Annotated in this window: 64 protein-coding genes and 2 pseudogenes; 47 read left to right on the top strand and 19 right to left on the bottom strand. The window is 60.7% G+C overall.

Annotated features, from left to right (window positions below):
* Nucleotides 1-46: 46 nt before the first annotated feature.
* The 3 genes from RAH32_RS16180 to RAH32_RS16170 form a co-directional block, all read right to left on the bottom strand.
* Entirely contained in the window at nucleotides 47-466 is a 420-nt protein-coding gene (locus RAH32_RS16180; protein WP_103174176.1) for a c-type cytochrome, read from the bottom strand.
* 74 nt (nucleotides 467-540) lie between these two features.
* Entirely contained in the window at nucleotides 541-2049 is a 1509-nt protein-coding gene (gene copM, locus RAH32_RS16175) for a CopM family metallochaperone (protein WP_205049078.1), read from the bottom strand.
* 134 nt (nucleotides 2050-2183) lie between these two features.
* Nucleotides 2184-2609, bottom strand: coding sequence for a hypothetical protein (locus RAH32_RS16170; RefSeq protein ID WP_103174178.1), 426 nt, complete (start codon nucleotides 2607-2609; stop codon nucleotides 2184-2186).
* A gap of 320 nt (nucleotides 2610-2929) precedes the next feature.
* Between RAH32_RS16170 and RAH32_RS16165 the strand changes: the two genes are divergently transcribed.
* The 11 genes from RAH32_RS16165 (at nucleotide 2930) to RAH32_RS16115 (ending at nucleotide 12608) form a co-directional block, all read left to right on the top strand.
* Nucleotides 2930-3346 carry a hypothetical protein gene (locus RAH32_RS16165; protein WP_146038686.1) on the top strand — a complete coding sequence of 139 codons (417 nt, stop codon included), beginning with the start codon at nucleotides 2930-2932 and terminating at the stop codon, nucleotides 3344-3346.
* A 283-nt stretch (nucleotides 3347-3629) separates the two neighbouring features.
* On the top strand, nucleotides 3630-5048 hold the full coding sequence (locus RAH32_RS16160; RefSeq protein WP_306609199.1) for a TolC family protein: 1419 nt from the start codon (nucleotides 3630-3632) through the stop codon (nucleotides 5046-5048).
* Nucleotides 5045-6412 carry a multicopper oxidase family protein gene (locus tag RAH32_RS16155; RefSeq protein ID WP_103174181.1) on the top strand — a complete coding sequence of 456 codons (1368 nt, stop codon included), beginning with the start codon at nucleotides 5045-5047 and terminating at the stop codon, nucleotides 6410-6412. The genes RAH32_RS16160 and RAH32_RS16155 overlap by 4 nt, the downstream gene beginning before the upstream one ends.
* Before the next feature lie 34 nt (nucleotides 6413-6446).
* A complete protein-coding gene (locus RAH32_RS16150; RefSeq protein WP_103174182.1) occupies nucleotides 6447-6917 on the top strand; it encodes a cupredoxin domain-containing protein in 471 nt (156 codons plus the stop codon).
* Between the two features lie 18 nt (nucleotides 6918-6935).
* Nucleotides 6936-7217 (top strand): copper-binding protein, encoded by a 282-nt coding sequence (locus tag RAH32_RS16145; RefSeq protein ID WP_103174183.1) that lies wholly within the window; start codon nucleotides 6936-6938, stop codon nucleotides 7215-7217.
* A 26-nt stretch (nucleotides 7218-7243) separates the two neighbouring features.
* A complete protein-coding gene (locus tag RAH32_RS16140; RefSeq protein WP_146038687.1) occupies nucleotides 7244-7525 on the top strand; it encodes a hypothetical protein in 282 nt (93 codons plus the stop codon).
* 46 nt (nucleotides 7526-7571) lie between these two features.
* A complete protein-coding gene (gene copM / locus RAH32_RS16135; RefSeq protein ID WP_103174184.1) occupies nucleotides 7572-8060 on the top strand; it encodes a CopM family metallochaperone in 489 nt (162 codons plus the stop codon).
* A gap of 143 nt (nucleotides 8061-8203) precedes the next feature.
* Nucleotides 8204-10534, top strand: a complete 2331-nt coding sequence (locus tag RAH32_RS16130; protein ID WP_103174185.1) for a heavy metal translocating P-type ATPase — start codon at nucleotides 8204-8206, stop codon at nucleotides 10532-10534.
* Nucleotides 10535-10564: 30 nt separating this feature from the next.
* On the top strand, nucleotides 10565-11044 hold the full coding sequence (locus RAH32_RS16125) for a DUF411 domain-containing protein (RefSeq protein ID WP_103174186.1): 480 nt from the start codon (nucleotides 10565-10567) through the stop codon (nucleotides 11042-11044).
* A gap of 30 nt (nucleotides 11045-11074) precedes the next feature.
* Complete coding sequence (locus tag RAH32_RS16120) at nucleotides 11075-11614, top strand: L,D-transpeptidase family protein (protein WP_103174187.1); 540 nt, start codon at nucleotides 11075-11077, stop codon at nucleotides 11612-11614.
* 328 nt (nucleotides 11615-11942) lie between these two features.
* Nucleotides 11943-12608: a L,D-transpeptidase gene (locus RAH32_RS16115; protein WP_103174188.1), complete on the top strand. Its 666-nt coding sequence runs from the start codon at nucleotides 11943-11945 to the stop codon at nucleotides 12606-12608.
* A gap of 45 nt (nucleotides 12609-12653) precedes the next feature.
* Here the strand turns inward: RAH32_RS16115 and RAH32_RS16110 are convergent, their stop codons facing one another.
* Nucleotides 12654-12917, bottom strand: coding sequence for a hypothetical protein (locus RAH32_RS16110; RefSeq protein ID WP_103174189.1), 264 nt, complete (start codon nucleotides 12915-12917; stop codon nucleotides 12654-12656).
* 210 nt (nucleotides 12918-13127) lie between these two features.
* Between RAH32_RS16110 and RAH32_RS16105 the strand changes: the two genes are divergently transcribed.
* From RAH32_RS16105 to RAH32_RS16095, 3 genes are all read left to right on the top strand, one after another.
* Entirely contained in the window at nucleotides 13128-13787 is a 660-nt protein-coding gene (locus RAH32_RS16105) for a L,D-transpeptidase (RefSeq protein ID WP_103174190.1), read from the top strand.
* A 59-nt stretch (nucleotides 13788-13846) separates the two neighbouring features.
* On the top strand, nucleotides 13847-14416 hold the full coding sequence (locus RAH32_RS16100; RefSeq protein ID WP_306609191.1) for a c-type cytochrome: 570 nt from the start codon (nucleotides 13847-13849) through the stop codon (nucleotides 14414-14416).
* A gap of 309 nt (nucleotides 14417-14725) precedes the next feature.
* The gene (locus RAH32_RS16095) at nucleotides 14726-15490 is read left to right on the top strand and encodes a DsbA family protein (RefSeq protein ID WP_103174192.1); all 765 of its coding nucleotides are present in this window, start codon (nucleotides 14726-14728) and stop codon (nucleotides 15488-15490) included.
* A 111-nt stretch (nucleotides 15491-15601) separates the two neighbouring features.
* Here the strand turns inward: RAH32_RS16095 and RAH32_RS16090 are convergent, their stop codons facing one another.
* Nucleotides 15602-16465 carry a DUF305 domain-containing protein gene (locus RAH32_RS16090; protein WP_103174193.1) on the bottom strand — a complete coding sequence of 288 codons (864 nt, stop codon included), beginning with the start codon at nucleotides 16463-16465 and terminating at the stop codon, nucleotides 15602-15604.
* Between the two features lie 22 nt (nucleotides 16466-16487).
* Nucleotides 16488-17045, bottom strand: coding sequence for a c-type cytochrome (locus RAH32_RS16085; protein WP_158248033.1), 558 nt, complete (start codon nucleotides 17043-17045; stop codon nucleotides 16488-16490).
* Between the two features lie 171 nt (nucleotides 17046-17216).
* Between RAH32_RS16085 and RAH32_RS16080 the strand changes: the two genes are divergently transcribed.
* From RAH32_RS16080 to RAH32_RS16060, 6 genes are all read left to right on the top strand, one after another.
* Nucleotides 17217-17489 (top strand): metal-sensitive transcriptional regulator, encoded by a 273-nt coding sequence (locus tag RAH32_RS16080; RefSeq protein ID WP_103174205.1) that lies wholly within the window; start codon nucleotides 17217-17219, stop codon nucleotides 17487-17489.
* An 88-nt stretch (nucleotides 17490-17577) separates the two neighbouring features.
* Nucleotides 17578-17979 (top strand): four-helix bundle copper-binding protein, encoded by a 402-nt coding sequence (locus RAH32_RS16075; RefSeq protein ID WP_103174195.1) that lies wholly within the window; start codon nucleotides 17578-17580, stop codon nucleotides 17977-17979.
* A 296-nt stretch (nucleotides 17980-18275) separates the two neighbouring features.
* Nucleotides 18276-18554: a metal/formaldehyde-sensitive transcriptional repressor gene (locus RAH32_RS16070; RefSeq protein ID WP_103174196.1), complete on the top strand. Its 279-nt coding sequence runs from the start codon at nucleotides 18276-18278 to the stop codon at nucleotides 18552-18554.
* Nucleotides 18551-19516: a CDF family Co(II)/Ni(II) efflux transporter DmeF gene (dmeF, locus tag RAH32_RS16065; RefSeq protein WP_103174197.1), complete on the top strand. Its 966-nt coding sequence runs from the start codon at nucleotides 18551-18553 to the stop codon at nucleotides 19514-19516. The genes RAH32_RS16070 and dmeF overlap by 4 nt, the downstream gene beginning before the upstream one ends.
* A 62-nt stretch (nucleotides 19517-19578) precedes the next feature.
* Complete coding sequence (locus tag RAH32_RS21565) at nucleotides 19579-19860, top strand: chromate resistance protein ChrB domain-containing protein (RefSeq protein ID WP_239986120.1); 282 nt, start codon at nucleotides 19579-19581, stop codon at nucleotides 19858-19860.
* Nucleotides 19853-20287 carry a YqaA family protein gene (locus RAH32_RS16060; RefSeq protein WP_103174198.1) on the top strand — a complete coding sequence of 145 codons (435 nt, stop codon included), beginning with the start codon at nucleotides 19853-19855 and terminating at the stop codon, nucleotides 20285-20287. Before RAH32_RS21565 ends, RAH32_RS16060 begins: the two co-directional genes overlap by 8 nt.
* Before the next feature lie 213 nt (nucleotides 20288-20500).
* On the opposite strand, the gene istB is transcribed toward RAH32_RS16060, so the two are convergent.
* The 4 genes and pseudogenes from istB to RAH32_RS16040 form a co-directional block, all read right to left on the bottom strand.
* Complete coding sequence (gene istB, locus RAH32_RS16055) at nucleotides 20501-21301, bottom strand: IS21-like element helper ATPase IstB (protein ID WP_103174199.1); 801 nt, start codon at nucleotides 21299-21301, stop codon at nucleotides 20501-20503.
* Nucleotides 21301-22140: pseudogene (gene istA, locus RAH32_RS16050) on the bottom strand (IS21 family transposase); the annotation flags it as partial. The gene istB and the pseudogene istA, both read right to left, overlap by 1 nt.
* Before the next feature lie 228 nt (nucleotides 22141-22368).
* Entirely contained in the window at nucleotides 22369-22848 is a 480-nt protein-coding gene (gene lspA / locus RAH32_RS16045) for a signal peptidase II (RefSeq protein WP_103174200.1), read from the bottom strand.
* Complete coding sequence (locus tag RAH32_RS16040; protein ID WP_306609181.1) at nucleotides 22845-23714, bottom strand: cation diffusion facilitator family transporter; 870 nt, start codon at nucleotides 23712-23714, stop codon at nucleotides 22845-22847. The genes lspA and RAH32_RS16040 overlap by 4 nt, the downstream gene beginning before the upstream one ends.
* A gap of 69 nt (nucleotides 23715-23783) precedes the next feature.
* On the opposite strand from RAH32_RS16040, the gene RAH32_RS16035 reads away from it, so the two are divergent.
* A complete protein-coding gene (locus RAH32_RS16035; protein WP_306609179.1) occupies nucleotides 23784-24170 on the top strand; it encodes a MerR family transcriptional regulator in 387 nt (128 codons plus the stop codon).
* A gap of 28 nt (nucleotides 24171-24198) precedes the next feature.
* On the opposite strand, the gene RAH32_RS16030 is transcribed toward RAH32_RS16035, so the two are convergent.
* On the bottom strand, nucleotides 24199-24624 hold the full coding sequence (locus tag RAH32_RS16030) for a MerR family transcriptional regulator (RefSeq protein ID WP_103175177.1): 426 nt from the start codon (nucleotides 24622-24624) through the stop codon (nucleotides 24199-24201).
* Between the two features lie 80 nt (nucleotides 24625-24704).
* Here RAH32_RS16030 and RAH32_RS16025 point away from each other — a divergent pair, with 80 nt between their 5' ends.
* From RAH32_RS16025 to RAH32_RS15985, 9 genes are all read left to right on the top strand, one after another.
* Nucleotides 24705-26957, top strand: coding sequence for a heavy metal translocating P-type ATPase (locus RAH32_RS16025; RefSeq protein ID WP_306609177.1), 2253 nt, complete (start codon nucleotides 24705-24707; stop codon nucleotides 26955-26957).
* A gap of 1 nt (nucleotide 26958) precedes the next feature.
* Nucleotides 26959-27570: a methyltransferase family protein gene (locus tag RAH32_RS16020; RefSeq protein WP_103175145.1), complete on the top strand. Its 612-nt coding sequence runs from the start codon at nucleotides 26959-26961 to the stop codon at nucleotides 27568-27570.
* Nucleotides 27571-27688: 118 nt separating this feature from the next.
* Complete coding sequence (locus RAH32_RS16015; RefSeq protein WP_306609172.1) at nucleotides 27689-28270, top strand: SCO family protein; 582 nt, start codon at nucleotides 27689-27691, stop codon at nucleotides 28268-28270.
* Nucleotides 28221-28751 carry a copper chaperone PCu(A)C gene (locus RAH32_RS16010; RefSeq protein ID WP_306609170.1) on the top strand — a complete coding sequence of 177 codons (531 nt, stop codon included), beginning with the start codon at nucleotides 28221-28223 and terminating at the stop codon, nucleotides 28749-28751. The genes RAH32_RS16015 and RAH32_RS16010 overlap by 50 nt, the downstream gene beginning before the upstream one ends.
* Complete coding sequence (locus RAH32_RS16005; RefSeq protein WP_103174119.1) at nucleotides 28733-29362, top strand: SCO family protein; 630 nt, start codon at nucleotides 28733-28735, stop codon at nucleotides 29360-29362. The genes RAH32_RS16010 and RAH32_RS16005 overlap by 19 nt, the downstream gene beginning before the upstream one ends.
* Nucleotides 29363-29365: 3 nt before the next feature.
* The gene (locus RAH32_RS16000) at nucleotides 29366-29830 is read left to right on the top strand and encodes a DUF411 domain-containing protein (RefSeq protein ID WP_103174120.1); all 465 of its coding nucleotides are present in this window, start codon (nucleotides 29366-29368) and stop codon (nucleotides 29828-29830) included.
* Nucleotides 29831-29865: 35 nt separating this feature from the next.
* On the top strand, nucleotides 29866-30405 hold the full coding sequence (locus RAH32_RS15995; protein ID WP_103174121.1) for a L,D-transpeptidase family protein: 540 nt from the start codon (nucleotides 29866-29868) through the stop codon (nucleotides 30403-30405).
* A gap of 524 nt (nucleotides 30406-30929) precedes the next feature.
* Nucleotides 30930-31184, top strand: a complete 255-nt coding sequence (locus tag RAH32_RS15990) for a ribbon-helix-helix domain-containing protein (protein WP_103174122.1) — start codon at nucleotides 30930-30932, stop codon at nucleotides 31182-31184.
* A gap of 2 nt (nucleotides 31185-31186) precedes the next feature.
* A complete protein-coding gene (locus RAH32_RS15985) occupies nucleotides 31187-31504 on the top strand; it encodes a type II toxin-antitoxin system RelE/ParE family toxin (protein WP_306609166.1) in 318 nt (105 codons plus the stop codon).
* A gap of 338 nt (nucleotides 31505-31842) precedes the next feature.
* Here the strand turns inward: RAH32_RS15985 and RAH32_RS15980 are convergent, their stop codons facing one another.
* The 5 genes from RAH32_RS15980 to RAH32_RS15960 form a co-directional block, all read right to left on the bottom strand.
* A complete protein-coding gene (locus RAH32_RS15980; protein WP_158248027.1) occupies nucleotides 31843-32364 on the bottom strand; it encodes a DsbA family protein in 522 nt (173 codons plus the stop codon).
* Between the two features lie 395 nt (nucleotides 32365-32759).
* Entirely contained in the window at nucleotides 32760-33284 is a 525-nt protein-coding gene (locus RAH32_RS15975; protein ID WP_103174125.1) for a L,D-transpeptidase family protein, read from the bottom strand.
* Nucleotides 33285-33364: 80 nt separating this feature from the next.
* The gene (locus RAH32_RS15970; protein WP_306609163.1) at nucleotides 33365-33979 is read right to left on the bottom strand and encodes a DsbA family protein; all 615 of its coding nucleotides are present in this window, start codon (nucleotides 33977-33979) and stop codon (nucleotides 33365-33367) included.
* Nucleotides 33980-34058: 79 nt separating this feature from the next.
* Complete coding sequence (locus RAH32_RS15965; protein ID WP_239986107.1) at nucleotides 34059-35411, bottom strand: sensor histidine kinase; 1353 nt, start codon at nucleotides 35409-35411, stop codon at nucleotides 34059-34061.
* Nucleotides 35411-36085: a winged helix-turn-helix domain-containing protein gene (locus RAH32_RS15960; RefSeq protein WP_103174128.1), complete on the bottom strand. Its 675-nt coding sequence runs from the start codon at nucleotides 36083-36085 to the stop codon at nucleotides 35411-35413. Before RAH32_RS15960 ends, RAH32_RS15965 begins: the two co-directional genes overlap by 1 nt.
* An 84-nt stretch (nucleotides 36086-36169) precedes the next feature.
* On the opposite strand from RAH32_RS15960, the gene dsbD reads away from it, so the two are divergent.
* The 5 genes from dsbD to RAH32_RS15935 are packed head-to-tail and all read left to right on the top strand — an operon-like array spanning nucleotide 36170 to nucleotide 40748.
* Nucleotides 36170-37987 carry a protein-disulfide reductase DsbD gene (gene dsbD / locus RAH32_RS15955; protein WP_239986108.1) on the top strand — a complete coding sequence of 606 codons (1818 nt, stop codon included), beginning with the start codon at nucleotides 36170-36172 and terminating at the stop codon, nucleotides 37985-37987.
* On the top strand, nucleotides 37984-38802 hold the full coding sequence (locus RAH32_RS15950; protein ID WP_103174129.1) for a TlpA disulfide reductase family protein: 819 nt from the start codon (nucleotides 37984-37986) through the stop codon (nucleotides 38800-38802). Before dsbD ends, RAH32_RS15950 begins: the two co-directional genes overlap by 4 nt.
* Complete coding sequence (locus tag RAH32_RS15945) at nucleotides 38799-39536, top strand: L,D-transpeptidase (RefSeq protein ID WP_103174130.1); 738 nt, start codon at nucleotides 38799-38801, stop codon at nucleotides 39534-39536. Before RAH32_RS15950 ends, RAH32_RS15945 begins: the two co-directional genes overlap by 4 nt.
* Nucleotides 39533-40171, top strand: coding sequence for a DsbA family protein (locus RAH32_RS15940; RefSeq protein WP_103174131.1), 639 nt, complete (start codon nucleotides 39533-39535; stop codon nucleotides 40169-40171). The genes RAH32_RS15945 and RAH32_RS15940 overlap by 4 nt, the downstream gene beginning before the upstream one ends.
* Nucleotides 40172-40202: 31 nt before the next feature.
* Nucleotides 40203-40748 carry a L,D-transpeptidase gene (locus RAH32_RS15935; RefSeq protein WP_306609158.1) on the top strand — a complete coding sequence of 182 codons (546 nt, stop codon included), beginning with the start codon at nucleotides 40203-40205 and terminating at the stop codon, nucleotides 40746-40748.
* A gap of 35 nt (nucleotides 40749-40783) precedes the next feature.
* Here RAH32_RS15935 and RAH32_RS15930 read toward each other — a convergent pair whose 3' ends face one another.
* Nucleotides 40784-41095: an ArsR/SmtB family transcription factor gene (locus tag RAH32_RS15930; protein WP_103174133.1), complete on the bottom strand. Its 312-nt coding sequence runs from the start codon at nucleotides 41093-41095 to the stop codon at nucleotides 40784-40786.
* Nucleotides 41096-41182: 87 nt separating this feature from the next.
* On the opposite strand from RAH32_RS15930, the gene RAH32_RS15925 reads away from it, so the two are divergent.
* The 8 genes and pseudogenes from RAH32_RS15925 (at nucleotide 41183) to RAH32_RS15890 (ending at nucleotide 47269) form a co-directional block, all read left to right on the top strand.
* Nucleotides 41183-41629 (top strand): YeeE/YedE family protein, encoded by a 447-nt coding sequence (locus RAH32_RS15925; protein ID WP_103174134.1) that lies wholly within the window; start codon nucleotides 41183-41185, stop codon nucleotides 41627-41629.
* Nucleotides 41629-42069 (top strand): DUF6691 family protein, encoded by a 441-nt coding sequence (locus tag RAH32_RS15920; RefSeq protein WP_306609155.1) that lies wholly within the window; start codon nucleotides 41629-41631, stop codon nucleotides 42067-42069. The genes RAH32_RS15925 and RAH32_RS15920 overlap by 1 nt, the downstream gene beginning before the upstream one ends.
* Nucleotides 42066-42980 (top strand): annotated as a pseudogene (locus tag RAH32_RS15915) (MBL fold metallo-hydrolase); the annotation flags it as partial. The gene RAH32_RS15920 and the pseudogene RAH32_RS15915, both read left to right, overlap by 4 nt.
* Before the next feature lie 27 nt (nucleotides 42981-43007).
* Nucleotides 43008-43379, top strand: a complete 372-nt coding sequence (locus RAH32_RS15910; protein ID WP_239986113.1) for a rhodanese-like domain-containing protein — start codon at nucleotides 43008-43010, stop codon at nucleotides 43377-43379.
* Nucleotides 43380-43382: 3 nt separating this feature from the next.
* Nucleotides 43383-45164, top strand: a complete 1782-nt coding sequence (locus RAH32_RS15905) for a SulP family inorganic anion transporter (RefSeq protein WP_103174137.1) — start codon at nucleotides 43383-43385, stop codon at nucleotides 45162-45164.
* Between the two features lie 186 nt (nucleotides 45165-45350).
* The gene (locus RAH32_RS15900) at nucleotides 45351-46028 is read left to right on the top strand and encodes a recombinase family protein (protein ID WP_306609152.1); all 678 of its coding nucleotides are present in this window, start codon (nucleotides 45351-45353) and stop codon (nucleotides 46026-46028) included.
* Nucleotides 46028-46357 carry a hypothetical protein gene (locus RAH32_RS15895; RefSeq protein WP_306609149.1) on the top strand — a complete coding sequence of 110 codons (330 nt, stop codon included), beginning with the start codon at nucleotides 46028-46030 and terminating at the stop codon, nucleotides 46355-46357. Before RAH32_RS15900 ends, RAH32_RS15895 begins: the two co-directional genes overlap by 1 nt.
* A gap of 3 nt (nucleotides 46358-46360) precedes the next feature.
* Entirely contained in the window at nucleotides 46361-47269 is a 909-nt protein-coding gene (locus RAH32_RS15890; RefSeq protein ID WP_306609147.1) for a restriction endonuclease, read from the top strand.
* On the opposite strand, the gene RAH32_RS15885 is transcribed toward RAH32_RS15890, so the two are convergent.
* Together RAH32_RS15885 and RAH32_RS15880 are read right to left on the bottom strand one after the other, a co-directional pair.
* Complete coding sequence (locus tag RAH32_RS15885; RefSeq protein ID WP_306609145.1) at nucleotides 47262-48749, bottom strand: hypothetical protein; 1488 nt, start codon at nucleotides 48747-48749, stop codon at nucleotides 47262-47264. The genes RAH32_RS15890 and RAH32_RS15885 overlap by 8 nt on opposite strands.
* Before the next feature lie 5 nt (nucleotides 48750-48754).
* On the bottom strand, nucleotides 48755-49669 hold the full coding sequence (locus tag RAH32_RS15880) for a winged helix-turn-helix domain-containing protein (protein ID WP_306609144.1): 915 nt from the start codon (nucleotides 49667-49669) through the stop codon (nucleotides 48755-48757).
* A 364-nt stretch (nucleotides 49670-50033) separates the two neighbouring features.
* Here RAH32_RS15880 and RAH32_RS15875 point away from each other — a divergent pair, with 364 nt between their 5' ends.
* From RAH32_RS15875 to RAH32_RS15865, 4 genes are all read left to right on the top strand, one after another.
* Entirely contained in the window at nucleotides 50034-50468 is a 435-nt protein-coding gene (locus RAH32_RS15875; RefSeq protein ID WP_306609142.1) for a LexA family protein, read from the top strand.
* A 4-nt stretch (nucleotides 50469-50472) separates the two neighbouring features.
* Nucleotides 50473-50640 carry a Y-family DNA polymerase gene (locus RAH32_RS21560; protein ID WP_425589731.1) on the top strand — a complete coding sequence of 56 codons (168 nt, stop codon included), beginning with the start codon at nucleotides 50473-50475 and terminating at the stop codon, nucleotides 50638-50640.
* Between the two features lie 46 nt (nucleotides 50641-50686).
* Nucleotides 50687-51706, top strand: coding sequence for a tyrosine-type recombinase/integrase (locus RAH32_RS15870; protein WP_306609139.1), 1020 nt, complete (start codon nucleotides 50687-50689; stop codon nucleotides 51704-51706).
* A 113-nt stretch (nucleotides 51707-51819) separates the two neighbouring features.
* Nucleotides 51820-53445, top strand: a complete 1626-nt coding sequence (locus tag RAH32_RS15865) for a hypothetical protein (RefSeq protein ID WP_306609137.1) — start codon at nucleotides 51820-51822, stop codon at nucleotides 53443-53445.
* Nucleotides 53446-53461: the final 16 nt, after the last annotated feature.

The raw sequence follows: 53461 nt of genomic DNA, 5'->3' as shown, positions 1-53461 counted from the left end.
CCTGGAGGCAGTCCCAGAGATGGGCCTGCCGCAAGTATGCCTTTTTTCACATGATGCCGTTCGCCACCTGAACCTCCCGGACGAACCTGATGATCTGGGCCAGCTCCGCATCGGTAACATCCGGCACCGGCGCCATGTTTCCAAAGGTCCAATGATGCGCGCGCACGCCGCTGCGCGCAGCCATTACAAACGCCATGTCGCTGTGGTGGCCAGGCTCGTAGATCTTGTGGATGAGCGGCGGCGCGAGCCCTGCCTTTCCTTCGGCGTTGGTGCCGTGGCAGGAAGCGCAGTTTTCCACAAACGCCTGCTGGCCGGCCCGGGCCTCGGTCGACAAGGTGGCCGGTATCGTCACGACGGCAAGCGCTTGGCCGTTTTCCGCCAAAGGCTGGCTGTCGGGGCGATCCGACAGCCACCAGGCGCCACCCGCGACCAGAACGGCAACCGCCCCAATCCAGAACGTCCTCATGTCATTTCCTGCGGTGATCTCGTGATGAAGAACTCAGTGGCGCCGGAAATTCCGGCGCCACCTGCCGCAAGGCGTTAGCGTGAATGTCCATGCACGATGCCGTTCGGGCCATCGCCGACCGGCACGGTCGCCACCACCTCTTGCCGCTGGGCATCGATGATCGAGACGCTGTCATCGCTGATGTTTGTCACGAACACGAAAGCTCCGTCAGACGATACCCATACGCCATGCGCGCCAAGGCCGGTCTTCACCGTCTTCGTGACTTGGCCGCTCTCAGTGTTGATCACCGACACGGTATCATTCGGGGCTGCCTCAGAGCCCTGGTTCGCAACATAGACATACTTTCCGTCCGGCGTGGCCATGAGCTGGATCGGACCCGGTCCGACGTCGATCTTGCCTTCGACCTCGCGCGACGCGGTATCAATCACCGCCACGCGATCTTCATCTCGCAGCGAGACATAGGCGCGCGTGCCGTCAGGGGTGAAGCCGACCTGCACCGGGGCCGCACCGACCGAAATACGCGCCGCCTCGTTGAGGCCTTGCGTGTCGATGACCGAAACCGACCCATCCTCGACATTGGCCACGTAAAGCTCGGCACCGTCAGGGCTGAGCCGAAGGCCATGCGGATAGGCGCCGGTGCCGATGCGGGCAACGACCTTGCCTTGTGCCAGGTCAACGACCGCAATTTCGTTGCTGCCCGACACCGAGGCAAAGGCGCGGCCATTCCGGTCGGCCACGACATGGGCAGGATGTGAGCCGATCTCGACTGTCGTAGCCGGTTTCGCCAGATCGCGCAAATCGAGTATCACCAGAAGACCTGCCGCATCTCCGTCGTGCCCATGCCCCTCCGAGTCATCATTGCCGGAGGCCGGCGTACCCACCGCCAGAAGAAGGCTCCCGTCAGGCGTAAGGTCCACATTGTGGGGTGCCACGGGTATAGCTACGTCGTTGACGGTTCCGGTGGCCAGATCGAGGGCGCTGATCGTGCTGCCGCCTTCGTTGGCAGAATAGACGGTGCCGCCTGTCCGACCGAGATCGAACGATGCCGAGCTGCCATTCTCGGACAGCCAGTTCTCCATTTCGGCAATCTCGCGCTCCTGGGCCTCGATAACCTGGGCTGCCCAAACCTTTGTCTGCGGATCGTCGCCGTGCTGCTGCACAACGCGGGCCATCTCGATCGCACCCTGATGATGCGGGATCATGCCGCGAACAAAGGCGATGTCCGGATCATCGGCCATGACGCCCTGCGCCATGGGCGCATGCATCGCGTCCATGGCCTCGATATAGGCCTGCGTGAAAGCGGGGGCGTCCTTGCTGACCGGGGTTGCCGCAACAGGCGAAGACGTAGCCATAATGGCCTGCATCATCTTCTGCATGGCAGTCACGCATTCGGCAGACATTCCCTGCATCATGGTCGAGGATGGACCGTTCATGCTCTCCATCGGCATTGCCGGTGCGGTTGGCGCAGCAACCTGCCCTTGCTGCTCGGCAGGATGGTGAGTTCCATGCTCGCCCTGGGCGAGGGCAGCAGCGGGTAGCACCGCTGCCAGACCCAAGGAAAGGGCAATTGCAGTTCGTTTCATTGATTTATTCCTGTGCTCTGGAGGAGCGGCGTCACGCATGGACGCACGGCTCCTTCCGAAATCTGGATTTCAGGGGACAGCGATCTCAGCCGATGGGCTGAAGCAGCCGCGAGACATGCGTCCCGCCGGCGCCTTTATGCAGCCGCGAAGGAACGCGGCGGCCGCAGGAGCCCCCAACCTGTCCGACCGAGAGGGTCCGACCAGATTTTGAACAGGAAGTCTCCGCCGACAAACGGATCGGTCAGCGTTTGACGAGGCAGAACGATAGAGAGGGTGCAGAGCTGGTCGCAGTTGTCGCCATAGGCATCCAGCCTGTCCGCATCGGCACCGCAGTGATCCGAGGAGGAAAGTCCAAACTCGCCCGCAGCCGCGTCAGAAGGTTGGCAATGGTGATCTGCCGCCGCCATTGCCAAGTGGTCATGGCGTATGTGCGCGCCCATCCCGGCATGCGCCGTTGTCTGCAGGATCAGGACGGCAAAGGCTACCATCAGGATGGCAGTGGCGGCCTTCCGCAGCCAGTCCTGCAGGCTTAGCCTGAGAGATCCAGCCTCAGCACTCATAAGGATAATCCGATTTCAGGGCCCGGCATTCGTGTCAAACCCCCTGCACGACCGCGAACAAGAGCGCATGGATACCCTTCAGACGCCCCCGGCAGTTGATCGTGGTTGGTCAGCACCCTGTGCCTCATGTTGCTGCGCCCTTTCTACTCCTCATATCAGGCCAAAGACAGTCAAGTGGAAGATGGGAGCGACAAAGTGCCGCGACCACGTTGCATCCGGCGGACCCATTCCCGGCTATCAGCGATAACGTTCCTGTCAGCCAAACCAAAATTCTGTTGTTGCGACGGCTCCGCGGATTTATTCGGGTAAGAATGTCGAGCTTGCTGCGCCAGCTTGTTACCGTGTTTGTCGTGACGATTGTCTCGGCCAGCTTCGCTATATCGTCAGCCAAGGCGGCGATGGCACTGGAATGTGAGATTACATCGGCACGGGCAGTTTCCGATACCTTCACCAACCAGCTGGCCGCATTGAACCAGGATAATCCTGGTCATGATGACATCGCGACCGACACTGAAAGCGCCGCTCATCAGCACCAAGGACATGCTGAAGATAATGATGCGTCCAAGGACGCTCATGCTTCTCATTGCAAAGCGCACGCCTGTCCTTCGACGGCGCTCCCCCCTTTCAACAATGTCATGCCGGCCACTGACGTCGGGCAGACCTTGGCCGTGATCCAGCCGGAATCATTGGTCGAACTTACGGTCCCGGAAGGTCTCCGCCGCCCTCCGCGAGGCTGATCCGAACGATGCTTGTTGTGGCCTGACCAGGTCGCAGCCCCCATCATTCTGATCTCAAGCGGAACCCAAACCTCATGAAACCGATCTTCACGGCGGCTTTGCCGCTGTTGGCAGCCGCGTGTGCGCCGCTTCCACCCCTGGATATGTCTTCTCCTCCCGCGGCAGATGCCGCAGGCCCCGTTTCAATCGCTCCGGTAGGACCAACGGTCAATTATACAGCGCGGCAGGTCAGGGAACCTGCGGACTGGACCACCCTGAACTCCGATCTGACCGGGGGTGGCGAATGAGAAAGTTCGTGTTTTTCTCCCTGGCCGCCGTTCTGATGCTGTCGGCTTGTGCCGATGTCGCGACAATGAAGAAGGCCAGCGACCAGCGAGCCGGATTTGCTCCGGTCTCCGATCTCTCTCGCCGCGCCGCAGGTGCCGATGCGGTGTGGTTGCAAAGCCCTGCTGAACGGGAAGCGAATGCTCAGCGGGTTCGTGCCATGGCTCACCGCAAGACGCTGAGTGCCGATCAGGCGGTCCAGATCGCGCTGTTGAACAACCCTGGACTTCAGGCGCGATATGCCGAACTGGGGCTGTCAGCGGCCGACCTTTGGGAAACCGCTCGTGGTCCGGTTCCTTCGGTAGGACTTTCGGTGTCCGGGTTGGCGGGCGGCGATGTTACCCGCTCGATCGAGGCAACGCTCATTTCGTCGATCCTTGACATTGCCACCCAGAAGCCCCGGACAAGGGCGGCCGAACTTCGCTTCCGGCAGGCTCAATTGGCGGCAGCGGGCGAAACCCTGGCCTTGGCACATGAAACGCGGCGCAGCTGGATCGAAGCCGTCGGGGCCTTTGAAGCGGCAGCTTTGATTGGCCAGTCTCAAAGTACCGCCAATGCGGCGTCAGAACTGGCCTCCGAACTGGGAGCCACAGGCGCGATGAGCCGCGCCGATCAGGCACGTGAGCATGCCTTCACCGCCGAACTGGCCGCAGAGCAAGCGGCAGCCAAGCTGGAAGCACAGCTTGCCAAGGAAAAGCTGGTCCGGCTGATGGGCCTGTGGGGCAGCGGGACCGACTTCTTTGTTCCTGATCGCCTGCCAGCACTGCCCGGAGGGGCGCCGGGCCGAGCGGACATCGAACGATCGGCTCTGGCCAATCGCGTCGATCTGGCTGCCGGACGCCTGGAGCTGCAGGCCATTGCCAGCCGCTATCGTCTGGACGGGCAGACCCGGATGATTACGGATGCAGGGTTTGCCACCGGCGTGGAAATCGAACGCGAAGGCGGAGAATCTGAGCGCTCCCCCGTGGTGGATATTGAGTTCCAGATCCCGGTCTATGACACCGGCGGGCTGCTCTCGCGCCGTGGCAGCCTGGAATACATGCGATCCGCCAATAGTCTGGCCCAGGCGGCTGTTGATGCCCGCTCTGAGGCCCGTGCAGCCCATACTGCAGTCACCGGAAACTATCAGATCGCCCGCCATTGGCGAGACCAGGTTCTGCCTCTGCGACGCGAGATCAATGAACAGGCGCTTCTCAGCTACAACGGCATGCTGACCTCGACCTTTGAATTGCTGAACGACGCTCGTGAGCAGCTGGAGTCGGAGCTGAGCGCTGCCGAGGCAAAGCGCAATTACTGGTTGGCCGAAGCCGATGCGACCGCAGCGATTTGGGGCGGGGCGACAGGTGGAAGCGCAAGCGAGGAAGGGGAAGAGGAATGATGAACCGCAGAGCAATGCTGGGCGCGGGGATCGGTGCCGGTGCGGCCGCACTGACCGTAAGTGCGGGGATGGCACAAACGCGGTTTCGCGATCTGCCGGAAGCGGCGAGTACCGATAGTCCCTATACCCAGATACCGCCGCGCCCGACGACAGGCATCGAATACAACCCCATCGTCACGCTGAACGGCTGGTCGCTGCCCTACCGGATGAACGGGAACGTCAAGGAATTCCACCTTGTCGCCGAACCCGTCGAACGGATCATGGCCGACGGGATGGTGGCTCGCCTTTGGGGCTATAACGGCCAGTCCACAGGCCCCACGATCGAAGCCATCGAGGGCGAACGGGTCCGCATCTATGTTACCAACCGCCTGCCCGAACACACCTCGGTTCACTGGCATGGGCTGATCCTGCCATCCGGCATGGACGGGGTGGGGAACTTGAGCCATCCCTCCATCCCGGTCGGCAAGACCTATGTCTATGAATTCGACTTGGTGAAGTCGGGCACGTTCATGTACCACCCCCATGCCGACGAGATGGTCCAGATGGCCATGGGCATGATGGGGCTCTTCATCGTGCACCCGCGTGATCCGGCCTTCATGCCGGTGGACCGCGATTTCGGGATCCTGCTGGCGGCCTATGACATCGATCCGGGCACCTACATCCCGCGTGTCGCCGAGATGACGGACTTCAATCTCTGGACGTTCAACAGCCGAATTTTCCCGGACATTGATCCGTTGGTCGTCAGCAAGGGAGACCGGGTGCGGGTACGTGTGGGCAACCTGACCATGACCAATCACCCCATCCATATGCACGGCTATGATTTCGAGGTGACATGCACGGACGGTGGATGGGTTCGGCCCGAGGCCCGTTGGCCGGAAGTCACCATCGACATTCCGGTAGGATCCATGCGGGCCTATGAGTTCAACGCCGATCATGTGGGTGATTGGGCATTCCATTGCCACAAGTCGCACCACACCATGAACGCCATGGGCCATGAACTGCCCACCTTCATTGGTGCCAACAAGGCCCGTGTGACGGAGATGATCCGCAAGCACCAGCCAGGTTATATGCCAATGGGGACCGCAGGCATGGCGGACATGGGCGAGATGTCCATGGAGATCCCTGAAAACACGATCCCGATGATGACCGGTTGGGGTCCGTTCGGGCCCCTGGAAATGGGGGGCATGTTTTCTGTCGTTAAGGTGCGCGAGGGGATCGCGCCCGACGATTACTCGGATCCGGGTTGGTATGAGAACCCTCCCGGTACGCAGGCCTGGGAATGGACGGGTGAGTTGCCCGAACATGCCAGCAACGACAGCCCCCGAACCATCCTGACGCCCCGTGGCGGCAATCGGTTGGGCTGACCCTCACTATCGAGCAACAATCAAGGAAAATCTGATGAAATCGTTGATGCTGGTAACTGCTGTTGCCCTCTTCCCGTCCTTTGCACTGGCGGCAGGAACCCATGAAGGCGGTCATGACTACGCTGCGGGCGCCCCGGCAACCGACGGTGAGATGAAGACCGTCGAGGTGTCCATGCGGGAAACCGATGATGGCGCCATGGTCTTCGAACCCAAGGAACTGTCATTCGCAGCTGGCGAGACTGTCCGTCTGGTCATCACCAACAAGGGTGAACTGGAGCATGAGTTCGTCATGGATACGGTCGAAGCCAATGCCGAGCACAAGGAACTGATGGCCAAGTTTCCTGAAATGGAACACGACGACCCGAATGCAGTCCGCCTGCAGCCGGGCGAGACCGGAGAGATCCTCTGGACCTTTACGAATGCAGGTGAATTCGAATTCGCCTGCCTGATGCTGGGCCATTACGAGGCCGGCATGCACGGCCCCTTGAACGTCACCAAATCCTGAAAAAGCGAGGACGAAACCATGAAACTGATCCAATTGACCGCAGCTGCCTTGATTGTTTCTGCTGGAGCCGCTTTCGCGGATACCCACATCACGGACGGAACCGTCACCAAGATCGACACCAAATGGAACAAGGTGACGGTGGATCATGAGGAGCTGAAAAACCTCGATATGCCGGCCATGAAAATGGTGTTTCAGGTGGCAGAGCCGGAGATGCTTGAAAAGCTCAGCGAAGGCCAAAGCATCCAGTTTGCTGCCGATCGCGTGAACGGCAAGCTGACGATCACCGAAATCCTCGAATAATGACCTCTAACCTTATGGCAAACAAAATGAAAAATATCTTCGTGGCCGCTCTGACCGTGGCCAGCATCGTGGCAGGTTTCGCTCACGCGGAGGAAGCAAGTCACGGCACGAGAGGTTCTCAGTCAGATACAGGGGGGGAAAGGAGTGTTTCTGCAAATGATCCTGCGGAGAAACCAGAGCCCTTTGCGAGTTCGACGAGCCTGACAAACACAATTCCTGTTCCTGCAGGTCGGATCATGTCCAACACGGAATTAAACAGGGCAGGATTGAAGCCGGATGACGTGATCATGCACGTATCGGTTTTCTGAATATCAGCTTACCCTGACAACCCGTATCTAAGTTGGGAGAAGACCCATGACTTACGTTAAAACGCTTGCCGCATTGGCGATCGCTGTAACCACCGTCTCGAACCCCCTATTCGCACAGGAAGCTGAATTTAAGCTCCCAGAACAGTGCGCTGCATCCACTAGTTCGGACCAGATGCCCTCTAGCGGCATGCATGGTTCCTCAATGGCCTCCAGCGATCAGGCCGATGGGATGGGCTCCGGGATGATGGGCATGGGGGGCATGAAAATGGAAGACATGCCCGAGCATGTTCAGGACAACATGCGCAAGATGATGGCCACGATGCCGGCCATGCACCAGGGCATGATGAATGAAGATGCCGACGTGGCCTTTGCCTGTGGGATGATTGCTCATCACCAGGGCGCCATCGACATGGCCGAGGTTCTGCTTGAACACGGGAAAAATGAGCAGATGCGCGCGCTTGCAGAAGAAATCATCACGGCACAGGTTGGCGAAATTGAACTGATGACAACCTGGCTCAGCGAAAACGCCAAGTGATATTGCGCCGGCCGCGCGGTTCCGATCGCGCGGCCACACCGGCGTTTCTTGCTATTTTCCGTTCCTGCCAGGCGGGAACCACGCAAGGGTTTCGCCATGACATTGAGACCGGAACGCGCGCCCTAGACCAAGGAAAGACCGATATGGAACACCAGCACCATAGCGCAGCGGCAATTCCGGACGGTGCGCTGACCGCCATCGACCCTGTCTGCGGCATGACCGTCGCGGTCGGCCCCGAGACGCGCAAGGCCCAATTCGGCGGCAAGACGTTTCACTTCTGTTCGACGAAATGCGAAGCTTCCTTCAAGGAGGACCCCTGGTTCTATGCCAGTGGCCGCGCCCAGGGCCGCAAGGCCGCACAGCCCACCGGCACGACATGGACCTGCCCGATGCATCCGCAGATCGTCCGCGATGCCCCCGGAAACTGCCCGATCTGCGGCATGGCCCTGGAGCCAATGCTGCCGACCGGCGGCCCTAGCCCCGAACTGGCGGAATTCACCCGGCGGATGTGGATCAGCGCCGCTGCGGCCATTCCCCTGATCGTCCTCACCATGGGCGAACTGGTCAACCTTCCGGTCCGGGATTGGATTGGACATCGCCTGGCGTCCTATATCGAGTTCGCTCTGGCCACGCCGATCGTCCTATGGGCCGCCGCGCCGTTTTTCCGACGAGGCTGGGAGTCGATCAAGAACCGCTCGCCCAACATGTGGACACTGATCTCGCTCGGGGTCGGTGCGGCCTATCTGTATTCCATCGTCGCCACCTTCCTACCTGGGCTTTTCCCCGAAGAATACCGGATGGGCCACGGCGTCGGTACCTACTTCGAGGCCGCGGTCGTGATCGTGGCGCTGATTTTCGTGGGCCAGGTGCTGGAACTGCGGGCGCGCGAACGCACGGGCGATGCGATCCGGGCGCTTCTGGACTTGGCCCCGAAGACCGCGCGCCGGGTTCTGGACGACGAGACCGAATACGACGCCCCGCTGGAAAATGTCATGGAAGGAGACCGATTGCGCGTGCGGCCCGGCGACAGTGTGCCAGTGGATGCCACGGTGATCGACGGTCGGTCCTCCGTGGACGAAAGCATGATCACCGGTGAACCGGTTCCTGTCGAGAAAGGCCCCGACGATCCGGTCACGGGCGGCACGATCAACAAGAACGGCAGCCTTGTAATCGAGGCGCGGCGCGTGGGCGCCGATACCGTCCTGGCGCAGATCGTCGAGATGGTTTCAAACGCCCGGCGGTCGCGCGCCCCGATCCAAGGACTGGCCGACAGGGTGTCCTCGGTGTTCGTTCCAACGGTGGTGGCCATTGCCGTCCTGTCCTTCGTGGCTTGGCTGGTCTGGGGACCGGATCCAGCCCTGGTCTTTGCGGTCGCGGCCGCCGTGTCGGTGCTGATCATCGCCTGCCCTTGCGCGCTTGGTCTGGCCACACCGATCTCGATCACCACGGCGGCCGGTCGCGGGGCACAGGCGGGCGTCCTGATCAAGGATGCGGAAGCTCTGGAGCGTATGGCGGCGGTCGATACGTTGATCGTGGACAAGACCGGCACCCTGACCGAGGGGCGGCCAAAGCTCACCGATGTCATCAGCCTGGGTGACATGGGCGAAGAGGAACTGCTTGCCGTGGCTGCGGCCCTGGAGCGCGGGTCTGAACATCCGCTGGCCGAAGCCATTGTCGAGGGCGCGGCGTTGCGTGGAGTAAAGATGCAGTCTGCCGCTGATTTCGAGGCCATTACCGGCAAGGGGGTGCAGGGTACAGTCCAAGGGCGGACCGCGGCCTTGGGGAACGCGGCCATGATGGCGGTCCTCGGACTGGACTCTGCCTTGGCCGAGGCACGAGCCGACGCACTGCGCAGCGAAGGCAAGACCGCCATGTTCGTTGCCGTTGACGGCCGGCTTGCCGGGATTGTCGCCGTTGCCGACCCAATCAAGGCCTCGACCGCCGAGGCGATCCGGACCCTTCACCAGCTTGGGCTGCGTGTCATCATGGCCACGGGCGACAACCAGCGAACCGCCGAGGCCGTCGCCGCCAAGCTGGGCATCGATGAGGTGCGCGCCGGCGTCCTGCCCGAGGACAAGAAGAACCTCATCGATGCCTTGCGCAAGGATGGTGCTGTGGTGGCCATGGCAGGCGACGGCGTAAACGACGCCCCTGCCCTTGCCGCCGCCGATGTCGGCATCGCCATGGGCACCGGGGCGGATGTCGCGGTCGAAAGCGCTGGCTTGACGCTGCTCGGAGGGGATCTCATGGGCGTAGTCCGCGCCCGGCGCCTGGCCAAGGCCACGCTACGCAACATCAAGCAGAACCTGTTCTTCGCGTTCGTCTACAACGCCGCCGGTGTGCCAATCGCGGCGGGACTGCTTTATCCCCTGACCGGCATGCTGCTGTCGCCGATGATCGCAGCAGCGGCGATGAGCCTGTCGTCAGTCTCCGTCATCGCGAATGCCCTCCGGCTCAGGCGGGTCGCGCTCTGAGCCAGTCGTCCACCTTGGAAAGGACATGAAATGACCCTTGAGAACCTTTCACGCCGAACAATCCTGACTTCGGGCGCGGGGTTGCTCGCCCTATCCGCCCTTCCGGCAAGAGCGCGCGGCATCGACAATCAGATGCTTGTGGTGAAAGACCCCAACTGCGGGTGCTGCGCGGCCTGGATCGAGATTGTCGAAGCCGCAGGTTTCGCGGTCACGATTGAGCTCAGCGCCGGAACTGCGCTGATGCGTTACAAATCCGACAACGGCATCCCGGAGGCGATGGCTTCCTGCCATACGGCACGGATTGGGGGCTACATGCTCGAAGGCCATGTGCCGGTGGCCGACATCCGCCGCTTGCTGGAAGACCGGCCTGACGCCATCGGCCTAGCCGTTCCTGGGATGCCATACGGCTCACCCGGTATGGGACCCGAAAGCGAACGCGAGGCCTATGATGTTGTGCTTATTCGCAAGAACGGGACAAGCGAAGTCTTCACGCATTACCCCGCTGCATAGTTTTCTGAATCTTTTGAAGAATATACCTCAATGTCCAATTTTAGCCGCCGCCACCTTTCCCTGGGGATGATTGCCGCTCTTGCCGCATGCGGAAGGTCTGGATCGTCCAACCGCCCGGGTGACGTTCCTGAGTTCAAACATTACTTCGGCCCTCCTGTTACACAGGTGGTGGTCCAGAAGGCACAACGCAGAATGCACCTGCTCAGCGGAAAGACCGTCCTGAAGTCGTATGATGTTGGCCTGGGCATCCAGCCTGTCGGTCACAAACAGTTCGAGGGGGACGGGAAGACTCCCGAAGGGCTTTACTTTGTGGACCGCTTCAACCCGCGCAGCCGTTATCATCTGTCTGTGGGCATTTCCTACCCAAATGAGCGGGACAAGGCTTATGCCGCACAGTTCGGCCGCGATGCGGGCGGCGACATCATGTTCCACGGCCGTGGCCCAGAGGGCCGAAAGCTGGCGCCGAAAAATCGGGATTGGACAGTTGGCTGTATCGCATTCACCGATAAGGAGATCGAAGATGTCTACGCTATGCTGCAGCTCCGCACTCCTGTGATGATCTATGCATGACCAAAACAGCGAGATTAGCCCTCCCGGCCCCTGTTCCGTTATACAGGGCTGCGGCCGTACTATGCTCATGGCTTTCTGCGAATGCGCGTGACAGTTTTGCACCTGCAGCTCACGTCTCCTTGGTTCGCATCGTTGCCCCTGAGCGAAACGGCATTGGTACGAAGAAGCTTGGTGCTGTCAGTCAATAGCCTGCGGCAGGCCGCCGACCTTGAATCGCATTGGCGATAGCACAAGCGGATTTGATCTCAAAACTTCAGAATGGCGGGCTGAGCAGGTGCGTTGAAAGCATGGGTCGGAAGGACACTAGACAATAATAGGAGCGTAACAAATGTTGACAAGACGACACTTCATTTCCACAAGCATGGCGCTGTTCTCGGCAACTATCTCCGGTCCTTCGTTTGCGGCATCATGGCCGACTGAAGAACAAAAGGCTGCTTGGGACGCACAGATTACGCCTGCCGGTTACAATCCGGGCACGTCCAATCCGTGGGGTTTGCACCCACGTTTCTTACCCCAAAGGGTAAGGGCCAATGACGGCTTGGTACCGGGTGACATCCATGTGGATGCTGTGGCGAAGTATCTTTACCACATTGAGGCTGGGGGAACTGCGATGCGCTATGGCGTAGCCATCGGACGAGGGGATCTCTACGAACCAGGGGTTTATACGATTGAGCGAAAGGTCGAATGGCCTCATTGGACGCCAACGCAGAACATGATCAATCGGGAGCCGGAGATCTATGCGCAGTTCGAAGGGGGAATGGAGCCCGGTCCCGAAAATGCCCTCGGCTCACGAGCTCTCTACCTCTATGTCGGCCGCAAGGATACTTACTTACGCATCCACGGAACCCCCTTTCCCAGAAGCATCGGCACCAGCGCCAGTTCTGGCTGCGTGCGGATGGTGATGGCGCATATCAACGATCTCTATTCAAAGGTGGAAATCGGCTCCACTGCGTTTCTCTATTCGGTCGCGGAAAGTGTAACTGCGCGGAGCTAGGCCACACCTTTGCTGATTGCGGCTTGGCCATACACCCGACTAGCTTCAGGTTTGCGACTGCATGCAAATTGGACGGCCCTCGGTCGTGGTCAGCGGAAGAAGTGTTGTTTCCACCTGCCCATGATGCTCGTACCAATAGCAATTATCTTCTGGGAGAAGACGGGCCGATGCAACGTCCTGCCCCGGGGCAACCAGTGCGACGAGGTCTGCGGGAAGATTATCGGATCCGACCTCTGTCCTGGCTGTCATATCTGTACAACCGGCATTGATCAGGACCACTGCCAAGATGATGAGGAATTTGTTTTTCATTTACGTCTCCTTGTCTGGTTTGCCTTATTGGAGCCTTCCTTGCACTCGACAGCGCAGCGCACAAGCTCGACAGCTGTCAACAGCAGGGGTCGCAGCTGGAACGCACATGATCTTGATCTACGCGGCATTTCGTCTCCTTGGCCAAATGCCCGGGAGCGGGTACCATTTTGTAATTACTGAATAAGATTATCAGAAAGAACGAGGCAGTAAATGATTCCGAAAGATACAGGTAGCGACCGACGCCGTTTTCTAGGTGGCCTTCTGGCCACAGCGGCGGTTCTGCCAGGCGGCGCCCTTCTGGCGCAGGGTTCTGACCCTAATACTGGGCAGCCTCTCTATGGCGCGCGCCCATCCGGTGGTGCGCCCGATCTCAGTGCCTATCAGGTCGATCCAACTGCGGATCCCCGGCGCAATCAGTCGTCGTTTCGCGCGAGACACTGGAGCGAGTTTTACCCGAGTTTGGGTAAAGGAGTGATCCTTGCAGATGTGACTTCGCGTGCAGTGCATTACTGGTCGGGTGATGAATCAATCAACCTGGCTTTCCCGTGCTCTATCCCTGTCACTGAAGATCTAACCCGCCGGGGCAAAACTGAAATTGTCAGAAAAGCAAAAAATCCGCCTTGGACACCAACGCCTAGCATGCGGGAAAAGGATCCCAATCTGCCGCAGCGAGTAGAAGGCGGAGATCCAAGCAATCCTTTAGGACCGTATGGTCTTTACCTATCATGGCCAGCCTACTTGATTCATGGCACTCATGACACGCGGAAAATCGGTCGGAAATCCTCCAATGGCTGCTATGGCCTGTATAATGAACATATTACTCGGCTCTACGAGGTGGCAGAAGTCGGAACGCAGGTGACGGTGTTCTAGAAGCCTCCTTGCACAGCCGCCACAGCTCGTGTTGGGAATGTGAAAACGCATGATCTCTCTTGAGCTTGCCGGTGTCTGACAAGATGGGAACTGCCCGCACGGAGGTTCAGGGCGGCGTTCCAACAACAGCTTTCAAGGTTGATCTTTGCGCAAATGGGCACAATTTGACACGCATGAGACGAAGCTATCTGCCTGCCATCCCAAAATGGGCGATATGCCTGCTTGTCGTCGGCTTTGCTACCGGAGGCGGTTGGGTGGTGTGGGGTTATGGCAAGACAGTCGATCTGCAACGGGGGGCTCAACTTTATTCCGAACACTGTGCAGTATGCCACGGTGCCCAGCTCGAAGGGCAGCCCGACTGGCAGATTGCGGATGAAAACGGCATTCTTCCTGCCCCGCCGCACGACAGGTATGGCCATACCTGGCATCACGACGACGCTATGCTGGAAGATTATATCCGCCGGGGAGGTCAGGCAGTCATAGATGACATGGGGGTGAGCATGACATCCGGCATGCCTGCTTTTGGCTCGATCCTGAGCGATGACGACATTGGCACCATACTTGCGTTCATCAAGTCAACTTGGCCCAGGCGAATTCAGGCTATTCAAGCCAGTAAAAATGATGGCTAGGCGACGCGGGACTCAGAATAGTTATTTTCTGCGGATCATAGAATGCTTTCGCATCACAACCTGTTCCGGTGTCGACTTCAACGCCATGGGCAGCTCAGCGATGACGTGCCCGTTGGTCCCGGAAAACCGCTCGGGGCGCAGGCGCTTTGCCTCTGCCGTGACGGGAAGGGTTTCCTATTGCCCCGTCCATGGCGGGCTTGAGCCTTGGACGATTAGGCGACCGGTGCATAACGGCGGCATGGAGGTGCTGAACGACTGTGCTATCCGGATCGACGAGCGGGTCCTGCCCGGAGTTCAGGTGGCTGTGACATGACGATCCGGCGACGTGATGTATTCGTTTTTGGGGGCATTGTCGCTGCAATCTATGGATTGCGTGCGCTTCCCTGGGAGCAGTTGACAGGCCGCGGCCTTGCTTATGTCGAGATCGAAGACGTGCCGCCCTTCCGGCGCCTGAAGTCCGAGGGGCAAACGTCCTCCGCATCCATTGCGCTGATTGGCCTTGACGGACCCTCGGATGATGCTGAGGCGCGCCATGCGCGGATGGAGGCCATGCGCGCAGACCCCTGCCCCGCCCTCTTTGGCACCGACCTTCCGAGCGGTGTCGTTCCGATTGCTTATTTCAGCGAGTTTCGCTGCCCCTTCTGCCGTGCGCTTGAACAGGATCTGGATGACTTACTGGCTGATGACCGCGCCGCCTATCGACTGGTGCAGCATGAGCTTCCAATTTTTGGGCCGGCATCTGAACTTGCCGCCCGCGCTTCGGTCGCGGCCGCACGGCAAGGCAAGCAGCAGGACCTACGGCGCCGCTTCATGCGAACGCCGCTCGTCGCCAACCAGTCTTCGATATTGCGTGTGGCGTCTGACCTTGGCCTGGATGTCGAACAGCTTGCGACGGATATGGCCTCACCCGAGGTTCAGGCCGAACTTGATCAAACGCGTGCTTTGGCCGATCTCTTCGGCTTTCTCGGCACACCTGGCCTTGTGATTGGTCGGACCGTCTTGAATGGTGCAATCCCTCTTTCGGTGCTACGTCAGATTGCGAAGGACGAGAAAATCCTACCGCTCCCATGTTGATAGGACAAAAACACCCGCTCTTTTGTTGATTAGGTGTTCCCTTCTCGCCCGGTCTATCGTGTCCAATACCAAGGTGAGCGTCGTTCCTGTACTATTCGGGTTTTCCAGTCGTCAGCTTGCTCCGCACCTGTAAAAGCCGCGGTAGCCGACCTCGAACCCCTGATCGAGCCGGAAGACGAGTTCGGCATTCTGGCGCCAGTCCGCCTCGTTGCCGAGCGACAGCACCGAGATGGTTGTGCCCGGTGCCGAGAATTCTACAGCGCCGGACTGCGGGTCGCCGTTTGCTTCCAGACTGACAAGCACGCCGTTCAGCTTCATGGCCGCCCCGCTGCCGTCCTCGGCAGCCCATAGGACGGGATCGGCTTCCGGACTGCGGTTGAAGGTGCAGCGGTCAGCGGCTGTAAGCACCCGGTCGGCTTCGGCTTCCGGCATGGGCGCAAGATCAAGGGTGGAGATCAGCGTGTTGGCCAGCGCATCCTCCACGGTGCCCGGCTCGGCCGGCGGGTCGCGGTAGATGTTCTCCACGGTGTTGCCCTCTGACACTTCCCCGATGAGGTACCGCATCTCCGCGATTTCGCGCCGCTGCGCCTCGATGATCTCATCGGCAAGCTTGCGGACGCGCGGATCGCGGATCTGCGCGCGCTCCGACGTCATGATGGCGATCGAATGGTGCGGGATCATTGCACGCATGTAGCTTGTGCCCAACACGGTGACCTGGCTGCGAACGAGCCAGAGGGAAAGCGCAAAGACAATCACCGATCCGGCGAAGATCGCGATGTTGAGCGCCCTGTTGGAATACATCCCCAGCATGTAGGCCAGCATGATGATCGCCATCGCGGCACCCATCATAATCGCCATGTAGGTGCGCGTTTCCGAAAAGAAGACGTGCTCCCAAGCGTATGTGTTCAGATACATCAGGATGAACATCACCACCGTCGAGGTGAGGATCATCAGGCCGAAGCGAATATAGGACAAGTTCGTCTCCTGCTTGTTGAAGTCAATGGTGTCCGGAGCCGGCAGCTTCGTCGGCGGACGTCTGGTTGCCGGTTAGCGACTGGTAGTCCTGCGCCGACAGGCCGGGGAGCATGCTGACGATGGCTGCGATGCCGGCGATCTCCTGCAGGGTGTGATGAGGTCCAAAGGCCGGCATCCCGGACATCTTGATGCCGTTCGTCACGATCCAGTGGATTTCTTCGGTGCTCCACTCGGTTGCCGCCTCGACCAAATGCGGCGGCTCGGGCCGCATTCCCTGAGACCAGACCGCAGGCTCCTGGCCGAGATCCCCATGGCAGTGCGCACAGCTTTCTGCATAGTGGCTTGCACCTTGAGAAAGGAGATCCTCCGAAACTTCCTCGGGCAGCACCACGGCCTCAGCCCGCTGGGCCACCGAGCGGTGAAGCGTCGTCTCAAAGCTCCATCGGACTGCATCCTGATGAGGATCTGTGGCCGCCACGTTGTAGGTGCCCGTGTAAACGACGATCAGCCAGACAATAATGGCCAGCAGTATCGTCCCGATGATCCCGCTGATCAGGCCGATAACGAGCGGCTTCTTCATGTGCGTCCTCCTCGTGCATGCTCTGCTGGTCATGAGGGCGACGAGTGGCTTCGAGAGGTACCCTTGGGGGTATGGTTGTGCCCCCCCAACCAAAAGCTGTGGCCATTGTTCCGTCGGAACTTCTCCCAAATTCCTGAGGTTCAGGGTGAGAGCAGCAAGGATGGCGAGAGAATGAAGGATCGGAAGCAGGCAGCCCTCAACCGGCTCGCTCGTCTTGAAGGCCAGGTTCGCGGCATAGCCCGCATGATTGAAGAAGACCGCTACTGCATCGACATCTTGAACCAGGCAATGGCGGTCCGATCAGCGCTCTCGCAAGTGGAACTGCTGATCCTTCAGGACCATGCAGACGGCTGTGTAGACGAAGCCATCATGTCTCAAGACACGGAAGTGCAGCGGCAGAAGTTCCGAGAGCTTGTCGAGGTTTTCGGAAAGGTTTGTCGGTAAGAGTAGCTACGCGGCCGCGCTAATAGCTGGGAACAATACCCCCCACCTGTATGTTGGGAGGGTCCTGCCACCCGCAAGGAGAAAGACCATGCATGTTCGAGACATGATCAGTACCCATCCTGACGTTCAGGGGAACACGGCGGAAAACCTGCTGAAATGCATCGAGGAATGCTACAGCTGCGCCCAGACCTGCATAGCCTGCGCCGACGCCTGCCTTGCCGAGCCGATGGTCGATCAGCTTCGCCAGTGCATTCGACTGAACCTTGACTGTGCCGATATCTGCGCCGCAACCGGCGCCATGGCCTCGCGCCGCACGGGCTCGAATGTGGAGGTTCTTCGGGCAGCCATCCAAGCCTGCGCGCTGGCTTGTCAGAAATGTGCTCAGGAGTGCGAACAGCACGCGGAAATGCACGAGCACTGCCGCATCTGTGCCAAGTCCTGCAATCGCTGCGCCGAGTCCTGCCAGGCCGCACTAAACGAAGTGCAGTAAGTCTTACGAAAGCGGGCTGACCTTTTTCAGCCTGCTCTCCCAAGCTTAAGAAGATCGCCCTTCTGGTAAAGCGTGATCCTCATGATCGGCAAGCGAGAAGCGGTGGTTCAACGAGTCCCGCCGACACCGGAAGAATGGGCGCGTCAACTGGTAGAGGTGTTGGTCTGTCCGAAAGAGGATTTCTCAGGGGAAATTCCATCCGCTCTCCAGGTTTCGCCGTTGCGACACCGCCAAGCCTTTCTGCAACCCAGAAAACAGTCTTGCGCTCATCCTGAAATAGGGTATCCCCCTATTGTATGAGTCATACAGCAAAGCATAAAGCCAAACTCCTGGCTCGCGTCCGCCGCCTCAAAGGGCAAATTGAGGCTGTCGAGCGATCCCTGGAGGCTGATGCGCCCTGTGGCGAGGTCCTGAACCTGGTTGCTTCCATCCGCGGTGCGGTCGGCGGCCTGACGGCGGAGCTGATCGAGGACCATATTCGCGAACATGTCTCGAACCCGGACCGGGACGAGGATGCCGTGCGCGGAGAGGCCGCAGGCGAATTGATCGACATCATCAGGACCTATCTCAAATGAACATCCATCCATCGCGCCTGGACAGTCCGCACGAGCATGTCTACCTCGGCGACAATCACGAGCGGAACGAACGCCGGACCTGGCTGGTCATTGCCATCACGGCCGCGATGATGGTGGTCGAGATTACCGCCGGCAGCATCTTTGGCTCGATGGCGCTGATTGCCGACGGCTGGCACATGTCGACCCATGCCGGAGCGATGCTGATTGCCGCGCTCGCTTACCGCTATGCTCGGCGCAACGCCCGCAATGCCCGCTTCACCTTCGGCACGGGCAAGATGGGGGATCTGGCGGGGTTCGCGAGTGCGGTCGTGCTGGCGCTGATCGCCCTGCTGATCGGCTGGGAAAGCCTGATGCGGTTCTACAGCCCGATTGCCATCAGCTTCCAGCAGGCCATTGCCGTGGCGGTGATTGGGTTGTTCGTTAATCTTCTTTGCGCTTGGCTGCTGCGCGATGATCACGGCCATCACCATCATGGCCACGGGCACCATCATGGACATGGGCATCATGAGCATGGGCATGGCCATCACCATGGTCACGCGACCGACAACAATCTGCGTGCCGCCTATCTGCACGTCTTGGCCGATGCTTTGACCTCTGTGCTGGCGATCGCGGCACTGACACTTGGCAGCATGTATGGATGGAACTGGCTGGACCCCATGATGGGCATTGTCGGCGCGGCAGTGATCGCACGCTGGTCCTGGGGGCTGATCCGCGACACAGGCCGGGTCCTGCTTGACTACGTGCCGGAGGAAGAGGATTTACCAGAAGAAATCCGCTCGGCATTGGAAACAGGGTCGGATCAGGTGACCGATCTGCATGTCTGGCAACTTGGCCCGGGTCACCAAGGCGCAATCGTCGCAATCCGGTCTAGTGAGCCGTTGGAGCCCGCTGCTTATCGCGCCAAGCTCTCGCATATCCACGACCTCTCACATCTGACGATCGAAGTCGAGCGAGCCGCCTGAGTGGGGAAGAACGATAGAAGGGGCTGCCTGTGACCCTGCCAACCAGAGATGCGCAGGGACGCATGGTCTGGGTCACGCGCACCCGGCTAAAGATCGACCGCATTGCCTGTCCCTGGCTCATCCGCCGCCTTGTCGATCTGCGGGCGGTGATCCTGTTCGTTGCCCCTCCAAGGTGGAGGGCATGGCGGAGCGTTACAACGGGATCCCTTTCGACATTGGGGGGTCTTCAGTCAATGCGTCAAGCTGTGCAGCTTCGACGTGATGTCGATGGAGTTCGGCCTCCCCATCGACGACCTGCATCGGCAGTGGTCGGCCCGGCGCGCCTGATGGGGGATCATGATTGATCTTGCCGTTTATGGTGGCCTGTTTGTGGCAGCCTTCACCGCAGCAACATTGCTCCCCGCGCAATCCGAAATCCTGGTAGTTGGCCTTCTGCTGACCGACCACCCGCCATGGCTGGTGTTGACCGTTGCGAGCGTCGGCAATGTGCTGGGCTCTATAGTCAACTGGTTTCTTGGACGAGGGATCGAACGGTTGCGATCCCGACGCTGGTTTCCGGTGAGCCCGGCCTCTTTGACACGAGCAGAGGGCTGGTATCGCCACTACGGCAGATGGTCGCTACTGCTGGCTTGGATGCCGATTATCGGCGACCCGCTAACGATCGTTGCAGGAGTGCTGCGCGAGCCCTTCTTGGCGTTCCTGCTCCTCGTCAGCGTGGCAAAGATTGGGCGCTACCTTGTTCTGTCGGCAGCAACATTGGGGTTTGCCTGACCGGGGTTCAATTGAACCGCAGGCACTGCCCAACGTCAGAAAGGTGACCGGGTACGCTTTATCCAGGCAGACTTGAGTGGCGGCTAAGGCCCAACTCGGGACAGGGCGAACTCCCACCAGTGCATAGACTAGCCATCACACGGCAAACGCATTCCGCCTGTCAAACGAACTGAAGATTTGACCCTTTTGGCGAAATGAAGAATTGACCCCCTTTCATGAATAGTTGGCCTTGTCGGTTTCAAACGCAGGCCCGGCCTTCTGCAGGAGACCAGACCTGCGCTTTTCGCGAAGTCGGTAGCTGTCACCGCGGATGGTGATCACCGTTGAATGATGCAGCAGCCTGTCAAGGATTGCCGTTGCAACCACAGGGTCGCCAAACACACTGCCCCACTCGCCGACGGAACGGTTCGACGTGATCAGGATCGAGCCTTTCTCGTAACGGCGCGATACCAGTTGGAAGAACAGATGGGCGGCGTTGGCCTCGAAGGGCAGATAGCCCAACTCGTCAATGATCAGGAGCTTGGGCCGGCTGAGTTGCGTCAGCTGCTTTTCAAGAAGGCCGTCGTCATGACCCTTGGCCAACATTGCCACGAGGGTGGCCGCAGTCACAAACTGCACCGAATGGTTCTGCCGGATTGCTTCTCGTCCCAGGGCGACCGCCAGATGCGTTTTCCCGGTCCCCGGTGGCCCCAGAAGCAGTGTCGTGTCGCCATGCGCGATCCACCGGCAAGTTGCGAGTTCGCGGATCTGTCCCGGATCCAAGGAAGGCTGCGCTTCAAACTCAAAGCCCGCGAGTTCACGCACGAACGGAAACTGGGCGAGCTTGCTTGCCATGGAGATGCGCCGCTCGTCGCGCCGGGCGATCTCGCGCTGAACCAGAAAGGCCAGGGCCTCACGCAAGGTCATGTCAGACCGTGCAGCTTCATCCAGCAGGGTATCAAGCTGGTCCCGGATTGCCGTGAGCTTGAGCCGGTCGAGCATTGCCACCAGCGTTTCGTGATCGACCGCTGTCATCACCAGCCTCCTCCGACAACCGCTTCATATTCGGCAAGCGGGCGCAGCAAGGCAGGTGTCTGGACACTCGGCGCTTCCTCCTGGATTGGCCCGCCACCAATCAGCCCGATCAGATGCGCCTTGTCGGTGATCCGCTGGTGGCGGCTCTCGCAGACCGGATGATCGGCCACCACATCGCCGGCGTGGCGCACGATCACACGGCCCGCAAGGACCATGACCTGCACGGTCTCGCCAACCAGGCGCCAGGGCACCGAGTAGCTGTTGGTATCAAGGTCGATTGCGCAGTCGGGACGAACCTTGCGGATCAGGTCGCGCAACTGACCGAACGGAGCACGGCCGCCCAAGGGGCGAAGCGCACCGGCCTCATCGGCAAACCGCACGATCGGCAATTCGCCGGTTGTGCCATGCACACGCTGATCGGCAACCTCTCGATTCCACCGGTCGAGATGGGCAACAAACGCGCCCCAGGACGGGAAGCGCCGGCCGGCGATCGCATTGTGCTTCACATAACCAACGCCACGTTCATCCTTACCCTTTGTGCGGGCTCGATAGGGAGCGCAGGCCTTCGGCTTGAAGCCCCAGTAGCGGGCAAAAGCGTGAAGCCGGCCGTTGAACCGGACCTCGCGTGTCGCCGCGTCATGGTGCTCAACCAAGGCCTTGGCGTTGTCAAACAGGATCTGGGTCGGCACACCTCTAAAGCGCAGAAAGGTCTCCTCCATACCCTCGAACCAGTCCATCTGCCGCTCGCGGAGCGACGGACGGATATGCATTCGGCGCGAGTAGCCGAGGGTGCCGACAAACAAATGCACGCGGAGCCGCTCCTCAGCAATCCACAAGCGCTGTGATTAACCCCTCTTGCATTGCTACTGCTGATGATCTTCGCGGCCTGGACCAAAGCTCAGACGCTTGTCTACGTTCCCCTGAGGAGCATGAGTCTATTCCGCAGCACTGGTAGACTGCATATGATGGAACATCTTGCTAGCCGACGTCCCGCATAAGCGCGCGAATGGGAGTTGGAGCGGGCCGCACGGCGAGAGCATTAAGGGCACGATTTACGTGGTTTTAGATCAGTTCCTCACGGCAACGCTGCTTTGCTTCCGGCCGAATTGGCAGAAAAACAGCAAGATGGCCCCGGCCGTGATCCATACATCTGCAAGATTGAACACAAAGGGGTGCCATGCCCCAAAGTGCAGATCGAGATAGTCGGTCACTGTTCCATACACTGCACGGTCAATGACATTGGCAAGCGCCCCTGCCACGACGAAAGAGCCGGCGATGCGCTCTAAGCCTTCCGATCTAAAAGCCCAGAGCGCGAAAGCCGCTGTCAGCGCGGCCGTAGCGAGCAGCACTGTGAGTCGCGCAGCTTCACCCTCGAACGAAAGCAGGCTGAACGAAACCCCATGGTTGAAGGTCAGACGCAGCGCGACAAAGGGCAGAAATTCGGTCGCTGCGCCATAGGGTTCGAGGGAGGCGCGCGCCCATAGCTTTGCTGCAAGATCAAGCGCGGCTCCAAAGGCAATGATGAGTATAGGCCAAACCATTTTCATGCACGGCCCGCCTGTTTGAGGTCAGAGCGCGCATCCCGGATGATCGCCCACGCCGATTGCAGGAACAGGCCCGCCACGGCGAACGCCACCAGAAGATCCGGCCAGGGTGAGCCGAGCGCCCAGACGAGGACGGCCGCGACGACCACAGCAAGGTTGCCAATCGCATCGTTGCGCGAGAACAGCCAGACAGCGCGCATATTGGCATCGCCCTTGCGGTGCGGCAGCAGCACCAGGGCGGCAGCCACATTGACGATGAAGGCCACGACTGCAAAGCCGCCCATCAGGAAGGTTTCCGGCTGATGCTCGACAAAGACGCGGTAGAGCGTCGAGCCGATCACGCCAAGCCCGAGAAGGCCCAGGAACACACCTTGCAGCAGGGCCGCCTTGGCGCGAGCCGCGAGACCCCAGCCCACTGCGATAAGGCCGAGGAAGGAAATCAGGCCGTCGCCTACGAAATCGAGCGCGTCCGCCTGTAGGGCCTGCGAACCCGACAGAAAGCTACCGATGATCTCGATCACGCCATAGCCGACATTAAGCAGGACGACGATCCAGAGTGCGCGCTTGTAGGCGGGGGTAACGTGAGACAGGTCAGGGATCTTGTCGTCATCCTCATCAGCCTCCGCCCCGGCCACCTTGGGCTGGCCAATGCGGTCAAGCTGATAACCCAGGCTTGTTACCGCCTGCTCAACAACAGGAAGCCGCGCCTGTGGATCATCGACATTGAGCGTCATGATCTGCGAGGCAATCGATACCTTCACATCGCCAACGCCTTCAACCTTGCGAGCCGCGCCCTCGATCTTGGCGGCGCAGGACGCACAGTCCATGCCCGTGATGTGATAGCGGATTGTGTCGGTTGCAGCGGCCATTCGTTGGTCCTCGAAACTCTAGCCTTGCCCTGCTACAACCTGTAGCGACTACAGGAGCAAGGCAAAAAGATGCAGATCGGCGATTTATCCCGGCAGGCAGGCGTGAACATTGAGACGATCCGCTATTATGAGCGTATTGGGGTTTTGCCAAAGCCTGCTCGCCAGCTGAACGGACGACGCACCTACAGCCCCGTCGATGCCGAACGTTTGGGCTTCATCCGCCATGCTCGTGAGCTTGGCTTTGATCTGCCAAGCATCCGCATCCTGCTGGCCTTGCAAGAGCGGCCAGAAGCATCGTGTGAAGATGCGAGCCGCATTGCCCAAGAGCAGCTTGAGGCAGTCGAAAGCCGCATTGCCCCTCTGCGTCTTCTGCAGGATGAACTATCCCGAATGGTCAGAGAATGCAAACGAGGCAAGGTATCTGAATGCCGGGTAATCCAGGCTCTAGCTACCTGAGAATGATAGTCAATCAAGCATACGCCTCTCAGACTTCTCCGTGATGTGCATGCAGGCAGTTCTCGTGGTTGCTTAGCACTTCGATGACCTTGCAGTCCGAGATCGTGCCCTGGGCGCATTGCGTCAGCATGCGTTCCAGTTCCTGCTGCAGGACCTGAAGGCGCGTAATGCGGTCCTTGACCGAGACAAGCTGGCGCGTGGCGATAACATCGGCAGCAGCGCAAGACATGTCGGGCTGGTCCGAAAGACTGAGCAGTTCCCGGATGTCGTCCAGCGGAAAGCCGAGTTCACGGGAGTGGCGGATAAAGGCGAGCCGCTCCTGCTCCTTCACGCCATAGAGCCGCTGGTTGCCTGCGCTGCGCTCCGCCTCCGGCAAAAGACCGATCTCCTCGTAGTAGCGGATGGTCGGCACCTTGACGCCGGTGGCCGCGCTCAGTTTTCCGATGCTCAGCATGAGAAACCTCTTGAACCTCTAGTTGCTAGAGCTCCTATCTTGCCGACTCGATGAAGAAAAGACTTCAAGCGAGAAGCAACATGGCGGTTGAAACAACAGAGCGGCGTGAGTGGACCGTGACGGGCATGGACTGCGCGTCCTGCACGACAAAGGTGACGCGAGCAGTGGAACGGCTGCCAGGCGTCAGCGATGTCAAGGTGGCGCTGATGGCAGAACGGCTGTCGCTGAACCTGGCCCCCGGCACGACGGAGCCGGAGATTATCGAGGGCACCATCCGCAAGATGGGCTTCGGGATCGCGCCCAAAGGACAAGAGGCACCGCGCAAGAAGGCATTCGTGTTGCCGGATGCTATGCCAGTCTCTCAGGCAAAGACCTCGGAGGACATGGATGATGTCAAAGCCGTTGCTCCGGCGCAGCATGATCATGGTCACGCGCAAGCCGCCCCTATCGAGCGGGACAAATCCTGGCATCAGACAGGAAGGGGTCGGCTTGTCATTTTGACTGGCAGCCTGCTGGCTATCGCATGGTTGGTCGAGTTGCTGTCCTCTGCCGAGGCAGGCTACTGGGCCTTTGTCGCTGCATGCCTGATCGGGGTTGTTCCAGTGGCAAAGCGCGCCTTCGAGGCGCTGCGCATGGGGCAGCCCTTCACCATCGAGAGCCTGATGACCATCGCTGCCGGAGGCGCTCTGCTCATCGGCGCTGCGGAAGAAGCGGCTTTGGTCATCTTCCTGTTTGCCGTAGGGGAGGTTCTTGAAGGCGTCGCGGCTGGCAAGGCACGCCAAGGCATCCGGGCCTTGGCAAACCTCGTGCCGAAGACTGCCTTGCTGGAAGCTGCCGGCCAGACACGAACCGTTCCGGCCGACAGTCTGGAGATCGGACAAGTCGTTCTTGTCCGTCCCGGTGATCGCATTCCTGCGGACGGCGATATCATAGAGGGCACAAGCGGCATCGACGAAAGTCCGGTGACCGGTGAAAGCGTGCCGGTGACCCGGAGCGTGGGGGATAGCGTCTTTGCCGGCTCCATCAACAGCGAAGCGGCCCTGCGCATCCGAGTCACCAAAGACCCGAGTGACAATACCATCGCGCGCATTATCCGCCTGGTGGAAGAGGCCGAAGAGGCCCGCGCCCCCACGGAACGGTTCATCGACCGCTTCTCGCGGATCTACATGCCCGCCGTTATTGCGCTGTCGGCGCTGGTTGTTCTGGTTCCGCCGCTGGCCTTCGGTCAGGACTGGAGCACCTGGATCTATCGCGGCTTGGCGCTGCTGCTGATCGGCTGCCCTTGCGCGCTGGTGATCTCGGTCCCGGCTTCCATCGCCTCGGCGCTATCCTCGGGAGCGAAGCGCGGGCTGCTGATGAAGGGCGGCGCCGTCATCGAGGCGGCAGCAAGGACCAACCATGTCGCCTTAGACAAGACTGGCACCCTGACGCGCGGCAAACCGGCTGTGACTGACCTGATCCCTGCCCCCGGCGTTGCCGAAGCCGAACTCCTGGCCGTTGCGGCCAGCGTCGAGGCCGGCTCAAACCATCCTCTCGCTCAGGCGATCCTGCGCCGGGCCAAGGCGGTCGAGGTGCCGGTCCCGGCTGCGCGTGACGCACGCGTTCTCGCGGGACGAGGCGTCGAAGCCATCGTTGGCGAGGCAAAAGCCTGGGTGTCCTCACCGTCCCATGCTGCAGATATCGGCGGGATCGGCGAAGTTGCCCTGCATCGCGCGACGATGTTGGAAAAGGAAGGCAAGACCGTTGTTGCCGTGTTCCGGGCCGGGCAGCCGCTTGGGCTGATCGCCATGCAGGACGAGCCGCGCGAGGATGCGGCCGAGGCTGTTCGTCAACTGCGCGCCTTGGGCGTCAGTGCCACCATGCTGACCGGCGACAATCCTCGCACGGCAGCGGCCATTGCCCAAAACCTTGAGCTAGACTTCCGCGCCGGGATGATGCCCGAGGACAAGCTGACTGCGATCCGCGACCTGAACCGCCAGGGCAGCGTCATGATGATCGGCGACGGCATCAACGACGCCCCTGCCTTGAAGGAAGCGCGGGTTGGCGTGGCAATGGGTTCAGGCACCGATGTGGCGCTGGAAACGGCTGACGGCGCGATCCTGCGGGATCGGGTGACCGACGCCCCTGCCCTGATCCGGCTGGCCCGCGCGACCATGGGCAACATCAGGCAGAACGTGACGCTGGCGCTTGGGCTGAAAGCCGTGTTCCTCGTGACCTCGGTGCTGGGCATCACCGGCCTCTGGATCGCCATTCTGGCCGATACCGGGGCCACGGTTCTGGTCACGCTCAACGCCCTGCGTCTGCTGGGTTTCGATCCGACAAAGGAGGCCTGAGATGCTGGGAGAGACGGGATGGATCGCCCTCGGCATCATGGCGCTCTATCTGACGTTTTTTGCCTGGGGCACGATTGAGGCCGCACGTGCCGCGCGACGACCGATTTGGCTGTTCGGGCGGGCACGAGGGACCGAGCGTCTTGCTGCGCTTGGCTTTCGCCTGGCCTTCGTGCTGGCGCTCCTCGGACCGCTTTTGTGGCTGGTCTTTCCAATGTTGCACAAGCTGGACCCGTTCTGGACCGAAGGCCGGCATCACGTGATGGGAGTTGCAGGTGTGCTTCTCGCCGTGACAGGTGCGATGCTGGCCTTTGCAGCGCAGATGTCCATGGGAGCATCCTGGCGAGTCGGCGTCAGACAGGGTGAAAGCGGTGCCTTGGTCACAGGCGGGCTTTTCCGCTTCAGCCGCAACCCGACCTTTGTGGGGCAAGCCATGCTGCTGATGGGCATAGCTTTGGCAATCCCATCCCTGCCGGGGCTACTGGCAGTTCTTCTTTTCATCACATCAGCTTCGGTGCAGATCCGGACAGAGGAGCGCGTCCTGCTTGCGGCTCACGGTGCGGCATACCGCAGATGGAGCGCACAAGTGCCGCGTTGGATCGGGTTGCGATCCTGATCCATCGAAAGGCGCACCACACAACAATGATCTGACAAAACTGTGAGGCCGCATGAAGCCGCTTGAACCTCATGTGGCTAGAGGTGCTACGCGGCGGTTGCGAAGATGGAATATCACTATGCTGAAGACAATCAGGATTGCCCTTTGGATCGCCGTGGCGGTCTCCCTTGTCGTTGTTGGCGTGCTGCTCTGGCGTGCTGATCGACAAGAGCAAGCAGCTGCTTTTCGGCCGGCGTTTTCCCTGCCGGATGAGACGGGTGCCATCCACACGACCGAGGAGTTCAAGGGCAAGTATGTTCTTGTCTTCTTCGGCTTTACCAACTGCCCTGACATCTGCCCGACCACCATGTCGGAAGTAGCCCAGGTCATGGATGATCTGGGACCACAAGCCGAGAAGGTGCAGCCCGTGTTCATCTCGGTCGATCCGGCCCGTGACCGCGCGAGCGGCCTCGACGAATATTTGGCTGCTTTCCATCCTGCCATCCTCGGGCTCGCCGGAGACGAGGCCTCGACCCGTGCCGCCGTGGAGAGCTTCAAGGTCTTCGCCGATCCGGAAAAGGCGGCGTCAGCGCCCGGGGGCTACACAATGTCGCATAGCTCCAGCCTTTACCTGCTCGGGCCTCGCGGCGATTGGTTGCGCCAGTTCGAATATGGAACTCCCGCCGACGACATCACTGCTGATCTCAAAGGACGCCTGTAACATGATAAAGCCGATCATCGCGGGTTTGGGGCTCGCCGCAGTGCTGCCCGCTCTTGCGCTTGCCGAGTGCGCCGAGGTGTCCCAAGGCGACCTTTCGGTCCGTGCGGCTTGGTCCCGCGCCACCATCGGAACCGCGCGTCCGGCCGTGTTCTACGTCACCATCCAGAACAACGGCAGCACGGATGACCGCCTGACCGGGATCGAAACGCGCGTGGCAGGCATGCCCATGCTCCATGAAACAGTAACGAAGGACGGTGTCGCCAGCATGCCGCATGCGGACGCCATCGACATTCCCGCAGGAAAAACCGTCAGTCTGGCACCGGGCGGGTATCACGGCATGCTCATGAACCTCGAAGCGGAGTTGAAGGAAGGGGAAAGCTTCCCCGTGACGCTGCAGTTCGAGAAGGCCGGCGAGGTTTCGATCGACACTGAGGTTTTGCCGATCCGGGCACGAGAGGCGGCATGCGGCGTCGCACCCTGATCCTTGGCGGTGCCGGCCTCCTTGCAGCCTTTGGCTTCATGCTGACCCTCGGCGCGTGGCAGAGCGGTGATCTGCCGTGGCAGGAAAAGAAGGCTGCGTCCGCCGCCCGGATACGCGCCGCCGATCCGAGCGCGATGACGTGGCAACTCACCAGCCACGAGGGCGAGCAGGTTGAGCCGCAGGACTGGCTCGGACAGGCGAACCTGGTCTTTTTCGGCTTCACCTGGTGCCCGGACGTCTGCCCGATGACGCTTCTGAACATCAGCGACTGGCTGGAAGAGTTGGGGCCTGACGCCGATCGGTTGGCCGGTCATCTGGTCACGGTCGATCCTGAGCGCGACAATCCCGAGGTCCTGGCAGACTATCTGTCAAACTTTGATCCGCGCATCACTGGCCTGACCGGCACGCCTGCCGAGATTGCCCGCGCTGCCGAGGCATTTGGCGCGACATACCGGCGCGTCCTCCGGCAAGACGGCGATTACACGATGGACCACACTTCCGGTGTGCTCGTGTTCCGCGCGGATGGGCGCTTGGCGAGGATCATCGACCTGCATGAAAATCCGCAAGCTGCCGTGCCAAAGATCAGGCAGGCGCTGAAGCAAGAGGGATAGACGATGACAAGATTGACACGACGCACCCTGCTGTGTGCGGCGGCCGCGAGTGCTGTGCCGCAATTTGCCCTTTCTGGCAGTGCGACCACCATCCATGTGGTCGAAGGGACGGGCTGCGAGTGCTGCAAGCAGTGGACCCGCTACCTGCAGGAAAGCGGTTTCGAGGTGACGCATGAGGAGCGCTTCGGCACGCTTCTCATGCAGCACAAGTTGGACTTGGGTGTGCCCATCGAACTCTCGTCCTGCCACACCGGCTCGGTCGGCGGCTACTTCATCGAGGGTCATGTTCCCGCAGCCGATATTCGCAAGCTTCTGCAGGTACGACCCGATGCCCGCGGCATCACAGTGCCCGGTATGCCTTATGGCAGCCCTGGCATGGGACCCGAGACCAAGCGGGATGCCTATGATGTCCTGTTGGTTCGCAAGGACGGCACCAGCGAAGTCTTCACCCATTATCCCGCTGCATAGCTCTTCCCACTCATTCTCAAGAAAAATCTGTTTCCATGTCCATCTTGAACCGCCGCCATGTTTCCCTTGGATTGATTGCCGCTCTTGCTGCCTGCGGGAGGTCGGGATCGAGCAACTGGTCAGGCGATGTTCCTGAGTTCAAGCATTACTTCGGTCCTCCCGTCACACAGATTGTGGTTCAGAAGGCGCAGCGGAGAATGCACCTGCTCAGCGGTCAGACCGTGCTGAAGTCCTATGATTTTGGCCTGGGCAATCAGCCTGTCGGCCATAAGCAGTTCGAGGGTGATGGAAAGACACCTGAAGGGCTTTATTTCGTGGACCGCTTCAACCCGCGCAGCCGATACCATCTGTCAGTGGGCATTTCCTACCCGAATGAGCAGGACAAGGCTTATGCCGCACAGTTTGGCCGCGATGCGGGGGGCGACATCATGTTCCATGGCCGCGGTCCGGAGGGCAGAAAGCTGGCTCCCAAAAATCGGGATTGGACGGCCGGCTGTATCGCACTCACCGATGACGAGATCGAAGATGTTTATGCCATGCTGCAGCTTCGCACTCCGGTCATGATTTACGCCTGATCACAGATACAGATGGCAGGCTCCAAGCTTCAGAGCCTGCCGATTGATGAGCGAGGAATGAGGGCGGCTGCTTTGTGAATGCCGGTATTCTTGAAGCATCTGTTTCATGCAGGTGGTGAAGACAGGGCCGCCTTCACTACAGGGCTGGCTTTTCGCATCCTCACATCGATCTTCGTAAGTGCAAAGAATGATTGGAAAGTCGGCTTAGCGACACGTATCCCAGCTTCGCATCTCACCGCTTCGAGTCCTTCCCGGCAATGTCCGAATGGGGATGGCTGAGCGGACGCCAATGGTATTTGGGACATGCTGTGGTGACCAGACCAGCAGCAGTGAAGCCGATGATAGCGTCCGTCTGGAAAAGCGCGAAGGGAGTAAAAGGAGAATTTGGTGTGAAGAGCAGGGGCCCCTGAACAACGCGTCCGCTTGCGCCTCTAGAACACAGGCAAGCAGTAGCCAGAAGCACCTACTTCTTGCCTCGTATTCAATAATGGTCATATTGAAGACGTGATCAGAAAGGACCTTCCATGGCTCAAACCACAACCATGACCGTGCGGCTCGGCCCGGTACTGAGTGACTTCGTTGCGACCAATGTCGGCAAGGATGGATCCTATGAGAATGTCAGTGAATATGTCCGAGACCTGATCCGCCGCGACAAGGAGCGGGTCGAGACGGAAGCTTTTGTGCGCTTGCAAACCGAGCTCACCCGGGCGTTCGCCGCGCCTGAGAACAGCTATGGACCCCTGACGGCAGCTGAGGTGATCGCGCGCAACAAGGGCTGATCATGGCCGCTGTTCGCATTCAAGAGGCCGCATCACTGCGGTTGGACGACATCTATCGCTATACCCGTGAACGCTGGGGCGAACCGCCAGCCGATGATTATCTCGTTGGGCTTTTCGAAGCGTTCGAGCGGATCGAGGCTCATGGGGTTGCCTCACGCCCGATCCCGGCCGAGTTCGGCGTGAACGGCTTCTTCTTCCGCTACGAGCACCACTTCGTCTACTGGTGCCGATTGTCCAATGGCGACATCGGCATTGTGACAGTCCTGCATGAGCGCATGCACCAGATCGGCCGGGTCGCTGAGGATTTCAGACGCGAGTGACCTAGAGAAGGTTAGCGGGCAACTCAAAGCCGTGACAACTCCTGGTGGCTTAGCGCGACTTAACGAGTTGATCCCGCCGTACCCGGACAGATCATACTGAGCCGCGTGCAAGAGGCTGGCTTGGTATCGGAACATGAAAATCATTCAAGATACTGATAAAACTTCATAATCTTCATTATCACTATAGGTAGTGGCTACCGGGGGACGCGCTATCCTGAAATGCGACTTTCTGTGCTCAACAATGAGTGGCACATTCCAATCTGGAACGCATCACACGATAGTTTCGAGGAGCATGTGATGCGCCCTTTTGCCAAGCCTGCTGCCAGGTCTTTCAAGCGTTAGCGTCCGGAACGCTCCAGCCGGGCAAGGTCGCGCAGGCGGGACTGTGATATTTCTCCCTCCGCAACAGTCCTACCGACCACGAGGCTCGGTGTGCCGACAAAGGAAAAAAGTCGCGCAAGCGCGCGCGCGCGGTCCAGCGAGGCCGTGACGGCATCTGCCTGCATGTCCTGCTCCATCCAGGACCAGGACAGGCCTACATCTTCCGCGATGCGACGCAAGAACTGCGGCGTCACCTGCCCTGGAGTTCGCAGCAGCCTGCTGTGTAGCTTGTCAGTATCGCCCTGCATCTCTGCTGCCAGCGAGGCTCGGGCGGCCACTAGGGAGGCTTCCCCGAAGATCGGCCAATGCTGACGCGTCACGACGATTTCCGAAGCAGCGGCAAGCTCCGTCAGATGGGCTGAGAGCACGCGGCAATAAGGGCAGTAGTAGTCGAAGAAGTATGCCACGGGGGTAGTACTCCTGCCGACATCCATAGCTTTGAACAAGTACCTTTCAGGCGCAGCTTTGACCTGCTGCATCAGTCCCGCTGGCAGAGGCTCGACAGGCATAAGTCCTGACATGAAGTCGAAGCTTCCGCTCCCTGGCGAACTTGTTCTGGCGGAGGATGAGAGGGTGCGAAAGCCCGGAACCTGCTGCAGCGGGCTGAACTCAAATCCATCAAGTTGGGCAGCTATCTGCGGGACAAGACGAAACGCTCCGACCCAGACAGCCAGTCCGCCAGCTAGGACGAGAAGTTGTCGGCGGTTTGCCATGGGACCCTTTATTGCTCATGTGTTCGCTGGTTCAATTCAACGGGTCTTTTGGCAGTCTCAGGCCGTCCGCGGGCGCCCTCTTTTGTCGGCCGCCGCGCCATACGTCCGATATTGACGGGCAACGCCACCCCCAGACTATTGCAGCCTTATGATAGTCGATCTCAGGGCAATATCCTTATGGGGGTGCCCGGCTGAAGCATCGCATAGATGTCTTCTATTTCGTCGTCCGTGACGGCAATGCATCCTGCGGTCCAATCGCGGTTTTGCGGCGCAAGCCTGTTTCCGTCCGGTCCCCTGCCATGGATCATGATATCGCCGCCCGGATCTTGGTTGCTGGCGGCGGCATGGGCTTTGTCCCACTTATCAGGATAGGAAATACCAATAGACAGATGATAGCTGCTTCGAGGGTTGAAGCGGTCAAGGTAATAAAGTCCTTCGGGCGTCTTGCCGTCCCCCTCGAATTGCTTGTGACCAATCGGCTCGTTGCCAAGGCCGACCTGGTAGGACTTCAGAACGGTGTCCCCACTGAGCAACTGCAGGCGTCGTTGCGCTTTGTAGACTCTCACTTCCGTCACCGGCGGGCCTGCGTATTTCTTGAAGGTCGGCCGGCTTAGAGGTGCTGCGCAGGCGGCCAGCATGATCAGCCCAGACAATGCAAATTGCCGTCTGCCCAACAGCACCTTCATTCAGTCCCCACATCTCTGCTGTGATTTCTTCTCATTGACCGGTCTTATAGAGATGCGCGGCTGATCTGTGCGTCTCAGGATTACCCCATCGTTTCCCGTGCTCGCCGGACCAGACCCTTCAGGTCGTCCAGGCTATATTTCCCAAAGGCGCCCTCGTCGCCCGCGATGAAGGAGGGCGTGCCCATCAGGCCCATGTGTTCAGCCAAGAGGAAGCTGTAGGTGATGTGGCGCTCCACGCGTTCGGACTGGATGTCCTGCTCCAGGCGGGCCCAGTCAACGCCAGCCTTTGCAGCCGCCTGCCGGGCGGTATCGGCATTGGCCTTGCCCTTGATCGAGAACAGGGCCTTGTGCATCTGCCAGTAGCGGCCTTGGGACAGCGATGCGAGAGAGACGCGAGCAGCGTCCTCGGAGTCCGGCCCGAACACCGGCCATTCGCGGAAGACCACCCGCAGGTTCGGATCGGACAGGATCAGGCGATGGATCGGGTCGACCATCTCGCGGCAGAAGGGGCAGTTGTAGTCGAAGAACTCGGTCAGCGTCACGTCGCCGTTGGGATTTCCGAGGACGGGCGCCGTGGGATCACGCTCGAGCGCCTTCCGCAGATCCTCGGGCATGGGATTGTTCCGTTGCGCAAGCGCGACGGTGGGCAAGACCAGCAAACCGGTGCTGGCAACGAGGAAGTTTCGACGGTGCATGCATCATCCTTGAACCAAACGGCGCCATGTGGTGCGCCACGTCATGGAAGGTGGTTGGATCCCCAAGCTTAAGGGGAGCTTAAGAACAGGACCTTTCGTCGAGATCCGACAGCGGGAGGGCAATCGACATCTGCTGTCCTCCTGTTCCTTTACCCACCTCCAGATGTCCGCCCATGCGCTGAACGGCGGCGGCAACGATGGCAAGTCCCAGGCCGCTGCCATGAACCTCGCGGCCCGGACCGCGCCAGAACCGATCGGTGACGCGGTCGCGGTCCTCGGGCCGGATGCCGGGTCCCTGGTCGCGAACCTGGACGGTCACAGATGATCCGTCGCAGGTCGCGATCAGGCGGACGACCCCACCGGCGGGGGAATGCTGGATCGCGTTCTCGACCAGATTGCGCAGGGCGCTGTGAACCAGGATGCGGGACGCATAAAGCGGGGGAAGATTGTCAGCCTCGATCAGCAGGCGTACCTGGCGGACATCGGCCTGATCCTTGGCTTGATCGGCAACATCGGCAAGCAACTCCGCCATGTCCAGACGCTCGACCGACGTCGCGTCCTGATCAATGGCCGTCAGGTCCAGAAGCTGGCGCACCATCCGGTCGGTGCGATCCACCGAGGTGGCGATGGAAGCCAGAGCACGGTCGCGCACCGCCGGGTCGACGGCCATTCGGGCAATCTGCGCATGGGTGCGCAACCCGGCCAAAGGGGTCTTCAGCTCATGGGCCGCAAAGGCGGTGAAGTCCCGCTCAGAGCGCCGGACATTCTCGAGACGATGGAACAGGCTGTTCAGCGCCCGGCGGACGGGGCGGATCTCCCGCGGATCCCGGCCTTCCGGCAAGGGGCGCAAATCGTCGGGCTGGCGTTGGCGCAGGGCGCTTTCCAGATGCGCCAGCGGTGCAAGGCCGCGCCCGACGCTGATCCAGATCAGCAGGGCAAGTGCGGGAAAGATCACCGCCAGCGGCCAGAGAAGCCCTTGCACCACGTCGCTCACCAGACGGTCACGCACCTCCATCCGGTCGCCGACCATGACGCGGACCCCCACGTCGGGATTGAGCACGGTGAAGACCCGCCACGGCTCGCCGTCGATCTGGGTGGTGGCAAAGCCCTCGTCGTCGGAAAGCCTTGCATCCGGCGCGCCCGAGGACGCGCCCAGAAGGTCGCCCTGCAGCGACCAGATCTGGCAGGACAGCTGGCGCGAGTATCCGCCGTCGCTTGGCAGGGCGATCGTGGCCCCGGCTGCGGCGTCGTTCAGCGCAATCCGGCGGTCGGCCATGAGCGAGCTGACCATATTGGCTGCCTCGGACAGGCGGGCATCCAGCACACGCTCGACCTGAGCGCGGGTCGAGATGTTGATCCAGAGGACCGCCGACAGCCAGACCGCAGTGGTGGCCAACGTCAGGATCAGGATGAGGCGAAGACGGATCGACATCAGTCTGCCTTCGTTCCAGACACCGGCATGCAGTAACCCAGACCGCGCACCGTCTCGATCACCTCGCGGCCGAGCTTGGCGCGCAAGTGATGGATATGCACCTCGACCGTGTTGCTTTCGACGTCTTCCTGCCAGCCATAGAGCCGTTCTTCGAGTTGCGCGCGGGAGAGGATGCGCCCCGGACGCTCTGCCAGGGCATGCAGGATGGCGAACTCGCGCCGCGACAGGCGCAGGAGCTGGCCATCTCGTGTCACCGTCATCGCGGCCGGGTCCAGTTCCAGCCCGTTCCAGTTGAGGACGGGTGTGGCGCGGCCGCCCTGCCGGCGCAGCATCGCGCGGATCCGTGCGGCCAGTTCATCGAGGTCGAAGGGCTTTCCCAGGTAATCGTCAGCACCCGTGTCCAACCCGGCGACCCGGTCGCGCACCTGGTCCCGCGCCGTCAGCAGCAACACCGGCAGCATGTTCCCGCCTGCCCGCATCTCGGCCAAGAGGTCGGTGCCCATGCCATCGGGCAGCATGATGTCGAGCACCATGCCAGCGAATTCGCTATGGGCCAGGGCTTCGCGCGCATCGGCAAGTGTCGCGACAGCATCAACGGTAAAACCCGACAGGCCGAGGCCAACCACCAGGCCCTCGGACAGCACCGGGTCATCTTCCACGATCAAGAGCCGCATGGGCATCCTTTCCTGTTCCTCGAGGCCGGGTGTGGCGGGGCAAGCTTAAGACTGGCTTAAGCTGACCTCCTTAGCCGCAACACCATGATGATACGAATCCTCTTGGCGGCACTCACCGCATGGACCATGGCGACAGGGGCGGCACGTGCAGAGCCCGGTCCCCCGCTCGACCCGACAGAAGCCTTCGTTCTGACGATCACGCCCGCCCTCGCTGGGGACCTGCAGGTCTCCTGGGACGTGCAGCCGGGCTATTACCTTTATCGCAGCAAGATTGCCGCCATGGCGCCGGACGGCACCTCCCTCCCCCTCACCCTGCCCGACGGGGAGATCTACGACGACCCATGGCTGGGCCGCGACGAGATTTACCGAACGCCGGTAACCATCACCATCCCCGATCCCCAGGGGCTGACGGTGCTACACTGGCAGGGCTGCCAGCAGGACGGCATCTGCTATGCCCCTCAGCAGGCGGTGCTGGATGCCGACGGCACGATCCGGCCACAGGAGGCTGTCGAGGATGATCCCTTCGCCTCCTGGCAGGCCGAGGGCGGTGCTGAGCAATCGTCCGGTTCGTCGGCTGATGACGCCAGCATACCCCCGCAGTCAGGTCTGACCATCGCGGAGGACCGTGGCCTTGTCGCGGACCTGGAAGGCCGCGGCGGCATTTTGCTGGTCCTCGCAGGCTTCTTCGGCTTCGGCCTGCTGCTGTCGCTGACACCTTGCGTGCTGCCGATGGTGCCGATCGTGGCCGGGATGCTGACCCGGCAGGGACAGGGGCTGACCGCAGGGCGCGGACTGGCCCTCACCGGTGCTTATGTAATCGCCATGGCCACGGCCTTTGGCCTGTTGGGCATCGTGGCAGCCTGGTCGGGCGCGAACCTGCAGGCTGTGCTGCAATCGCCAGCGGCGATCGGGGTCATCGCGGCAATCTTCGTGATGCTGGCGTTGTCGATGTTCGGCCTCTTCGAACTGCAGATGCCCGCCATCTGGCAGGCGCGGCTGTCGCGGGGAACGGGTGCAACAGGCTCCTTGGGCGGCGCGGCAGTGCTTGGCTTCGGCTCGGCGCTGATCGTGGGGCCGTGCGTGACCGCGCCGCTGGCCGGAGCGCTCATCTATATTGCCCAGACCGGGGATGTGGCCTTGGGCGCGGCGGCGCTGTTCGCCCTGGGCCTTGGGCAGGGCGTGCCGCTGCTGGCCGTGGGCGTCTTCGGCCCGCAGATCCTGCCTCGCCGTGGCGCCTGGATGGAGCGGGTGAAGATGGCCTTCGGTATCGTCTTTCTCGCCATGGCCATCTGGCTGGCAGGACGCATTCTGCCTGGACCCATCATCCTGCTCCTGTGGTCGGTGCTGCTGACCGGCTGCGGCGTGGCCTTGGGCGCCCTGGACCGTCTGTCGCCAAGCGCGCCGCGCACCATGCGCGTCGCTGCCGGAACCGGGCTGCTGCTGGTTTTTGCCGGCCTGATCCAGGGCATCGGCGCCGCCTTGGGTGCCGATGATCCGACCCGTCCCCTGGCACCCCTGGCCGGACGCACGACACAAGCACTCGCCGAACCCGTGCCGTTCCAGACCGTGACGAGCCGGACGGCCTTGGAAACTGCTCTGGATGGAACACAGCCCGCCCTGATCTACGTCACCGCCGACTGGTGTGTGACCTGCCGCTCGATCGAGCGAGGGCCCATGTCGGACCATGAGGTGGCAGCCGCGCTCAGCGATCTGGCCCTCATCAAGGTCGATGTGAGCGACTTCAATGCCGAGGCGCAGGCGGTGATGAAGACCCTCGCCGCTTCTGGTCCCCCCACCATGATCTTCGTCGATGCTGCCGGGGCCGAGGCACAGGGCAGCCGACTGATCGGCGATGTGGATACAGCGGATCTGCTAACCTCGATTGCGCAGGTGGCTCCATGAACGCGGTCTCCCTTGGACCTTTCGTTTTCGACGCCTCACGCCTGGCAGCAATCGCGGCTGTCCTGCTGTTCCTGACCGTGAGCAAGATCGCGGCCCGTCGCAAGCGCCAGAAAGGCCACGCCCACGCGATCGAGGCTTGGGCAGGCTGGGCGGTCCTCGCCTGGATCCTCGGCGCACGGTTGGGCTTCGTCCTCACGCATGCGGACGACTTCGCAGCAGCGCCGTTGGATGCGCTGAAGCTGTGGCAGGGCGGTTTTTCTGCCCGCGCCGGCTGGATTGCGGCGGGCGCGGTCCTGGCGGTCGCATTCCTCAAGGGGCGCGGTGCGGTTCTCCGGCCTTTGCTGGTCGCCGCCGCCCTGACGGCCATGGCTCATCAGGCGATCACCGCGGCCCTGCCGCGTCCGCAGATGCGCCTGCCGGTGATGGAGCTTCTGGCCCTGGACGGCAGCCCTGTCCAACTGGCCGGGCAGGACCGGGTGACGGTGGTCAATCTCTGGGCGACATGGTGCCCGCCCTGCCGCCGCGAGATGCCGATGATGACATCCCTGGCAGCCGAGATGCCCGAGGTGTCCTTCGTCTTCGCCAACCAGGGCGAAAGCGCGGATCGCATTCTGGCCTTCCTTGCTGCCGAGGGCCTGCCTGCGGATGGGATGCTGCGCGACCCGCGGGGGCACCTGATGGGCCGGCTGCGGGCCGTGGGCCTGCCCTCGACCCTCGTCTTCGATGCCAAGAGCGCGCTCGTCGCCGCTCAGACGGGCGAGATCTCCGGGCCCGCCCTGCGCGCGCTGATCGACACCGCAAAGGAACAAGAATGATCTATCTGGTAAGAACGCTTCTGGCTGGCTCCGCCTTGCTGGCGCTCGCGGCCTGCGAGACTACCCCACCAGCCCCGGCGGCTCCACCCCCTGCCCCGGCACCTGCCCCGGTCAGTGCGGAAACTGCAGCCCTTTATGCCGCCCAACCCGACGGGGATCTGACGGTCCCTGCCATTCCCGCGCATCTGCTGACCGAAGACAAGGCGCGGCAAGAGGTGGATTACTGGACGGACCAGCCGGTCGGCACGATCATTGTCGATCCCCATGCCAAACGGCTCTACCAGGTCCGGCCGGGCAACAAGGCGATCCGCTATACCGTGGGCGTGGGCGCCGCCGGATACGGATTTACCGGCGAGGCGCATATTCCCTATCAGCGCGACTGGCCCCGCTGGACCCCCACCGACAGCATGCTGGCCGAGAACCCCGAATACTACGGTCCCTCAAAGGGCGGCGTGGACGGCGGGCTGGCAAACCCGATGGGTGCCCGCGCCCTCTATATCCACAACAGCGGCGGCGACACCTTCTACCGCATCCATGGCACGCCCGATCCGCAGTCGATCGGCACGGCCAGTTCGGCTGGCTGCATCCGCCTCTTCAACCAGGACATCATCCACCTGGCCGGGAACACCGACAGCATGACCAAGGTCGTCGTCCTGACCAAGGCGCAGTCGGGCCAAGGCACTACCCCGCCTGCGGCAGCTCAGGCCAAACAGACCTCCGGAGACCCCGCATGATCCTTCACCGCAGAGCCCTTCTGGCCTCCGCCGGCCTCGGCGCCGTTCTGACAACCCTTGGCGGCCTGACCTGGACCCTGTTGCGCCAGCCAGCCGATGGCACCGAGCTGACCCTCAATGACGTCCTTTACGATCCCGATCAGCCGGTGCTGGGCAATCCGGCAGGCGACGTGACCGTTGTCGAGTTCTTCGACTACCAGTGTCCCTTCTGCAAGCGCGGCCATGCCGACCTGATGGCCGAGGTGGAGGCCGACGGCAATCTCCGTTTGGTGATGAAGGATTGGCCGATCTTTGGCGGGGCTTCGGTCCTCGCCTCCCAGCTGGTTCTGGGCGCGGTGGAGGAAGGAGCCTACGCTGCGGCGCAGGCGGCCCTGATGGCCACGCCCGCACGCCTCTCCGAAGACGAGGTCCGCGACACCCTGACAGCCGCGGGGCAGGATCCCGCAGGAATGCTGGCCGCCTACCGGCAGGACCGCGACCGGTGGGACGGGCTGATGGACCACAACAGCCAGCAGGCCGCCGCGCTCGGGTTGCAAGGCACACCCGCTTTCATCATCGGCCAAAATCTTCTGCCCGGCGCCCTCGACCGCGACCGCCTGCGCACAGCCATTGCCGCGGCCCGCGGCAGCGCCTGATCCCCCGTTCACACCCAAGAAGGAGCAGACCATGACCAAAATATCGCGCCGCACCCTCGGCCTGATCGCTCTCGGAGGGCTTGCCGCCCCCAGCCTGGTGCGGGCGCAAGCCGGGCCTGCCCGCAACATGAGCAGCTTCGCCATGCAGCACTGGCAGGACCACTTCGGGGAACTGGGCCTGGGCGCGATTGTCGCTGACACCACCTCGCGCGCGCTGCATTTCTGGTCGGGCGATGGACAGACCTACCGGACCTATCCGACCTCGGTGCCCATTTCCGAGGAACTGACCAAGCGCGGCTACACCGAGATCGTGCGCAAGAAGGAGGGACCGAGCTGGGCCCCTACGGCCTCCATGATGGAACGCTTTCCCCATTATCGCCCGGTGGGCCCGGGTCCGGACAATCCTTTGGGCACGCACGCCATGTATCTGTCCTGGCCGGCCTACCTGATCCACGGCACCCATGACACACGCAAGATCGGGCGCCTGTCCTCGGACGGCTGCATCGGACTTTACAACGAGAAGATCGAGGAACTGTTCGGCCTGTGCCCAGTCGGCACTCAGGTGCGGATCATCTGACAGCCCCGCAGCCGGGGCCGAAAGGCCCCGCTGAATCACAGATCCTTGCAGAAGGCTTCATAAAGCGCAGCCATGAGCACTTCCAGGTCCGGATCGGAGATGCGGTAGAAGATGGTCTGGCTTTCGCGGCGGGTGTCGACCATCTGGGCCTCGCGCAGCTTGGCCAGGTGCTGGCTCAGCGCCGACTGGCTGAGGCCCACGGCCTCCTGCAGCGCACCGACCGAGCGTTCGCCCTTGGTCAGTTCGCACAAGATCAGCAGGCGCTTGGCGTTTGCGACAAGCGCAAGTCGCCCGGCCACGTGATCGGCGCGCTCCTGCAGGGCACGGGTCGCTTTAGGGAGATCCATTATATTAGCATTGACTGATTTAGACATGGATAATATATAAGCCACAACGGCGGCTGGGGCAAGCTGCTTTGAGGAAGGAGAACACCAATGGAGATTGGGATCGAAACCGCCTTCACGCCCTGGGCATCCTTGCTGGGCGGGATGCTGATCGGGTTGAGCGCGGTGATGGTGATGGGGCTCTTCGGCCGCATCGCGGGGATCGCGGGCATCACCCAGGGCGCCTTGGCGCTGCCCGGGGCGGCGAAGGACCGTGACTGGCGATGGGCCTTCCTCGCGGGGCTGGTTCTGGCGCCGCTGGCGGTGATGGCTGTTGGCGGGACTGTTGCGCAGACGGTGCCGGAGAACCTGCCCGGCATGGCCGTGGCGGGGCTTCTGGTGGGCATGGGCACGGCACTCGGCTCGGGCTGCACCTCGGGGCACGGGGTCTGCGGGCTGGCGCGGCTTTCGGGCCGGTCGCTGGCGGCGGTCGTGACGTTCATGGCGGCGGGCTTTGCCACCGTTTTCGTGCTGCGCCATATCCTGGGGGGTGCGTGATGCGGGTGCGGTGGGGCTTTCTGTCGGGTCTGGTCTTCGGGCTGGGGCTGGTGATCTCGGGCATGGCCAACCCGGCCAAGGTGCTCAACTTCCTTGACCTGGCCGGGACCTGGGACCCCAGCCTGGCCTTTGTGATGGTCGGGGCCACCCTGACCGCCTTCGTGGGCTACCGTCTGGTCTGGCGGCGCAAGGCGCCGGTGCTGGACCGGACCTTCGACATCCCGAAGAACCGCGCCATCGACAAGCCGCTGCTAGTGGGGGCGGCGCTGTTCGGGATCGGCTGGGGGATCGGCGGCTTCTGCCCCGGCCCGGCCTTCACTGCCCTGCCCCTGCTGGCGCCGGGCACGCTGATCTTTCTGCCCGCGATGCTGGCCGGTCTGTGGCTGGGCGCCCGGATCAAGGCAGGCGGTTCACTGCAAGGAAAAGGAGCAACGTCATGAGTGAGTCAAAACTGAAGCAAAAGGTGGTCCGCCATTCGCCCTCGACCGGCGCGGGCAGCCCCAATGTCTGGGGCATCTACGAGCCTGATACCGGGTCCATCCAGTATATCTGCGCCGATCCTGCAACGAAGAAGGCCGCGCTCATCGACGTGGTCTGGAACCTCGACCCCAAGAACTACCGCTTCTCGACCGAGAGCATGGATCAGGTGCTGGAGGTCGTACAGCAGAACGGACTGACGGTCGAATGGGTGCTGGACACGCATCCCCATGCCGACCATGTGATGGCTTCGGCGCATCTGAAGGAGCGCACCGGCGCACCCACGGCGATTGGCGACAAGGTCCATGACATCGCAGGGCTCTGGGCCGGGCTCTACAACCTGCCCGAGGCTTTCGATCCGGCGCGCGACTTCGACCGCCTGTTCGCCCCTGGCGAGACCTTCCGCATCGGTGAGCTGGAGGCGCGGGTGATGCTCTCGCCCGGCCATACGTTGGGCTCGATCACCTATGTCTGCGGGGACGCGGCCTTCACCCATGACACGCTGATGCAGCCCGATGTCGGCACCTCGCGCGCCGACTTTCCGGGCGGCGATACCGAACAGCTGTGGGATTCGATCCAAGAGATCCTGGCCCTGCCAAAGGACACGCGCCTGTTCGTCGGCCACGACTATGGCACCGACGATCGTGACGAGCCTCAGTGGGAGGCGACCGTGGCCCAGCATCGCGCGGGCAACAAGCACGTGAAGGATGGCACCCGGCGCGAGGACTGGATCAGGAAGCGCAACGAACGCGATGCCACCCTGGCCCTGCCTGACCGGATCCTCGCCGCGCTGCAGATCAACCTGCGCGGCGGGCGCCTGCCCTCACCCGAGGCAGACGGCAACAGCTACCTGAAGATCCCGGTGAACCGCTTTCCCGCACCGCAGAAGAAGGCCAAGACGATGAAGGACCTTGTGGCGGATGCGCAAAGTCGTGTCGCAACCGTACCGCCCGAGCAGGCGGCTCGGGGCGACGGCTCGGCCGCTCTGGTTCTTGATGTGCGTGAGCCGAGCGAACTCGAGACCCACGGGCGCGTTCCCGGCGCCCTGCATGTTCCGCGCGGCCTGGTGGAAAGCCGTGCCGACGTCACCGCGAAGACGGCGGAAGCGCAATTGACCGACCTGCGCGACACCGGCTGCGTCCATGTCCTGTGCGGCTCGGGCGCCCGGGCGACCCTGGCGGCAGACACCCTGCGCGCCATGGGCTACCAAGCCAGCGTGATCGAGGGCGGGTTCGAGGCCTGGAAGGCCAAAGGCCTTCCGGTCGAGACCTGAGCCATGGACAGGCTGGGCCGCTATCTGCCGATCCTGCACTGGGGTCGCACTTATGACCGGCATGCCCTGACCAGCGACGCGGTGGCGGCGGTGATCGTGACGATCATGCTGATCCCGCAGTCGCTGGCATACGCGATGCTGGCCGGCCTGCCGCCGGTGATCGGACTTTATGCGTCAATCCTGCCGCTGATGGTCTATGCCCTGTTCGGCAGCAGCCGCACCCTGTCGGTGGGTCCGGTGGCGGTCGTATCGCTGCTGACCGCCGCCGCCGCGTCCGGCGTGGCGGTGCCCGGCAGCCCGGAATATGTCGCGGCAGCTCTGCTTCTGGCGCTGCTGTCGGGGTTGATCCTGGTCGGCATGGGCATCTTCCGACTGGGCTTTGTGGCGAACCTGCTGTCGCACCCGGTCATCTCGGGCTTTATCACAGCCTCCAGCCTGCTGATCGCCACCGGACAGCTGAAGCACATTGCAGGCATCAAGGCCGAGGGCGCCACCCTGCCCGAGATGCTGGCCTCGCTATTCGAGAACCTGCCTGCAACCCATTGGCCCACGCTGGTGATCGGAGCTTTGGCGATGGCTTTCCTGTTCTGGTCGCGCCGTTCTCTAAAGCCAATGCTGATCCGGCTGGGCGTGCCTCTGTCTGCGGCCGCCCTGCTTGCACGCACCGGGCCGGTCCTGGTGGTTGCGGCTTCCATTGCCGCTGTCATCCTGCTGGAACCGGGGGTTGCCGTCGTGGGGAAAGTGCCACAGGGGCTGCCGCCCCTGTCGATGCCGGTGATCGATCCGGCGCTTTGGACCGCGCTGCTGCCCTCGGCTTTTCTGATTGCCCTGATCGGCTTTGTGGAGTCGGTGTCGGTGGCGCAGACGCTGGCCGCGAAACGCCGCCAGTCGATCAGCCCGGACCAGGAACTGATCGGCCTCGGCATGGCCAATCTCGCTGCGGCCCTTTCCTCAGGCTATCCCGTCACCGGTGGTTTTGCACGGTCGGTTGTCAATTTCGACGCGGGCGCACAGACCCCTGCCGCCGGGGCCTTCACCGCCATCGGCATCGCCCTTGCCTCGCTGTTCCTGACGCCGCTTCTTTATCACCTGCCCATCGCTGTCCTGGCAGCCACCATCATCGTGGCCGTGCTGAGCCTGGCCGACTTCGGTGCCCTGCGGCGAACGTGGAAATACTCCCGCGCGGACTTCTCGGCTCTTGCTGCCACACTTGGGGTGACACTGCTGGATGGGGTCGAAACTGGAATCATGGCGGGCATTGCGGTCTCTGTCCTGCTCCACCTGTGGGCCAGTTCGCACCCGCATGTGGCAGTGATCGGCCAGGTGCCCGGCACGCAGCACTTCCGCAACGTCCTGCGCCACAGCGTCATCTGCACGCCCGAGGTGCTGGGCCTGCGCATCGATGAAAGCCTGTTCTTCGCCAATGCACGCGCCATCGAGAATGTCATCCAGCACGAGGTCGCCGCCCGCCCACAGTTGCGCCACGTGGTCCTGAACTGCGCCGCCGTCAACAGCATCGACGCAAGCGCGCTCGAAAGCCTGGAATTGGTCATGCATCGCTTGTCGGACGCGGGCATTGCGCTGCACCTGTCCGAGGTCAAGGGTCCCGTCATGGACCGCCTGGAACGCAGCGACTTCCTCCACCATCTGACAGGCCAGGTGTTTCTGTCGCATTATCATGCAGTGGAAGCTCTCGCTCCCGAGGTGACATGTACATCCCAAACTGCTCATCCTGCAGCAACGTCTCAGAACGTCGCACTGCAATCTGCAGCACTCTCACCGTGAGTAGGCCCTGAACGTTACGAAGGCGATGATGCGCGTTGAGACTGAAAGCGGTTCAGGAATGCGTAGACAGCCCGCGGGGGCCTATTGCAAGCATCCGTCTGCTGATCAGTGGCCCACCAGTTGCTGAATTGAGCGTCCGAATGGGGATCGTTGAGAGGACGGCAAGCTTGCCCCTGAACAGGCCAGTTGAAGGCCAACAAATGCTGGCGGGACGAAATCTCAGATGAGTGGTCCGATATTTTTTGCATTGAAGGGGCGGCTACTGTTACAGATCAGGACATGATACAGATTTTGATAGGCTACGCCCGCTGTTCTACCGACAAACAGGATCTTGCCGCGCAGAAGGGCATCCTAGCCAGCTTCGGAGTCGCCGCCGATCGCATCTACACCGACCACGGCTTTACCGGCACGAACCGCGCCCGTCCTGGTCTTGATCAGGCACTTGCAGCCTTGCGGGAGGGTGACACGTTGGTGGTCCCGAAGCTGGACCGCCTGGCACGCTCCGCCCCCGACGCCCGCGACATAGCCGACAACCTAGCCGCGCGCGGGATCAAGCTTCAACTTGGCAGCTCGATCCATGATCCGACCGACCCAATGGGCAAGCTGTTTTTCAACATCCTGGCCACCTTTGCCGAGTTCGAGGCCGACCTGATCCGGATGCGGACCCGTGAGGGCATGGCTGTGGCCCGAGCCAAGGGCAAGCTGCGGGGCAAGAAGCCGAAGCTGTCGGATCGCCAGCAGCAGGAGCTGCGGCGCATGTATGACACCGGCGAGTATTCCATCAGTGACCTGGCAGAGGTGTTTTCGATCTCGCGACCGACCGTGTATCGCACCTTGGATCGGCAGGCGGCGACGGCGGCGTGATGACAGATGATTCAAAGCCGCCACGCCCCCCGGCCCTGAAAAGCGAGACCCGTCAGACGAACTGGCGCCGCACCAACCTGCCGAAGTACCAGGCCCATCTCGCGGTTCAGCGGGCGCTTATGTCTGGCGCACTGGAAAAGCAGGGCTGCGAGGTGTGCGGCGCGGCCAAGGTCGATGCCCATCACGATCGATACGATGAACCCCTGAACGTGCGATGGCTCTGCCGCAGCCACCACGTCAAGCTCCATCATTACGGCGAAGATATGTTTCCTATCAGTGAGCCTCAAAATACAGGCTCAGGTAATAATTATTACAAAGATAAGAGTTAAAGCGTGACAATCGGCCACAAACGCCTTCTTCACACAGGGCTTGAAAACTACGATCACGTTTACTTAGATTCAGGCTCTGTGTTTTTCGCCAAAGCACTACGTGCAGGAAAATGCCCGTGCTGTAACATTCAGCTTCTAACGTTCGAGCATGATTTACCAACAAAAAAACTCGGTCCAGGATTTAGCCAGATTCGGTGGTTGCACCTAGAAATTTGCCCAGCCTGTGGGTGGTGGCACTATCGCCAAGACTATATGTCACACGACCAAGAAGATAAACGTTCAACCAACTGGGAACTTACTCACGCTCTACAGACGGAAATAGAGATAGGAAAGACCACTCTTCCTATTGAGGCGCTCCAAAAGCACCTATTACGACGATGGGAAGATCGAAAGTTGATCTCCGCTCAGCAAGCAGAGGATCTGGTCGCATCCGTGCTTAAAGAGCATCATGGCGGAGAGGTAATACGAACAACGGCTAACGCAAATGCAGCAGATGGCGGTATCGATCTATATCTAACCATTGGAAGTGATGGCGCAGTCAAACGTGCAGTGCAGGTGAAGCGCCGCATTACATCAAACGTGGAACCTGTCGAGGAAGTGCGTAATTTTGTTGGAGCTATGGTTTTGTCCGGCGCGGACAGCGGAATTTATGTAACAACAGCATCACGCTTTACAAAACCTGCACGTGCGATTCCAAGATTCGCTAAAGAAGCAAAAGCTAAGCTTGAAGTTGATCTTATAGACGGTGAGCGACTTTTTGAAATTCTTCAGACCACTAATGAAAAGAAACCTGTTCAGCTTCCGCAAAATGTCCGGTTAGATCAGGAGTGGCGAAACGCGAGCGGCAAAATCATTACCGCACGTGATCTATTTACAGGTGACATCAGAGAGTGGTCTGTTCCCCCTACATAGGAGGAAGCATTCCTATAACCTTCTCAACAGAAGCAGCGATTTGGGCAGCATCTCCGCCAAACTTCGCCAGCTTTGATGTTCCTGAGAAAAGACCTGTAAGTGCCTGTTTGACCTTAGTGAGCTTTGAAGGCTCCAAGTCAACAGCGGCATCCACGACCAGTTTAGTGACGTCCTTCAGCTCTTGGGTTTGATATGGCAATGTGCCAAGTTCTTTAGCAAGGTCTGACAGTGCCGCTTTGAGCTGGACAGTCTGGTTCCCCGTTAAGGAATTGTTGGCCTCCCCATGTTGGGTCGCATCTCCCGTTATAGACACGGCTCCACTTTGAATACTTCCAATGTTGATAGTGTTATTGGTCACGTGCGTAGGGCCTCCTTGGTTTTGTGGGGAGAAGTCGAAAAGATCCCCGCTTCCTTTGATTTCCAATCGTTTAAATTCAGCATACATCGCAGTGCCGGCGGCTGCCGCCAGCATTCGCTTGGCAAGAGGGCCGGAGGGTGACGACACTTCAAATTGCTCCTTTGCGAGCCGACTGTACTCGGAACATTCTCCTGCGTGCCTCACCATGTGGTCGAGTATTTCCTCGCGGATTTCATCTTTACTTTCATTGTGCCACCATGGCGAAGTCAAAGTTTCGAGTCCGTCATACCATGTGTTCCTCAACCCACGAGCAAGGTTCATTCGCACTTCTGAGTCGAAATCCTGAGAGCCCTCGGCAACTACCTCATGCTTGACGCCATTATCGATATCTGCCTCGCCATAAAGTCTATACGTCCACCCACGGATATTGGCTGGGTATCTTTCTACATCGGCCACATCGAAGCCTAGGTGGTCAATACCAAGCTCCGGGTGCTCATTGATTGCCCAGACAGCATATTGAATGACTTCCATGTCGTCATGCTTTGACAGTTGCCGCACAAGGTCTCCGTTTTCGAACCGCGGATCAAAAAGATTATCAGGTGCGCGGCGCAGCCCAACAGCTACCAACGCACTGCGAAGAACAGGTGCCGCTTCGTTGTCAATGTCGATGGTCGTACGATCGGACCGGATGCGAATGCCAAAATTTCCAATATGTGCTGCCAAGGCTATTTGTTGAGGGCTGACATAACTACGCTTAGAAAGATCTCGATAGGCGTCTGGAAATACCTTGAAATAAGCCGTTAAGGCTGAAGCCATTGTATCTGGGTCATTGGGGTGTAGCTCAATGACCCGCTGGATTGCATCCAGGCTTCGCTCTGGCGTTCCGATTAGCGCAAGCACATTGAGACACCATCTTCTCACTTTAGGCTCGAACCGATTGGCTTCTAGTTGGCCTACAGCGGCCACTTCAAGAGAGCCGCAGTACAAAGGCTTGAAGTGCAGTCCGCGCGCATACAGAAGGCAGACTTCTTGTAAAGCACGCTTTGCACGTTCAGGATCAGCACCGCCTATCTGACCAAGGAGATACTCGGCGTAAAGATCATCAATGAAGCGATGAAACATGAACCTTACTGATCACACGCAAACCTTTGGCGTACGACCGCCTGCGTCCAAGGATCAAAATCATCCAGATGGTTCGGAGGCACCCGAAAAGGTATCCACTTCATGTCGTTCATCGACAGACGGCGGGTTGTTGGCTCGAACCAAGAAGGACACCCCGTTTCAATGACCAGCAGGGCTGCTTCAATATCATTGTCAGATGAGACCTCAATAACAGAAGCAGAGGAAGAAGTCTCAGATTTCAAGACCTCTACATCCAACGGAAAATCAAGGTCTATGGATAAAGCGGTTATACCTGCCTCTATGATGCCAAGGTTTTCGTGATTGAATAAAGTTTGTTGGTCTTCTGTCACGAGAGAAGTGAAGCCGACGGTCCGCTTGGATGTCAAATCCTCGTTCTGTATTCGATACCTACCGACACGATAGGAAAGAACGCTTTCTTCTCGAACCAACATTACAAAGCACCATAGAGGAACATGACCCTCAGGACGATCTTTGAAACCAAAATACGAAAGCTCGCCACTCTGGTGCATGCCTGAAATAGCAGCCCATCTAGCCTGAGCACCTTGAACCCTCAGCCTGTGAAGGCTTTCCTTTGAAATGCACAGTACTGGATCAGGCGTTAATTCGCGCTTGCGGCGTTTTGCTCTGATAGTCTTACGGAATTCGGCAGGAATACTTTCATCTGAGAGCAGAGAGCGAAGGAAAAACTTGCCTGGCTCTGTTCTAACAAAACGACTTCTATCCTTGCTGTGAAGGATATCTTCGCTGAGTCGAGCCTGCAGCGTTTTGTGTTGCGTTTCACCATGCAGGTGCGATGGCATCAAGTCGAGAAGGTAAGCTTCTCGCAAGATAGCGTGAGGCCCCATTGGACGCCGCTTACTGGCTAGGACTTTTTCCGCAATTTCAAGATATGAACTCATGTCCGCCCTAAGAGGTAACAGAGGCACACCACCATCTGCAGCGATCCTTCGAGGATACTCTATTACCCAGCAGGGCGGATGTCATCCAGTCAACGATACGCAGCTTCGGACAAAGATAGGGCGGATCAGTTTATCCGCATCCGCTGCATCGCAAGGTCTGTCCAGATGCGTTGGACGACCTTGTTTTCATGTTCCTGAGTGCTTTGCCGCCGGCTGGAAGATCCAGTCAAAGCCATGCTTCAGCGGTCAGCTTGTGCCGGATCGGCATCCTGTCCCCAGCTTTCTGCCCCTGTCGTGAGCCGTAGTCCTTGACGATCAGGGGCGTATCGGAACTATGGCCACTGTTCACGGATTGTTCTGGGCCATGTCACTTGATCTTCATCCTCTCAGCGTCACGCTGATCGACCGCGACATGCCGCTGGCCGCCATCCAGGTGCCAGCCGGTTTTCCCTCGCCTGCGGCTGATGATCTTGAGGACACGGTTGATCCTTTCAAGTGGGTTGTCCGCCATGAACACGCGACCTTCTGGTGGCGTGTCTCGGGCGACAGCCTGGAGGCCGAGGGTATCCTTGACGGGGATCTGATCGCGGTGGACCGCGCCGGGCGGCGGCGCAGCGGGCGCATTGTCCTGGCCCTGGTCGATGGACAGATCACCGTGAAGAAGCTCGCCAAGCGGGACGGCCAATGGTTCCTGGACCCGCGCGCGCGCAGCGACGACTACCAGACTATCCCCGTGACCGAGACCACCGAGATATGGGGCGTGGTGGCGGGCGTGGTGCGCCGCCTGCCCGTCGAATAGGGCGATGCTTGAGGCGTCCGACAAGCCAATAGCCCTGATTGACTGCAACAACTTCTATGTGTCCTGCGAACGGCTTTTCGACACGAAGCTGCACGGCATCCCCGTGATTGTTCTCTCGAACAATGACGGATGTGCGGTGGCCCGGTCTGACGATTATAAGGAATCTGAGTAAGGGTGCTTTTGGGGTAAAATAGCACATCCAAACGATAGGCGTAGCGATGGACGAGGGCGTCGAGCGCTGGCTTTTGATCCAAGAGAACCTTGGCCGTGCTCGGAACACAGTCCTGGCCTATCGGCACGCCTTTGCCGACTACCTCAGCTTCTGCAGGCAAAGACAAATTGCGGTCTGCGACGCTACCCGAGAGCACTTATCGCTTTATGTCCGATCGATGACGGACCGTCCCAAGCAGGCACATGCCTCTGTCGCATTGGAGACCTCGCCAAGCGGTCTCGCCAACGCGACAATCCGGCAGCGGCTCACAGCCGTAAGGCTATATTATGATTACCTGATCGAAGAAGGTGTCCGCTCGCATAACCCTGTCGGTCGTGGGCGTTACACAGCGACGGCACGTACCGCAATGTGGGGTCCGGCTTCGCATGCGCTTCTGCCGAGCTATAGCTTTTTGCCGTGGATACCGGACGAAGACGAGTGGCACCACATCTTGACCATCGCCGCAACCAACTCGCCTCGGAACCGCCTCATGCTGGCACTGGCTTATGACGCGGGCCTGCGGCGTGAAGAACTCTGCTCGATTGCCACCGGTGATCTCGATCCTGCCCGCCGGCTGGTGCATGTCCGTGCAGAGACGACAAAGGGGCGTCGTGCCCGCCTGGTCCCCTACTCCGTGCCCACTGGCATGCTCCTTGAAGCCTATCTCCATGAACGGCGGAAACTGACGCGAGACCGCGGGGCGCTTTTCATCTCTCAATCCCGCCGCAATCGCGGCGTCCCCATAACCGTCTGGACTTGGTCAAAGGTCGTTCAGGTCTTGGCGCGGCATGCAGATCTTCCCCGCCTTGCAACTCATACGTTTCGGCACCTGTGCCTGACCGACTTGGCCCGCGCTGGTTGGGAGTTGCACGAGATTGCCGAATTTGCCGGCCACCGGAACACCAGCACGACCCTGCTCTACATCCATCTCAGTGGTCGCGACCTCTCGGCGAAGCTCGCCCGCGCCACCTGTGCACATGGCCGGCGCATGATCGAGATCGGCGCATGTCTGGGAGCCGCACAATGAAGACTAGCGCCGACGCCATACCACCAACGCCCCCTTGGAGGTGGCCGGTTGATCCGTCGTCTTACGATCGGGCGCCGGACCTGTCCTCCAAGGAACAAGAGCATATCAGCCGATTGGTGACACGCTTCGCGGCCGGGGGCCGTGGATGGCACAAGACGGCACGTCCCGCGCTCGCCCGCTTGCTTCTGCCGCTGCACGACACGCTGGACCATCTCGGCGCGACAACCACCGAGAAGCGCAACAACACGGTGCGGACCACCGTCATCTGCCTTTTGATCCAGGCGATGCATCGCCACAACTGTTCGTTCTGGGCTTTTACCCACGATCAGTGGACCGAGATGCTCGGCAGCGATTACTACGCCTATGTCGATCAGCATGGTGTCACGGCAAACGCGCGGCAGCAATTGATTGCCGTGGCCTTTCTGCTCTGTGCCTTCGACCGCCTCGACCTGCTTGGACGTCTGGCCTTCCATGCCTTGGCGGAAAAGGTGTTCGGCGCCGACATCGTCAATCCGGTCATCGCCGAGATGGAGGCCAATCTCCAACGCTGGGGGTACACCAAGAAGGGCAATGTCACCGGGTTGCGAGCGGCACTTGCCCGCGCGATGCTGGCGCACCGCAGCCCACGCCTCGAAGATCTGCGCCGTGAGACGTTGATGCGCCTGTTCCATGAGGCGGAGGCAAAGATCACCCGGCGTGGCCTCGTGATCCTTTCCTACGCCCTTGTGCGACGTGGCCTTATTGGCGAGGCGCTTGGGCGTGAACGCCAGACTTGGCGATTGAAGCGGCTTGACCACCGGCACGCGACCCAAGGCGTGTCAGCCGAATGGTTCCAGTGGTGTGATCGCTGGTTCGCGACGTCGACGCTTCAGCCTTCGAGCCGCGCAGGCACAGTCAACCGCTTGCTTCAGGCCGGCCGCTGGCTCGCACGGGAGAGGCCGGATGTGTGTGGACCTGCAGACTGGGATCGCGAGGTCGCTGCCGCGTTTGTTGCCGCAGTTGATCGGGCCACGATCGGCGGATGGTCGACCCCGGTTGGCCCGAACAAGGATCGGGTGGGCGAACCGTTTGCGCCTGCCTCAAAGGAGGCGATGCTCCGGGCCATGCGCACGTTCCTTTCCGACTGCCATGAATGGGGATGGGCAACGGTCCGTCTGCAACCCACTCGGGCACTGGCGACACCCCGCTCGATCCGGGCGCTGATCGGTCCCGATCCACGCATTATCGCCGATGATGTCTGGGCCAAGCTGATCTGGGCAGGCCTCAATCTTGAGGAGGACGATCTTCCGCAAGCCTTTCGTCCTCATGCTGACGGAAGCTGCACCTTCTACCCGATCGCCCTGGTCAAGGCTCTGGCCGTGGTCTGGTTGTTCACAGGACTGCGCCGCAACGAGATTTTGCGTCTGCCAGTCGGATGCATTCGTTGGCAGACGTCACCAGACGAACACGATGACGGAGCTGAGGCGGACCAGGCTCGAACCTGTCTGCTCGACGTTCCCGTCAACAAGACCGGTTCGACGTTCACCAAGCCGGTGGATGAGGTCGTTGGCAGCCTTGTGAGGGCTTGGGAGGCTGTGCGGCCACCACAGCCAACTCGCATCGATTCAAAGACAGGGGCGCGCTTTGCACCCTTGTTCTTTTATCGTGGCCGCCCTGTCTGCGTATTCCACCGTATCCGACCGCTTATTCCAGCAACATCCGACCAGCTGTTCCACGATCATCCGACCGGTCGGCGGTAGCGGTCTGAGGCAAAGT

Source organism: Paracoccus yibinensis (genome assembly GCF_030846195.1).
Taxonomy (GTDB): Bacteria; Pseudomonadota; Alphaproteobacteria; order Rhodobacterales; family Rhodobacteraceae; genus Paracoccus; species Paracoccus yibinensis.
This window is presented reverse-complemented; position numbering and strand designations above follow the sequence as displayed.

What these genes read in the sequence shown, in the direction of transcription:
- RAH32_RS16030 (WP_103175177.1), bottom strand. Translation starts at nt 24,624, where the DNA reads ATGCTGAGCATCGGAAAACTGAGCGCGGCCACCGGCGTCAAGGTGCCG.
- RAH32_RS15910 (WP_239986113.1), top strand. Translation starts at nt 43,008, where the DNA reads ATGAAGGACCTTGTGGCGGATGCGCAAAGTCGTGTCGCAACCGTACCG.
- RAH32_RS15905 (WP_103174137.1), top strand. Translation starts at nt 43,383, where the DNA reads ATGGACAGGCTGGGCCGCTATCTGCCGATCCTGCACTGGGGTCGCACT.
- RAH32_RS16160 (WP_306609199.1), top strand. Translation starts at nt 3,630, where the DNA reads ATGAGAAAGTTCGTGTTTTTCTCCCTGGCCGCCGTTCTGATGCTGTCG.
- RAH32_RS16040 (WP_306609181.1), bottom strand. Translation starts at nt 23,714, where the DNA reads ATGGCCGCTGCAACCGACACAATCCGCTATCACATCACGGGCATGGAC.
- RAH32_RS15950 (WP_103174129.1), top strand. Translation starts at nt 37,984, where the DNA reads ATGAACGCGGTCTCCCTTGGACCTTTCGTTTTCGACGCCTCACGCCTG.
- istB (WP_103174199.1), bottom strand. Translation starts at nt 21,301, where the DNA reads ATGACAGCGGTCGATCACGAAACGCTGGTGGCAATGCTCGACCGGCTC.
- RAH32_RS15940 (WP_103174131.1), top strand. Translation starts at nt 39,533, where the DNA reads ATGATCCTTCACCGCAGAGCCCTTCTGGCCTCCGCCGGCCTCGGCGCC.
- RAH32_RS16180 (WP_103174176.1), bottom strand. Translation starts at nt 466, where the DNA reads ATGAGGACGTTCTGGATTGGGGCGGTTGCCGTTCTGGTCGCGGGTGGC.
- RAH32_RS15960 (WP_103174128.1), bottom strand. Translation starts at nt 36,085, where the DNA reads ATGCGGCTCTTGATCGTGGAAGATGACCCGGTGCTGTCCGAGGGCCTG.
- RAH32_RS16130 (WP_103174185.1), top strand. Translation starts at nt 8,204, where the DNA reads ATGGAACACCAGCACCATAGCGCAGCGGCAATTCCGGACGGTGCGCTG.
- RAH32_RS15995 (WP_103174121.1), top strand. Translation starts at nt 29,866, where the DNA reads ATGTCCATCTTGAACCGCCGCCATGTTTCCCTTGGATTGATTGCCGCT.
- RAH32_RS16025 (WP_306609177.1), top strand. Translation starts at nt 24,705, where the DNA reads ATGGCGGTTGAAACAACAGAGCGGCGTGAGTGGACCGTGACGGGCATG.
- copM (WP_205049078.1), bottom strand. Translation starts at nt 2,049, where the DNA reads ATGAAACGAACTGCAATTGCCCTTTCCTTGGGTCTGGCAGCGGTGCTA.
- copM (WP_103174184.1), top strand. Translation starts at nt 7,572, where the DNA reads ATGACTTACGTTAAAACGCTTGCCGCATTGGCGATCGCTGTAACCACC.
- RAH32_RS15990 (WP_103174122.1), top strand. Translation starts at nt 30,930, where the DNA reads ATGGCTCAAACCACAACCATGACCGTGCGGCTCGGCCCGGTACTGAGT.
- RAH32_RS16010 (WP_306609170.1), top strand. Translation starts at nt 28,221, where the DNA reads ATGGAACTCCCGCCGACGACATCACTGCTGATCTCAAAGGACGCCTGT.
- RAH32_RS16060 (WP_103174198.1), top strand. Translation starts at nt 19,853, where the DNA reads ATGATTGATCTTGCCGTTTATGGTGGCCTGTTTGTGGCAGCCTTCACC.
- RAH32_RS15930 (WP_103174133.1), bottom strand. Translation starts at nt 41,095, where the DNA reads ATGGATCTCCCTAAAGCGACCCGTGCCCTGCAGGAGCGCGCCGATCAC.
- RAH32_RS15885 (WP_306609145.1), bottom strand. Translation starts at nt 48,749, where the DNA reads ATGTTTCATCGCTTCATTGATGATCTTTACGCCGAGTATCTCCTTGGT.
- RAH32_RS15945 (WP_103174130.1), top strand. Translation starts at nt 38,799, where the DNA reads ATGATCTATCTGGTAAGAACGCTTCTGGCTGGCTCCGCCTTGCTGGCG.
- RAH32_RS21565 (WP_239986120.1), top strand. Translation starts at nt 19,579, where the DNA reads ATGGTCTGGGTCACGCGCACCCGGCTAAAGATCGACCGCATTGCCTGT.
- RAH32_RS16000 (WP_103174120.1), top strand. Translation starts at nt 29,366, where the DNA reads ATGACAAGATTGACACGACGCACCCTGCTGTGTGCGGCGGCCGCGAGT.
- RAH32_RS16070 (WP_103174196.1), top strand. Translation starts at nt 18,276, where the DNA reads ATGAGTCATACAGCAAAGCATAAAGCCAAACTCCTGGCTCGCGTCCGC.
- RAH32_RS15965 (WP_239986107.1), bottom strand. Translation starts at nt 35,411, where the DNA reads ATGTCGATCCGTCTTCGCCTCATCCTGATCCTGACGTTGGCCACCACT.
- RAH32_RS16075 (WP_103174195.1), top strand. Translation starts at nt 17,578, where the DNA reads ATGCATGTTCGAGACATGATCAGTACCCATCCTGACGTTCAGGGGAAC.
- RAH32_RS15980 (WP_158248027.1), bottom strand. Translation starts at nt 32,364, where the DNA reads ATGCAGCAGGTCAAAGCTGCGCCTGAAAGGTACTTGTTCAAAGCTATG.
- RAH32_RS16115 (WP_103174188.1), top strand. Translation starts at nt 11,943, where the DNA reads ATGTTGACAAGACGACACTTCATTTCCACAAGCATGGCGCTGTTCTCG.
- RAH32_RS16005 (WP_103174119.1), top strand. Translation starts at nt 28,733, where the DNA reads ATGCGGCGTCGCACCCTGATCCTTGGCGGTGCCGGCCTCCTTGCAGCC.
- RAH32_RS15935 (WP_306609158.1), top strand. Translation starts at nt 40,203, where the DNA reads ATGACCAAAATATCGCGCCGCACCCTCGGCCTGATCGCTCTCGGAGGG.
- RAH32_RS15925 (WP_103174134.1), top strand. Translation starts at nt 41,183, where the DNA reads ATGGAGATTGGGATCGAAACCGCCTTCACGCCCTGGGCATCCTTGCTG.
- RAH32_RS16170 (WP_103174178.1), bottom strand. Translation starts at nt 2,609, where the DNA reads ATGAGTGCTGAGGCTGGATCTCTCAGGCTAAGCCTGCAGGACTGGCTG.
- RAH32_RS16125 (WP_103174186.1), top strand. Translation starts at nt 10,565, where the DNA reads ATGACCCTTGAGAACCTTTCACGCCGAACAATCCTGACTTCGGGCGCG.
- RAH32_RS21560 (WP_425589731.1), top strand. Translation starts at nt 50,473, where the DNA reads ATGCTTGAGGCGTCCGACAAGCCAATAGCCCTGATTGACTGCAACAAC.
- RAH32_RS15870 (WP_306609139.1), top strand. Translation starts at nt 50,687, where the DNA reads ATGGACGAGGGCGTCGAGCGCTGGCTTTTGATCCAAGAGAACCTTGGC.
- RAH32_RS16120 (WP_103174187.1), top strand. Translation starts at nt 11,075, where the DNA reads ATGTCCAATTTTAGCCGCCGCCACCTTTCCCTGGGGATGATTGCCGCT.
- RAH32_RS15920 (WP_306609155.1), top strand. Translation starts at nt 41,629, where the DNA reads ATGCGGGTGCGGTGGGGCTTTCTGTCGGGTCTGGTCTTCGGGCTGGGG.
- RAH32_RS16095 (WP_103174192.1), top strand. Translation starts at nt 14,726, where the DNA reads ATGACGATCCGGCGACGTGATGTATTCGTTTTTGGGGGCATTGTCGCT.
- RAH32_RS16110 (WP_103174189.1), bottom strand. Translation starts at nt 12,917, where the DNA reads ATGAAAAACAAATTCCTCATCATCTTGGCAGTGGTCCTGATCAATGCC.
- dmeF (WP_103174197.1), top strand. Translation starts at nt 18,551, where the DNA reads ATGAACATCCATCCATCGCGCCTGGACAGTCCGCACGAGCATGTCTAC.
- RAH32_RS16035 (WP_306609179.1), top strand. Translation starts at nt 23,784, where the DNA reads ATGCAGATCGGCGATTTATCCCGGCAGGCAGGCGTGAACATTGAGACG.
- RAH32_RS15985 (WP_306609166.1), top strand. Translation starts at nt 31,187, where the DNA reads ATGGCCGCTGTTCGCATTCAAGAGGCCGCATCACTGCGGTTGGACGAC.
- RAH32_RS16140 (WP_146038687.1), top strand. Translation starts at nt 7,244, where the DNA reads ATGAAAAATATCTTCGTGGCCGCTCTGACCGTGGCCAGCATCGTGGCA.
- RAH32_RS16145 (WP_103174183.1), top strand. Translation starts at nt 6,936, where the DNA reads ATGAAACTGATCCAATTGACCGCAGCTGCCTTGATTGTTTCTGCTGGA.
- RAH32_RS16080 (WP_103174205.1), top strand. Translation starts at nt 17,217, where the DNA reads ATGAAGGATCGGAAGCAGGCAGCCCTCAACCGGCTCGCTCGTCTTGAA.
- RAH32_RS15895 (WP_306609149.1), top strand. Translation starts at nt 46,028, where the DNA reads ATGACAGATGATTCAAAGCCGCCACGCCCCCCGGCCCTGAAAAGCGAG.
- RAH32_RS16015 (WP_306609172.1), top strand. Translation starts at nt 27,689, where the DNA reads ATGCTGAAGACAATCAGGATTGCCCTTTGGATCGCCGTGGCGGTCTCC.
- RAH32_RS15880 (WP_306609144.1), bottom strand. Translation starts at nt 49,669, where the DNA reads ATGAGTTCATATCTTGAAATTGCGGAAAAAGTCCTAGCCAGTAAGCGG.
- RAH32_RS16020 (WP_103175145.1), top strand. Translation starts at nt 26,959, where the DNA reads ATGCTGGGAGAGACGGGATGGATCGCCCTCGGCATCATGGCGCTCTAT.
- RAH32_RS15875 (WP_306609142.1), top strand. Translation starts at nt 50,034, where the DNA reads ATGTCACTTGATCTTCATCCTCTCAGCGTCACGCTGATCGACCGCGAC.
- RAH32_RS16155 (WP_103174181.1), top strand. Translation starts at nt 5,045, where the DNA reads ATGATGAACCGCAGAGCAATGCTGGGCGCGGGGATCGGTGCCGGTGCG.
- dsbD (WP_239986108.1), top strand. Translation starts at nt 36,170, where the DNA reads ATGATGATACGAATCCTCTTGGCGGCACTCACCGCATGGACCATGGCG.
- lspA (WP_103174200.1), bottom strand. Translation starts at nt 22,848, where the DNA reads ATGAAAATGGTTTGGCCTATACTCATCATTGCCTTTGGAGCCGCGCTT.
- RAH32_RS15970 (WP_306609163.1), bottom strand. Translation starts at nt 33,979, where the DNA reads ATGCACCGTCGAAACTTCCTCGTTGCCAGCACCGGTTTGCTGGTCTTG.
- RAH32_RS16150 (WP_103174182.1), top strand. Translation starts at nt 6,447, where the DNA reads ATGAAATCGTTGATGCTGGTAACTGCTGTTGCCCTCTTCCCGTCCTTT.
- RAH32_RS15975 (WP_103174125.1), bottom strand. Translation starts at nt 33,284, where the DNA reads ATGAAGGTGCTGTTGGGCAGACGGCAATTTGCATTGTCTGGGCTGATC.
- RAH32_RS16105 (WP_103174190.1), top strand. Translation starts at nt 13,128, where the DNA reads ATGATTCCGAAAGATACAGGTAGCGACCGACGCCGTTTTCTAGGTGGC.
- RAH32_RS16085 (WP_158248033.1), bottom strand. Translation starts at nt 17,045, where the DNA reads ATGAAGAAGCCGCTCGTTATCGGCCTGATCAGCGGGATCATCGGGACG.